The sequence below is a fragment of the Xanthomonas arboricola genome, assembly GCF_003353015.1.
Classification (GTDB): domain Bacteria; phylum Pseudomonadota; class Gammaproteobacteria; order Xanthomonadales; family Xanthomonadaceae; genus Xanthomonas; species Xanthomonas arboricola_E.
Genome location: NZ_QREM01000010.1, coordinates 226,402 through 284,072, shown reverse-complemented (window position 1 = coordinate 284,072; position 57,671 = coordinate 226,402). Strand labels below are relative to the sequence as shown.

The following is a 57,671-nucleotide window of genomic DNA, read 5'->3' as shown; positions in this document are numbered from 1 at the left end:
GGGCGTGCTGCTGCTCAATGCGGTGCTGACGGTGGAGCAGGGCCGCGCCGGCGCGCACCAGAACAAGGGGTGGGAGGGCTTCACCGACCATGTCGTGGAGACCCTCAACCGCGAGCGCGAAGGCCTGGTGTTCCTGCTCTGGGGCAGCTATGCGCAGTCCAAGGGCAAGGTCATCGACCAGGCGCGCCATCGCGTGTTCAAGGCCCCGCATCCGTCGCCGTTGTCGGCGCATCGCGGCTTCCTGGGCTGCCAGCATTTCTCCAGGACCAACGAGCATCTGCAGCGGCGTGGGCTCGGCCCGATCGACTGGTCGCTGCCGCCGCGTAACGCGCTGGACACCACTTCGGCCAGCGGCTGAACGGCGCTGGCGCCGTTCCATTTCGCGACGTGTCTGTCACGGCCTGCGCAGGGCGGCGGTGGTAGCGTAAGTGTCCAAATTCGGGAGATATGCCGTAGAACGCCGGCGATGCAAAAACCCCGAACGTCCTATAAATGGAACGCTGGGAACTCTTCCTGTACCCGGCAGTCCAATAGTTCGACTGCTAAGATGGTGCCCTATGAACCAGATCACCTCGACTGCCCTTGTGGCAAACAATCTCCCGATCCCCAGTGCGCTCGGTTCGCTGGACGCCTACATCGGTGCCGTGCACCAGATCCCGGTGCTGTCGGTCGATGAGGAACAGAATCTTGCCCGTCGCTTCCGTGACGAGCTGGATCTGGACGCCGCGCGCGAGCTGGTCCATTCCCACCTGCGCTTCGTGGTGCACGTCGCTCGCGGCTACAACGGCTACGGCCTGCCGCTGGGCGACCTGATCCAGGAAGGCAATATCGGCCTGATGAAGGCGGTCAAGCGCTTCGACCCGGAAATGGGCGTGCGCCTGGTCAGCTTCGCGGTGCACTGGATCCGTGCCGAAATGCACGAGTTCATCCTGAAGAACTGGCGCATCGTCAAGGTCGCCACGACCAAGGCGCAGCGCAAGCTGTTCTTCAACCTGCGCAAGTCCAAGACCCGCCTGGGCTGGCTCAATGCCTCCGAAGTGACGGCCGTCGCCAAGGACCTGAACGTCTCCGAGCGTGAAGTGATGGAGATGGAGTCGCGCCTGTCCGGTCGCGATATCGGCTTCGACGCCTCGTCCGACGAAGACGACGATCACGGCCCGCCGTCGCCGGTGAGCTACCTGGTGGCCAACGACGAAGATCCGTCGCAGGCCTACGAGCGTCACGACAGCGAAGACAATCAGCTGCAGCTGCTGCGCGAGGGCATGGCCGGTCTGGATACGCGCTCGCGCGACATCGTCAAGCGTCGCTGGCTGGACTCCGACTCCAAGGTGACGCTGCAGGAGCTGGCCGACGAGTACGGCGTGTCGGCCGAGCGTATCCGCCAGATCGAGGCGAATGCGCTGAAGAAGATGAAGGCACTGTTCGTGGCCTGATCGTCGATCATGCTGCAGGTGTTGCACAAACGGCCCGGTTTTCCGGGCCGTTTGCATGTGGGGTGCCGGTGCTGCGTCCAGTCCGAAGACGCGTGGTTGTTCGTCGTGGTCGTTCGCCGATGATCGACCGCGCTGCGGCCGCCCGCGCTACTCCGGCAGGCGCGCCACCGGCAGGTGCCAGCCGTAGCGGATGGCCATGAAACGCAGCCCGAAACACACCAGCGCGCCGGTCGCCAGCGACCAGGCCTGCGGCACCTCAAGCACGTGCCCGATCGCGACCAGGCCGCCGCCGGCCAGCGCGGCCACCGCATACAACTCCGCCTGCAGCACCACCGGCGTGCGCGCCACCAGCAGATCGCGGGCGATGCCGCCGCCGATGCCGCTGAGCATGCCCAGCAGGGTCGCGCTGAGCGGGCTGAGCTGGTAGTCGAGTGCCTTGCTGGTGCCGTAGACCGCAAACAGCGCCAGCCCGGCCGCGTCGAACAGCTGCACCGGGTTGCGCAGCCGTTCCACCGCCGCATGCCAGTAGAAACCGGCCACGCCGGCCAGGCAGGCGACCAGCAGGTACTGCGGATGCACCAGCGCCGCTGGCGGGGTGGCGCCGATCAGCACATCGCGCACGATGCCGCCGGACACCGCCGCCGCGCAGGACAGCACCAGCACGCCGAACAGATCCAGGCGGTTGCGCACCGCCACGGTGGCGCCGCTGAGAGCGAACACGAAGGTGCCGAGCAGATCCAGCAGGAACAGGAGGGTAGTCACGATCGAACCGTCGCATCAGGCCGCACAGCATCGCGTACGGCCTGCGGCGCTGTCATCCGTCCTTGCTGCTGGGCGGCGGGTCGTCGGTGGCGCCGCCGAAGATGATGCGCGCGGCACGCTGGTAGCTCCAGTACGCCATCGCCCAGTTCACCAGCACCACGAAGCGGTTGCGGAAGCCGATCAGGAAGTACACGTGCGCGGCCAGCCAGAACCACCAGGCCACGATGCCGGAGAGCTTGAGCTTGCCGACATGCACGATGGCGGCCATGCGGCCGATGGTGGCCAGGTTGCCGTAGTCCTGATAGCGGAAGGCCGGCGCGGACTGGCCGCGATGGCGGGCGCGGATCGCCTTGGCGATGTGCTTGCCCATCTGCTTGGCCGCCGGTGCCACGCCCGGCACCGGGCGGCCGTCCTGCTGGACCGAGGCCAGGTCGCCGCCGACAAAGATCTCCGGATGGCCAGGCACGCTCAGGTCCGGCTGCACCAGCACGCGGCCGGCGCGGTCCAGCGGCACGCCGAGCGTGCGCGCCAGCGGCGATGCGGCCACGCCGGCGGCCCACACCACCGTGCGTGCAGGCACGAAGGTGTCGCCGAGCTGGTAGCCGAGCGCATCGATATGCGTGACCGGCGTGCCGGTGTGCACGTCGACGCCCAGACGCTCGAGCTGCTTGCGCGCCTTGTCGGTGAGATCCTGCGGGAACGAGGGCAGCACGCGTGGGCCGGCTTCGACCAGGCGCACGCGTGCCTGTCGCGGGTCGATATGACGGAATTCGTTCTTGAGCGTGTGGCGGGCGATTTCGGCCAGCGTGCCGGCCAGCTCGACACCGGTCGGGCCGCCGCCGACCACGGCAAAACTCAGCCAGGCCGCGCGTGCGGCCGGGTCGGATTCGGCTTCGGCACGCTCGAAGGCGAGCAGCAACTTGCGCCGCAACACCAGCGCGTCGTACAGCGTCTTCAGGCCGGGCGCATGCTCGGCCCATTGATCGTTGCCGAAGTAGGCATGGGTGGCGCCGGTAGCCAGCAGCAGCATGTCGTAGCCGAGCGTGCTGCCGTCGGCGAGCACCACTTCGCGGCGGGCCGGGGCGATTTCGGCGACGTCGCCGAGCAGCACTTCGACATTGCGCTGCTCGCGCAGGATGTGGCGCAGCGGCGCGGCGATATCCGGTGCCGACAGGCCGGCGGTGGCGACCTGATACAGCAGCGGCTGGAACAAATGGTGGTTCTGGCGGTCGATCAGGGTGATGCGGATGCCGGGATCAGCGAGCGCGCGGGTGGCCCATAAGCCGGCAAAACCGCCACCGACCACGACCAGGTGCAGCGGAGCTTGGGAGGGGGAAGTAGTCATCGTCAGGTCTGATGGAATATGACGCGGGCGCATCAGCATGCCGCATCGGCAATGAACATGACGCCTGAAGGCGGCCCGCCTGCGGCATCATGTCGCATCCCGTCGATCTGGTGACCGCATGCCGGCATTACCGCCACCGTTGCCACCACCACCTCCTTCGCCCGCGATGGCAGCGGCTGCCGCACGGACGCCTGGAAGGCAGGTCAGTGGCGTCACGATCGGCCTGATCGGGCTGGCGGCCTGCGTGGTGCTGATCGGCATGGTGGTGCTGGGCGCGCTGGGTTGGCTGATCGTCTTTGGCTGGTCGCTGTTTGCCGATCAGGCACGCGCCGCGCTGCAGGACGATGCCGTGGTGCAGGAACGGATCGGCCGGATCCACACGATGCGGGTGGATCTGGTGCGCACCGGTCTGGCGCCGGGCGCCGACGATTTCGTGTTCACCGTGGAGGGCGATCGCGGCCGCGGCCGCGTGCATGCCACCTGGGTCAGCGGCGGGGCCGAGCGCGAGATCCTGAGCGATGGCGTGCTGACCCTGCACGATGGCAGCGAATATACGTTGCCATCGGCCGATGCCGACGACACCGGAACAGACGACGCAAGCGACACCGCAAGCGACACCGACCCTGCCGACACCTTCGAGGAATCACCATGATCGACAATCCCGACAAACGCATCGCCCTGCTGATCGATGCCGACAACGCGCCGGCCGGCAAGATCGACGTGGTGCTGGCCGAAGTGGCGCGCTATGGCGTGGCCAACGTGCGCCGCGCCTACGGCAACTGGAAGAGCCCGCACCTGAAAAATTGGGAAGCGGCGCTGCACGAATATGCGATTCGCCCGATCCAGCAATTTGCCTACAGCTCGGGCAAGAACGCCTCGGACATGGCGATGGTGATCGATGCGATGGACCTGTTGTATGCGCGCAACCTGGATGGCTTTGCGATCGTCTCCAGCGATGCGGATTTCACTCCGCTGGTGATGCGGCTGCTCACCGATGGCATGAAGGTGTATGGCTTCGGCGAGAAGAAAACCCCGGCGCCGTTCGTCAATGCCTGTTCCAAGTTCACCTATGTCGAAGCACTGGGCGAGCAGGCGGCAGCGGCCAGCGACACCGCCGCCGGCCGCAAGGACGCTACCGCGCTGCGCGGCGATACCCGGCTGGTGCAGATGCTGCGCAATGCGATCGACAGTGCCTGCGAAGACGATGGCTGGGCGCATCTGGGTGCGGTGGGCAAGCAGGTGGCCAACCAGGCCTCGTTCGACCCACGCAATTACGGCTATCGCAAACTCAGCGACCTGGTGCGCGCGATCGGCCTGTTCGAGATCAAGCAGGACGAGCAGGCCCTGTGGGTGCGCGATGCGCCCAAGGGCGGGTGGGCGAAAACAGCGCAGCCAGCGGCCGCCGCCACGCGGGCGACTTCCACAAAGCGCCCGGCGCGCACCACGCCCAAGCCGGCAGCGGGGAAATGACGATGGCGGAGGCTGCAACGCCACCGGCTGCGGGAGACGCCGCGATCACGCTATGGGGAAGGCGTAACTCCACCAATGTGCGCAAGGTGCTGTGGTGCGCGGAGGAAGCCGGGCTGTCGTATACCTCGATCGAAGTCGGCGGTGCGTTTGGTCGTAACGACACGCCCGCCTATCGCGCGTTGAATCCCAACGGGCTGGTGCCGACGCTGCAGGATGGCGCCTTGGTGCTGTGGGAGTCCAACGCGATCGTGCGCTATCTGGCCGCGCGCTATGCGCCGGCCCTGTATCCGCAGGCACCGGCCGAACGCGCGCTGGGCGATCGCTGGATGGACTGGACCACCTCGACGTTTGCCGGCGTGTTTCGCGACCTGTTCTGGGGCGTGCTGCGCACACCGGAACCCGAGCGCGATCCTGCGCGCATCGCCGCGGCGCTGACGCGCTCGGGCGAACTGCTGGCACGCGCCGATGCGGCCCTGGCGCAGCAGCCGTATCTGTCCGGCGCACAGTTTGCGATGGGCGATATCCCGCTCGGCAGCTTCATCTACGCCTGGTTCGAAATGCCGATCGAGCGCCCCGCGCTGCCGCATCTTCAGGCGTGGTACCGGCGCCTGCGCGCGCGGCCCGCCTACCAGCGTGGCGTGATGACCGCGCTGACCTGAGTGTCGGGCCTGTGCGTAGGAGCGCACCCGGGCGCGAGGGGCATTCCCGATAACGCCACATCGCGCGCAAGCGCGCTCCTACAACGCACGAGCCCACCGCGCGGCTCGCTGGCTTCGCGTTGTCTGTAGGAGCGCACCCGGGCGTGAGGGGCGTTCCCGGCAACGCCACATCGCGCGCAAGCGCGCTCCTACAATGCATGAGCCCACCGCGTGGCTCGCTGGCCTCGCGTTGTGTGTAGGAGCGCACCCGGGCGNAACGCCACATCGCGCGCAAGCGCGCTCCTACAATGCATGAGCCCACCGCGTGGCTCGCTGGCCTCGCGTTGTGTGTAGGAGCGCACCCGGGCGCGAGGGGACTTCCCGGTAACGCCACATCGCGCGCAAGCGCGCTCCTACAACGCACGATCCCACTGCGCGGCTCGCTGGCTTCGCGTTGTCTGTAGGAGCGCACCCGGGCGTGAGGGGACTTCCCGGTAACGCCACATCGCGCGCAAGCGCGCTCCTACAATGCATGAGCCCACCGCGCGGCTCGCTGGCTTCGCGTTGTCTGTAGGAGCGCACCCGGGCGCGAGGGGGCGTTCCCGGTAACGCCACATCGCGCGCAAGCGCGCTCCTACAATGCATGAGCTCACCGCGCGGCTCGCTGGCCTCGCGTTGTGTGTAGGAGCGCACCTGGGCGCGAGGGGNCATCGCGCGCAAGCGCGCTCCTACAATGCATGAGCTCACCGCGCGGCTCGCTGGCCTCGCGTTGTGTGTAGGAGCGCACCTGGGCGCGAGGGGACTTCCCGGTAACGCCACATCGCGCGCAAGCGCGCTCCTACAACGCATGAGCTCACCGCGCGGCTCGCTGGCCTCGCGTTGTGTGTAGGAGCGCACCTGGGCGCGAGGGGCATTCCCTGTAACGCCACATCGCGCGCAAGNACCGCGCGGCTCGCTGGCCTCGCGTTGTGTGTAGGAGCGCACCTGGGCGCGAGGGGCATTCCCTGTAACGCCACATCGCGCGCAAGCGCGCTCCTACAATGCATGAGCCCACCGTGCGGCTCGCTGGCTTCGCGTTGTGTGTAGGAGCGCACCTGGGCGCGACGGCATTGCCGGTAACGCCGCGTCGCGCCCGGGTGCGCTCCTACAAAACTGCAGCGCCGCTTGCGCGATACGCCGGTACTAGTACAGATCGATCGGATCCACATCCAGCGACCAGCGCACGCGCCGCGCCTGCGGCAGCGCATGGATCGCCGGCAGCTGCGCGTCGAGCAGACGATGCAGGGCCGAACGCTGTTGCGCGGACAACAGCAACTGGGTGCGCTGGAAACCGGCGCGGCGCGGCATCGGTGCCGGCATCGGGCCGTAGCATTCCACTGCAGCAAACGCGGGCGATGGCGCGGTGCTGTCCGCCGTGGTCAGGCCACGCACTGCCAGCAGGAACTGGTTGGCCGCCGCCACGTCCTTGGCTTCGGCGCGGAACAGCGCCAGATGCGCGAACGGCGGAAATCCCGCGGCCTCGCGCTGCTGCAGTTCGGCATCGGCGAAGGCGTGGTAGCCGCCGTTGACCAGGGTCTGCAGCAAGGGGTGTTCGGGGTGGTGGGTCTGCAGCCAGACCTCGCCGGGACGGTCGGCGCGCCCGGCGCGTCCGGCCACCTGGATCAGCTGCTGGGAGAGTTTCTCGGCGGCACGGAAGTCGGCCGAGAACAGTCCCTCATCAATGCCGACCACCACCACCATGGTCAGTCGTGGCAGGTCGTGGCCCTTGGCCAGGATCTGGGTGCCGACCAGGATGCCGGCGGCGCTGCCCAGGCGCGCCAGCTGGGTTTCCAGCGCGTCGCGGCGCTGGGTGGTGCTGCGGTCGATGCGCACCACCGGAAAGTCCGGGAACGCCTCGGTCAGGCGTTCTTCCAGTCGCTCGGTGCCGATGCCTTGCGGCTGCAGCGCCAGGCTGGCGCAGGCCGGGCAGGCCAGCGGTGCCGGCTGGCGCGCGCCGCAGTGGTGGCATTGCAGGCGCCGCCCGCCGGCGTGCACGGTCATCGGGGTCTGGTGCAGCGGCGTGCTGCAGCGCTGGCAGGCGGCGGTCCAGCCGCAGTCGTGGCAGAGCAGCACCGGCGCATAGCCGCGGCGGTTCTTGAACACCAGCACCTGCTCGCCGCGCGCCAGGGTGGCGCCGATGCCGGCCAGCACTTCCGGCGACAGGCCGTCCTTGAGCGGGCGCTTGCGCACGTCGAGCACGCGCACGCGCGGCGGACGCGCCTCGCCGGCCCGGCGCGACAGGCGCAGATGCCGGTAGCGACCGGAATAGGCGTTGTGCAGGCTTTCCAGCGATGGCGTGGCGCTGCCCAGGATCACCGGCACATCCAGCGCCTTGCCGCGCACCAGCGCAAAGTCGCGGGCGTGATAGCGGATGCCGTCCTGCTGCTTGTAGCTGCCGTCGTGTTCTTCGTCGATCACGATCAGCCCGGCATTGGGCAGCGGGGTGAACACCGCCGAGCGCGTGCCGACGATCAGCTTGGCTTCGCCGCGCCAGGCCGCCGCCCACACCCGCGCGCGCTCGCCATCGGACAGGCCCGAATGCAGCGCGTGCACCGGCACGCCCAGGCGGGCGCGGAAGCGGCCCAGTGTCTGCGGGGTCAGGCCGATCTCCGGCACCAGCACCAGTGCCTGGCGACCGGCCGCCAGGCAGTCGCCAATTGCCTGCAGATAGACCTCGGTCTTGCCGCTGCCGGTAACGCCGTCGAGCAGATAGGTGACAAAACCGCGTTGCGTACGGATGGCGTCGGCGGCGGCCTGCTGTTCGTCGTTGAGCTGCGGCCCGCTGCCGGGGCGGGGCGGGATGCTGTCGGCCGGCACCGCCACGCGCGCGGCGTAGTCGCGCTTGGCCAGGCTGCGTGCGGCCTGCCGCCATTGCGGCAGCAACGGATCCAGCTGTTCTTCGCCCAGCGCGCCGGGCAGCAGCAGGGCGGCCAGCAGGGCTGGGCGGCTGCCGGCGCGCAGGCTGGCGGCGCCGGTGCGCCCGGCCTCGGTCAGTTGCCAGGCCCAGGCATGGGTGTCGGCCAGCGGCTCGCCGCGGCGCAGCGGGCCGGGCAGGGCACTGGACTGGGCCTCGCCCAGCGGGGCATGGGTGTAGCGCGCCAGCCATTGCAGCGAGCGGGCCAGCTCCTCGACCAGCAGCGGGGCGGCGTCGCACCAGGCCAGCGCCGCGCGCAGCCCCTCGGCAGAGGCCAACTGCCCGATCTCCACCACCACCCCGACCAGCTCGCGTGGCCCGAACGGCACCCGCACCCGGCAGCCGACCCGCGCCGGGTCGGTCAGCGGGGCCTCGGCCGGGGGCAGATAGTCGAACAATTGGGGCAGCGGCACCGGCAGGGCGACGCGCAGGGTGGCGACGGTCGAGGACATCCGGCCAGTCTACCGACCCTGTCCAGTCCCCGGCAGACGCCGGCCGCGCGTCCCCGGATTCGCACAGGGGCTTACGCCGCGTTTGTGTGACGGAAGTGATAAATCCGACGTAAACCCATGTGAGGGTTAAGGAAACGGGTTTATCCACACTGCCTGTGGATAAGCCTGTGAATTAGTCTCCTGCTCCACGCTGTGAAGGCGGATTCACTAGCCTCTGCAACCTGTTGGACATTTTTTAGCCAAACGTCTTAAATCCATAAGGATCAATCACTTATGCGTGAAACACGAATGCAACAAAGAAAAACCAGCAGTTGACAGACGGCCGCGTATCGGTATGCCCGCCGCTGTGCACAACCTGCGCGGGTGAGAGCGGTCGGTGGCGCCAGGGCGCAACGCAGCCGGGTCGATCTGTCAAGCCATCGGCGAGGGACGATTGCGTCGGTATCATGCCGGCCGATGCTGGAGTTCCCATGACCGTAGTTCCCGACGCCCCCGTCACCCCTGCCGCGTTGTCAGCGTTCCTGCGCGGTGTCGAACGCCGGGCTCTGGTGCTCGCACAGCTGCAATGTGGCGATGGCGCGGCCGCCGAACGGGCGCTGGCGGCCGCGTTGCGGGCGTTCAGCAGCCAGGCGACGGGTCGCCCGATGGCCGGCTGGCCGATGCGCTTCTGGAGCCTGCTGGCAACCGCTCCGCCGCTACGGCGCGAGCCCATGCCGGGGACCTGGTTGCCTCCGTTCACCGCCCTGGGGCGGATGCAGACCGCCGACCGCCTGGCGCTGCTGCTGCGGATCGTGGCCGGGCTGGAAGAAGAACCCGCCAGCGAGGTGCAAGGCATCGAGGTGGCGGCCTACCGGCAGTCACTGGCCCGTGCCTGCCCGCGCGATGCGGCCGGCAACCCGGATGCGCAGGCCTGGCGGGTGCTGGCCGAGGCGGCGCAGCGGGAGTTGCGCGACCTCGGGCCGGCGCAGGTGAGCCGGCTGGCACAGCTGCGCGAGTCGGCCCTGGCCGGCATGCCGTTGCAGCCTGCCGCGGCCGCGCCCGTGGCTGCCGCCGCCGAGGCGCGGCGCCCGGCGGCCCCACGGGTGCGGGTTGCACGTCAATGGCAGTGGCCGCGGATCGACCGCCGCCACGCCGGCATCGTGCTGGCGGTGCTGGCATTGGTGCTGCTGCTCGCGGCGCTGGGCTGGTGGTGGACGCATCGCCGGCCGGCGCTGCCGCCCGAGCCGGTCTCGCAGGCCCCGGCCGGCGTGCTGCACGTCACCGATGCCGCGCCGGTGCTGGTGGAAGACCTGCCCGCCGCCGACCTGCCGGACGCGGTGGCAAGCCCCGGCCTGGATCCGCGCGACCAGGCGATGCTGGCCGACCCGGACCTGGAGCTGGCGCGTTCGGCCGATTTCTACGCCTGGTACGCGGCCGGCCATCCGGTGCCGGCCGACGAATCCGGCGCGCATGCCACCGCCGCCGACCCGCCTGCCGCCGGCCTGGAGACCGTCGATGACGAGAATTAACGGGTGTGGCCTGCTGCTGCTGGCCGCGGTCGGCGTGGCCGCGGCGCAAACCCTGCCGGCGCCGTTGCAGGAAGGCAATGCGAGCGTGCAATCCGGCCTGCCGACGCCCGCACTGTCCACTGCCGCAACTCCGAGCGCCGCGCAGCAACGTGCGCGCTGGGACGCCTTGACGCCTGCGCAGCGGGCCGAGCTGCGCGCCCGCTATGTCGCCTGGAAAGGGCTTACCGCCACCGACCGGGTGGTGGTGCGGCAGGCACGCGAGCGTCTGCATGGCCTGCCCGACGACCAGCAGCGCGCGCTGCGCACACAGTTCACCGCGATGGATCGCCTGCATCGCGATGGCTGGCGCCTGGGTTCGCAACTGGGCGCGTTCTATCCGCAGTTGCAGCCCTTGATCGGCTATGTGCCGCCAGCGCAGCGCGACACGCTGCTGGCGGCGCTGCGCAGCCTGGATGCCGGGCAGCTGGAGCAGCTGGCGATGCTGGCACAACGCACGCCGCCGCAGGAGCGCGATGCCCTGCGCGATGCCCTGCTTGCGCAGGCGCCGGCCACGCGCAGCGCCTGGTTGAAGCGCCAGCTGGCGCGCTAAGCGGCAGCGGCGGGACGGCGCCGGCGCACCGGCCCCCGCGCTGGCGGCGTCTCCACGTGTCCTCGGTGTCCATCCTCGATGCCACGCACCGAGGCCGGACACGGCGCGGAGGGCATGCAAGGCGGCCATCTTCGGCAGTGCAGTTGCCAGGTGGCGATCGTCACGACAAGGACAGCGATCCGCTCGGGCCCAGGCTCCGGGCCCGTGGACCGGCCACCACGGCCGCCTGACGGGGCGCATCGGCCGCCCCGCGCGTTCCCGGCGAGGCGTGATCCTGCCGACGACAGCAGCTGCCCGTGTCGCAAGTCCGGGTAAGATGGCGGCCCCACGCGACCCGGTGCCAGCGCCTCCCGGCACGGCCGTAGTCCGCGCAGCGATCGGTTGTCATGTCTGTCTCTCCTGCACCCACCTCCGCGACGCCGCGCTTCGCCGCGGAAGTGCGCACCACCGGCCTGCTCGCATTGCCGCTGGTGCTCGGCCACGTCTCCACCGGCCTGATCGGGTTCGTTGACAACGTCATCGCCGGCCACCACGGCACCGCCACGCTGGCGGCGGTCACCATCGGCACCTCGCTGCTATGGCTGCCGATGCTGGTGCCGATCGGCACGCTGATCTCGTTGACCGCCTCGGTCTCGCAGCTGCGCGGTGCCGGCCGCGAGCACGAGATCGGCCCGCTGTTCCGCCAGGCCCTGTGGCTGTCGCTGGGACTGGGTGCGGTGATGTTCGCGTTCCTGAGCGCGGTGCCGCCGCTGCTGCCCACCTTCGGGATTGCGCCGGATATCGTGCCGGGCGCGACCGACTTCCTGCACGCGGTGCGCTGGGGCGGGCCGGCGCTGACGTTCTACTTCTGCATGCGCTACCTCAGCGAGGGCATGCACTGGACCCTGCCGACCATGCTGCTGGGCTTTGGCGGCCTGCTGGTGCTGGCGCCGCTGGGCTATGCGCTGACCTATGGCAAGTTCGGCTTCGCCGAGCACGGTGCGCAAGGCCTGGGCATGGCCTCGGCGATCACCATGTGGGTGCAGGCCAGCGTGTTTGCGCTGTATCTGTGGCGCTCGCGCCGCTTTGCGCATCTGCAGTTGTTCGCCCATCTCGAGGGGCCGCGCTGGCGTGCGATCGGCGACCTGTTGCGCACCGGTCTGCCGATCGGCATCACCGTGCTGATGGAGGGCGGCCTGTTCATCGTCACCGCCCTGTTGATCGGCCGGCTCGGCTCCACCGAAGCGGCCGCGCACCAGATTGCGATCAACGTCGCGCAGCTATGCTTCATGATTCCGATGGGCGTGGCCGAGGCCACCACCGTGCGGGTCGGGCATGCGGTCGGGCGCGGCGATCCGCTCGGCATGCGGCGCGCGGCCTTGGCCGGCTACGCCATCGTGCTGGGCACCCAGGCCTTGTCGGCCAGCGTGCTGTTGCTGGGCCACGATGCCATCGTGAGCGTCTATACCGATGACGTGGCGGTGGCGGCGCTGGCCTCGGTGCTGCTGCTGTTTGCCGCCACGTTCCAGTTTCCCGATGGCATCCAGGTGCTGTCCAGCGGCGCGCTGCGCGGCCTCAAGGACACCCGCGTGCCGATGTTCCTGGCGATGTTCTCGTACTGGGGTGTCGGCATGCCGATCGGCGCCGGGCTCGGCCTGGGGCTGGGCTGGGGGCCGCAAGGCATGTGGATCGGTCTGATTCTGGGCCTGACCGTGGCGTCGGTCCTGATGGGCGTGCGCTTCCGGCAGACCGGCCGGCGACTGACTGCCGGCACGACCCCCTGACTTCCAGCGCATGCCGCGCGCGCCACGCAGCCGGTATGCTGGACACCATTGAATTGCATACAGCGTCTTTTGACGGAGTTTTCCATGAACCACCCCGTGCGTCGCAGTCCCATCGCCAGTTTCTTCGTCGGCCTGTGGGATGTGATGAATTTCACCCGGCGCCTGATCTTCAACCTGGTGTTCTTCGGTTTCCTGTTCCTGGTGCTGCTGCTGTTCGTGGTGGCGATCGCGCGGGGCGACGGCACCAAGCCGCTGGCCGAGCGCACCACCCTGGTGATCAACCCCGAGGGCACGCTGGTCGAGCAGTTCAGCGCCGATCCGGTGAGCCGCTCGCTGGCCAAGGCGGTCGGCGACAAGAGCGCCGAGGAAGTGCAGCTGCGCGACCTGGTGCGGGTGATCGAGGCGGCCGGCAAGGACCGCAAGATCGAGCGGGTGGTGTTGAACCTGGACAAGTTCCAGCCCGCCGGCTTCGCCTCGCAGCGCGAAGTGGCCGCGGCGCTGCAGAAGCTGCGCGCCTCCGGCAAGCAGATCGTCGCCTTCAGCGAGAGCATGAGCCAGGGCCAGTACCTGCTGGCCGCGCAGGCCAACGAGGTCTATCTCGACCCGATGGGCAGCGTGCTGCTGGAAGGACTTGGCCGTTACCGGCAGTACTTCCGCGAAGGCCTGCAGGACAAGCTCGGCGTGGACGTGCATCTGTTCCGCGTGGGCGAGTACAAGTCCGCCGCCGAGCCGTACATCCTCGATGCCGCGTCGGCCGACGCCAAGGAAGCGGACCTGTTCTGGATGAACGACGTCTGGCAGCGCTACCTGGCCGATGTCGGCACCGCGCGCAAGCTCAGCCCGGCGCAGCTGACTGCCGGGATCGACACCCTGCCCGAGGGCGTGACCGCCGCCGGTGGCGACCTGGCCAAGTTCGCGCTGCAGCAGAAGCTGGTCGACGGGCTCAAGACCCGCGAGGAAGTCGATGCGCTGCTGACCAAGCGCGGCGTGGCCGACAGCGATGCCGACAGCGGCTTCCGCAACATCGGTTTCAACGACTATCTGAGCCAGCTGCAGGCGCAGCGTTCGGCGATGGACAGCCGCCCGCAGGTGGCCGTGGTGGTGGCCGCCGGCGAGATCAGCGGCGGCGAGCAGCCGGCCGGCCGCATCGGTGGCGAGTCCACCGCCGCGTTGCTGCGCCAGGCGCGCGACGACGACGAGGTCAAGGCGGTGGTGCTGCGCGTGGATTCGCCCGGCGGCGAGGTGTTTGCCTCCGAGCAGATCCGCCGCGAGGTGGTCGCGCTCAAGCAGTCCGGCAAGCCGGTGGTGGTGTCGATGGGCGATCTGGCCGCCTCGGGCGGCTACTGGATCAGCATGAACGCCGATCGCATCTATGCCGACCCGTCGACCATCAGCGGCTCGATCGGCATCTTCGGCATGGTGCCCAACCTGACCCGCGCGCTGGACAAGATCGGCGTGCACACCGATGGCGTGGGCACCACGCGGTTTGCCGGCGCCTTCGACATCACCCGTCCGCTGGACCCGGCCGCCGGCCAGGTGATCCAGGCGGTGATCAACAAGGGCTACGCCGACTTCACCGGCAAGGTGGCGCAGGCGCGTCACCAGTCGGTGGACGCCATCGACAAGGTCGCACGCGGCCGTGTGTGGAGCGGTGCGCAGGCCAGGCAGCATGGCCTGGTGGACGCGTTCGGCGGCATGTCCGAAGCGGTGGCCGATGCGGCCAACCGCGCCAAGCTGAGCCGCGGCAAGTTCCGCGTGCGCTACGTGGAAAAGCCGGCTACGCCGTTCTCGCAGTTCATGAGCGGCTTTGCCGGCAGCCGCATGGGTGCCTGGATGCTGGGCGATTCGGGCATGGCACGTGCATTGCTAGCACGCTCGCTGCCGGAAGTGGACACGCAGCTGCGCTTCGTCGAAGACGCCGTGCACGACAGCAAGGCGGGCGGCACCCCGGTCAAGTCGCTGGCGTACTGCTTCTGCGGGTTCTGACGCGGCAGGTTCGCAACGTGATGGATCGACAACGCCGGCCTTGTGCCGGCGTTGTTGTATCAGCGCTCAGGCGATGCCGCGATGCGGGCGCGCCAACGACGCAAATTGGATGGCAGAACGCATGGCGCCACGATCAAGGGCAGTCAGCCATGGGACGATCGAACGCATGCGTGTTGGCCGTGCGCACAGAGGCAGTGCGCGCCTTGCGCGCAATCGCATGCGCGCACGTGCATTGCTGCTGGGACCGGAACGCGCGCGTGTCGGACAGCAGGCTTCGGTTACTGCGTGGCCGCATCGATCGCCTTGCGTTGACCGTCTGCGGCCTGATCGCTTGCTGCCTGCATTGCATGCGCCTCGCTCAACGGCTGCTGGATGTGGTCGCGCAGGGCGGTGGCCTGCGGCTCGGGCTTCTGCTCGGTGGGTGCAGGTTGCGGTCGCTGACAGGCGCCCAGCAGCAGCATCAGGCTGGTGGCAGGAATCCAATGCCGTTTCATCGTCGTGACCTCGCTCGGGGTGGCGGTATCCTAACGCCGGGGCCATCGTTGCGCGTCAACTGCGCTGCGGTGGCCGTTTCCGGCGTCTTGAAAGAGGATCACCCACGTGACAACCCATCGTTGGCGGCTGGATGGACAGACCGCGCTCATCACCGGTGCCAGCGCCGGCATCGGCTTTGCCATCGCGCGCGAATTGCTGGCCTTCGGCGCGGATCTGCTGATGGTGGCGCGCGATGCCGATGCCCTGGCGCAGGCACGCGACGAGTTGGCCGAGGAATTTCCCGAGCGCGAGCTGCATGGGCTGGCCGCCGATGTGGCCGACGATGAAGAGCGGCGCGCGATCCTGGACTGGGTGGAAGACCACGCCGATGGCCTGCATCTGCTGATCAACAACGCCGGCGGCAACATCACCCGTGCGGCGATCGATTACACCGAGGACCAATGGCGCGGCATCTTCGAAACCAATGTGTTCGCCGCCTTCGAGTTGTCGCGGTATGCGCATCCGCTGCTGACCCGCCACGCGGCCTCGGCAATCGTCAATGTCGGCAGCGTCTCCGGCATCACCCATGTGCGCAGCGGTGCGCCCTACGGCATGACCAAGGCCGCGTTGCAGCAGATGACCCGCAACCTGGCGGTGGAATGGGCCGAGGACGGCATCCGCGTCAACGCGGTGGCGCCGTGGTACATCCGCACCCGTCGCACCTCCGGGCCGTTGTCGGACCCCGATTACTACGAGCAGGTGATCGAACGCACTCCGATGCGCCGCATTGGCGAACCGGAAGAAGTCGCCGCCGCCGTCGGCTTCCTCTGCCTGCCGGCCGCCAGTTACATCACCGGCGAATGCATCGCGGTGGATGGCGGCTTCCTGCGCTACGGGTTCTGACACGCCTGCGTGCGTGGTCACCCGGACAGTGCCTGCGCGTGACATCGGACGATGCGCAGGCGTGCGCCGAGCCGTCGCTGCGCACGCTCTCCGGTGTTTGTCCGCTGCGCCTGCGTGCGAGTCAGGCGGCAGCGCAGGCGGTATAACCATCGGCGAATCGCGGCGAGGGGCGCTGCATCCGGTGTCGTTGCACTGCGCGGCGGCATCGCTTCTGCAACGTTCAAGGAGAGATGTCGCCATGCCGAAGCCGTCGCTGTTGTCNGGTGTCGTTGCACTGCGCGGCGGCATCGCTTCTGCAACGTTCAAGGAGAGATGTCGCCATGCCGAAGCCGTCGCTGTTGTCCTTGCTGTGCTCCCTTCAGCCCGGCAAGCGCAGCGTCTGCGCACTGGTTGCCATGCGCTGCAACACCGGTTGCACCATCATCGCCGGTCGCAGCATCACGGCGTTGCGGACGCAGTCGCGCAGCGGCTTTCGTCCAGTACCCGGCGCATCTGCAGGTAGCGTTGCTTGCGCTCGGCCGATTGCGCCTCGTCGGAGAAACGCCAGGTCGATTCGGCCTGCTCGGCACGCTGGCGCCAGGCCTCGCACAGGCGCTGGTCCGGCACCGGCGCGCAGCGGTCGGTGACCACTTCGCAGGCGCTGCCGCCGCCGGTCGCCGGACCGCCGGCCAGGTTGGTGGTCTGCATCGGCAGGCAGCGCGTGGCCGGCTCGCGGTCTTCGGTGAAATAGCGCCCGTTGTCGTGTGCGGTGCATTCGAACAGGGGCGGCGGTGGCAACGTCGATGTCGAGGTTGCGGCAGCTGGTGTCGCCGCCGGCGGTGCCGTCGCTGCGGCCGGGGCGGCAGCGGGGACATCGGTCGGAGGCATGGTCCGCGGCGGCGCAGCCGGCGCCGTGCGTGCCGGCGATGCGGCGCCCGATCCGCCTTGCGTCAACGGTACCGCGGCCGGTGCCGTCATCAGTCTTTTCTGCTGCTGCATGCCTTTCGGGCATGGCATGTTCTGCACGGTGAGCGCGCCGGCCGGATCGGTGCAACGGTAGATCGCCACTTCCTGCGCGCCGGCCAACGAGGCACTCGCCAGCAGTGCCAGCCACGGCCAGCGCCTCATGCGCCGCCGCAATCGCGTTGCTGGCGCGCTTCGATGCCACGCTGTTCGCGGCTCAGATCCTGGCGCTCGCTCTGCAGGGCGTTGTTGTAGCGGCGGATCAGTTCCCAGCGACGATCGGCCAGGCGCGCGCAGACTTCCTGTTCGGGCAGGGCATGGCATTCGTCGCGGATCTGCACATTGCCGTACGGCACGATCACCGTGCCGCCGTAGCCGCCGCCGTTGTAACCGCCGTGGTAGCCGCCGCCGAAGCTTGCGCTGCCGCGCAGGCTTCCACCGCGTCCGGTGCCTCCCTGCACCGCGGCCGCCGGGCGCGGGCTGACCGAGATCGGCGGACGCTGGATGCCGCCGCCGTTGACCGGCGGGGCAATGCCATTGCCCACATAGGCCGGGCCCCAGGTCGGCACCCAGCGCGGATTGCCCTCCGGGCTGTCGCTGGTATAGCGGTTGCCATCTTCGGTGGTGCACTCGTACATCGGCTGCGGCGGCTGCACGGTGATGATGCGCACCTCGCGCGGTGGCTGCGTCGCGGCGGCGGCCGGGGTGGCGACGGCGCGCTGCGGTTGCGGTGGCGGATCCTGCGGGCGCTGCAGGTCCAGCACCTGCTGGCGTCCGCCGCTGCACGGCGCATCCTGCAGGGCGACGGTGCCGGTGCTGCTGACGCAGCGGTAGATCCGTACATTCGGATCCGGTTTGCTGGCGGTACTGGCTGCCGACACAGGCAGCGCGGTGGCCAGCAACAGAAGGGTCAGGACGGTACGCATGGCCGCAGTGTGCGCGTCTGCCCGGCTATGGGCAAAGGGGGGAGGCGGTGTCCAGGCAAGCGCGCCGACGGGCGGCAGGTGGCGGCCGCTCAGTCGCGCAGGATCTGCCCGCTGCGGCCATCGCGGATCTGGGTCGGTTGCGCCAACGCGCCCACGGCACCATCCGTCACCCCGTCGATGCTGGCCAGCAGGGCCGGGTCCAGCGCCTGCCGGCTGCGCGCGGGTGGTTCGCCGGCCAGGTTGGCGCTGGTGGAGACCAACGGGCCGCCCCAGGCCGCGCAGAGCGCGGCGACCACCGGATGCGCGCTGATGCGCACCGCCAGCCCGTCGTGCGTGCCGGTGACCCAGTGCGGCGCCCGGGTGGTGATCGGCAGGATCCAGGTGTGCGGGCCCGGCCAGCTGGCCAGCACCTCATCCCGGCGTGCCGGTTCCAGCGCGTCGATGTCCACCCAGTCGCGCAGCACCTCGATGCCGGACGCCACCACGATCACCCCCTTGTCGACCGGGCGACGCTTGATCTCCAGCAGCCGCAGCACGGCTGCCTGCTGCGCCGGGTCGCAGCCCAGCCCCCAGACCGCCTCGGTCGGGTAGGCGATCACGCCGCCCTTTCGCAGGGTGGCAACGGCGCTGTCCAGGCTCAGCGTGTGATCCATGCGCTGCCTCAGCCTGCCGCCTTGCTCGCAGTTTTCTTGACCACGCGCTTGGTCGCTTTCTTGGTCGCAGTCTTCTTGGCGGGCGCCTTCTTCGCAGCGGTCTTGGTGGCCGCTTTCTTCACCGCGGTCTTCTTGGCTGCAGCGTCTTTTGCTGCGGCATCCTTGGCCTGCTTGGCCGAATCCTTCACCGCGTTCTTCTTGAGCGTGGCCTTCTTGGCGCCGAAGCCCTTGCGTACCGGCTTGCCGGTGTCGGCCAGCAGCTGCTGCACCTCCTCCAACGTCAGCGAGGACGGCTCGCGATCCTTGGGGATCTTGCCATTGAGCTTGCCATCGCTGATGTACGGGCCAAAGCGGCCGTTGAGCACCTGGATGTCGCTGCCTTCGAAGTCCTTGATCACGCGGTTGCGTGCGATCTCTTCCTTCTCCTCGATCAGGAACACCGCGCGCGCCAGGTCGATGGTGTACGGGTCGTCTTCCTTCTTCAGCGAGGCATACACGCTGCCGCGGCGCGCAAACGGGCCGAACCGGCCGATGCCGACGCTGACGTCCTGGTCCTTGTCCTGGCCCAGCGCGCGCGGCATCTTGAACAGTTCCAGCGCGTCCTCGATGGAGATCGAATAGATGCTCTGGCCCGGCCGCAGCGAGGCGAAGGTGGGCTTTTCCTCGTCTTCGACGGTGCCGATCTGCACCATCGGGCCGAACCGGCCGATGCGCGCGCTGACTTCCTTGCCGCTGACCGGGTCGGTGCCCAGCACGCGCACGCTGCCGGCGTCGGTCTTGTCCAGCGAATCCTTCTTGTCCTCGACCAGTTCCTTGAACGGGCCCCAGAACTTCTCCATCAACGGGATCCAGTCTTCCTCGCCACGCGAGACCGCATCCAGGTCGTCCTCGAGCTTGGCGGTGAAGTCGTAATCCACGTAGCGGGTGAAATGCCCGGACAGGAACTTGGACACCGCACGGCCCACGTCGGTGGGGCGGAAGCTGCGGCCTTCCATTTCCACGTACTTGCGGAACTGCAGGGTCTGGATGATCGAGGCGTAGGTGGACGGCCGGCCGATGCCGTATTCCTCCAGCGCCTTGACCAGCGCCGCTTCGGTGAAGCGCGGCGGCGGTTGGGTGAAGTGCTGGTCGGTGACGATGCGGTCCAGCGGGATGTTGTCGCCGGCCTTCATCAGCGGCAGCTTGCGGCCTTCGTCCTCGTCCTCGCTGCTCTTGGTGTCCTTGCCTTCTTCGTAGACCGCCAGGAAGCCCGCCACCACCACGGTGGTGCCGCTGGCGCGGAACACGTGCGCGCTGCCGGCCGACAGATCGACGCTGACGGTGTTGAGCGTGGCCGGGATCATCTGGCAGGCCACGGCGCGGCGCCAGATCAACTCGTACAGGCGACGCTCGTCGTCGGACAAAAAGCGCGCCACCTGCGCCGGGGTGCGCAGCGCCGAGGTCGGACGCACCGCCTCATGCGCTTCCTGTGCGTTCTTGGACTTGGTGGTGTAGGCGTTGGGCTGGTCCGGCAACGAGGCGGTGCCGAAATCGCGCGCGATCACATCGCGGATTTCCGCCAGCGCGTCCTGCGACAGGTTCACCGAGTCGGTACGCATATAGCTGATCAGGCCGACCGAGCCTTCGTCGCCCAGCGCCACGCCTTCGTACAGTTTCTGCGCCACCTGCATGGTCTTGCGGGTGGTGAAACCGAGCTTGCGCGAGGCTTCCTGCTGCAGCGTGGAGGTGGTGAATGGCGGGGCAGGGCGACGCTTGCGCTCCTTGCTGGCCACATCGGTGACATGCAGCACGCCTTGGGCGGCCTGCTGGATGCGCAGCCGCGCCGCTTCGGCGGTATCGCCGTCGGTGACGGTGAACTGCTCGAACTTCTGCCCGTCCAGCTTGATCAGGCGCGCATTGAACGGCTGCGACGGATGCCGGCAATGCGCATCGATGGACCAGTATTCGCGCGCGATGAAGGCTTCGATCTCCTCCTCGCGCTCGACGATCATGCGCAGCGCCGGCGACTGCACGCGGCCGGCCGACAGCCCGCGCTGCACCTTGCGCCACAGCACCGGCGACAGGTTGAAGCCGACCAGATAGTCGAGCGCGCGGCGGGCCTGCTGCGCATCGACCAGATCGGCCGCGATCGCGCGCGGCTTGAGCATGGCTTCCTTGATCGCGCGCGGGGTGATCTCGGTGAACACCACCCGCTGCATCGTCTTGTCCTTGAGCAGCCCGCGCTCTTTCAGGATCTCGGCGATGTGCCAGCTGATCGCCTCGCCCTCGCGGTCCGGGTCGGTGGCCAGATAGATGTCGTCGGCGCTCTTGGCCGCGCGCGCAATGGCTTCGACATGCTTCTCGTTCTTCTCGATCAGGTCGTAGCGCATCGCAAAGCCATTGTCCGGATCGACCGCGCCCTCCTTGGGGACGAGATCGCGCACGTGCCCATACGAGGCCAGGACGGTGAAGTCCTTGCCGAGGTATTTATTGATCGTCTTGGCCTTGGCAGGCGATTCGACGATGAGCAGGTGCTTGGGCATGGTGGCGAATTCTTTGGGCAGGGCCCGGGGGGCGGGTAGCGTGGCCTAATTGGCCGGTGGAGGGAAGCAGATCGGCTGTTTCCCACAGGTCAACGCCCGGGAAACGAGCCCGGGCGTTCAGTTCTCTTATTAGAAAGATCACGGCGGACGCCGCCGTGTCAAGCGGCCAGTGTCGCGAACTGCTAGTTCTGGCTCATTCCGATGGCGGCCAGCAGGAAGGCCAGCACCACGACCGAGAACACCAGCAGCACCGCATAGATGGCCAGGACCACGATGGTGACCGTGTCCAGGCCCCTGGATTGCCGCTCAGGCTGATCGGTGAACGCCCAGCGGTCCACCACCAGGGTGTCGCAGACCTTGTCGTGCGGGGCCTGCTTGCGCGCGGTCATGCCGGCCATGAATGCCGCCACGATCGCGCCGATGCCCAGGGTGAGCACGCTGATCAGCATGTAGGCCAGGTAGCGCAGCACATTGCGCCAGAAACCGACCCGGCCGCCGTTGCTGTCGGCGCGCACCAGCTTGATGCCGCAGGCAAGCTTGCCCAGGCTGGCCTGGTGCCGGCTGGACTGCATCCAGGCGAAATACAGCGTCGGGATTGCCAGGCCGATGCCATAGGACAGCACCAGGATGGCGATGCCGAGCGCGCTGCCGTCGTCCAGCGCCGAGCCGGAATCGCCGCGGGTGGTTGCCAGCGCCACGACGAACACCAGCGGGATCACGATCAGGTACACCGCAACGGTGGTGATCAGGCTGTCCAGGATGCTGGCGGCCACACGCCGCCACAGGCCGGCGTAGACGACCGGGGCATCATCCAATGCAACGGTGGCTGCAGGCGCGGCGGCAGAGCCCCAGGCATCCGGAACTGGTACGCCGGCGGATGTTTGTGGCGAGGCATGGGCAGGCGTGGCCGGCACGTCCGCGGTGGTGGTCAGGATCGGGTTTGAGGCTGCCGGGGGTGCGGCCGCGTCTGCCGGCGTGGTGGCCCAGGCCACTGGATCGACCGGTGCAGCATCTGCCGGGGCAGCGTGCTCGCGCGCCGGAAGCTGCCGGTGATCGACCGCGGCAGGCTGATCGGCAAGGCCGGGGGCGGTCTGCCCGGGCGCAGCGTCTGCAGTGGGGGCGGCAAATGGCGTGGCTGCGGCGGGCGTACGGTCCGCCGCGCCGCTGGACGGGTCAACCGTCGCCTGCGGCGCGCTGCGCGGAACGTCCAGGTCCGCATCTGCGGTCGGCGCAGGAGGCAGTGGCACGGCCGTGGCGACGCCCAGCTCGGCCGCGACCTCGCCAAGTGTTACCCACTGCGGCAAGCCTTCGCGCCAGACCAGGCTGGATGCATCGATCAGGCCCTCGGACAGGCGCGCGCGAAGCGTGTCCGTGTCCACCGGCCCCTGGCGCTCGCGTCGTGCGTCGGCGTAGTACCACTGCGTCATTGAAGTCCCCTTGGGTAAAGCGATTGACTAGCCGCGGCAGTCCGGCGGAAGGTGGTTGTCCTCGATCTCGGAGCTGCACTGCCAGGTGCCGGCGTCCGCGTCGAAATCCAGCCATAGCGCCTTGCCATCGATCCTGGTCATGCCCGGCGCATGCAGCAGTGCCTCGACGCCGCATTCGGTGGTGTCGAAACGGCCGATCTGCACGCTGGCCAGGACCTGGTCTGCATACCGCTCGGGCGCAAGGAAGCCGGCGTCGCCATTGACCGGGCAACGGCCTTGCCGGGCGAGAAATCCGGCGATCTGCGGCTTCAGGGGCGCCAGCGCCGTGACCGCCCGGGCGACCTTGGCGCGCGCGGTGTAGTCCTGGTACGCCGGCAGCGCGATCGCCGCCAGGATGCCGATCATCGCCACCAGCACGAACATGCCCACCACCGCGCCCAGCACCAACGCCAGCGGCCATCCCGGCCCGTTACCTGGCTGGAACTGCACTGACGGAGCGGGGGAACTGGCGGGTGCATGGTGAGCCGCCGCAGGCGGACCCGGGGGCAGTGGCGGCGGCAGCGCCGCGGCGCGCACATCGGTGGAGACCGGCGGCCCGAGTTCGTCCGCACACGCTGACAGCGGCACCCATCGGGCGAATCTTTCGCGCCAGACCAGGGTATCCAGTGCGATCACGCGATCGCGATACAGCGCCAGCAAGGCCTCGCCGTCCACCGGGCCATGCCGGTGGCGATTGCCCTCGGCATAATACCAACTGCTCATTGCCGTCCCCTCGCACGCTTCCGTTGCGGCTTCCGCTTCAGTGTACGGGTTCAGGCTCGTCCAGGAACATCTGCGTTTCCATCCAGGCATAGGCCGCTTCGGCGCCCGGCTGGTTGAACAGCACCATCAGGACCACCCATTTGAGGTCGTCCAGGTCCAGTTCGTCCTGGTCCAGCGCCATGGCGCGGTCCAGCACCAGCTCGCGCTGGTCGGCGTCCAGGATGCGGTGCTGTTCCAGGAACAGCAGAAACCCACGGCAGTCCACATCGAGCTTGTCCAGCTCCGGGCCGTGGTAGATGCGTACCGGTCCATCGACATGCGGGCGCGCGACACTGGGCCGCTGCTCGGAGAGCGCGTCCAGCCAGTCGAAGGCCTTGCTGATTTCTGCGGGACTGAAACCGGCCTGGATCAGGCCGTTCTGAAGCGAGTCACGGTCGCGGACCAGGTCCGCATCTTCGCTGAAATAATGTTCGAACAGGTACAGCAGTACATCAAGAATGCTCTCTTTCATTGCCCCTCGGCCTGCGTCGCGCGACGCTGTGGAGGTGAAGAAACTAGGGATTGCGGGTATAGCGACCGTGCTCGGTGACCACGTCTCCCTCCAGTTCCATGATGATCAGCATGGAGGACAGCGCAGCGGCCGTCAATCCGGTGCGTTCGACCAGGCAATCCATAGGGGTTGGGTCGTGGCCCAGCGCCTGCCACAAGCGCTGGTAGTCCGGATCCGGGCGCGCCGTGCCGGCCTGCGCTGGTGTCCTGGCCTGATCAGTGGGGGCAGCCAGGCGCTGGCGCAAGGCGTCTGCCAGTTCGCCCGACAGCAGGCGCAGGCCGTCGATGACCTGGGCCGGCTCCTGCGCCAGGGTGGCGCCCTGGCGGATCAGGTGATGGCAGCCGCGCGCGAGCGGATTGTGCAGCGAGCCGGGCAGGGCGAAGACCTCGCGCCCGGCCTCAGCCGCCAGCCGCGCGGTGATCAGCGCCCCCGAGCGCATGGCCGCTTCCACCACCACGGTGCCCAGGGCCAGCCCGGCGATGATCCGGTTGCGGGCCGGAAAGTGCCCGGCGACCGGCCCGGTGCCGGGCAGGTATTCGCTGACCACCGCACCACGCGCGGCGATGCGATCGCGCAGGGACTGGTGATGCGCGGGATAGGCCACGTCCACGCCGGTACCCACCACCGCCACGGTGATGGCCCCGGCGCGGGCAAGCGCGGCCTCGTGTGCGATCGCGTCCACGCCGGCGGCCATGCCGCTGACGATGGCCAGGCCGGCGCCGGCCAGGCTGGAGGCGAATGCACGGGTGTGGTCGCGGCCGCCGGCGGTGGCGGAGCGGCTTCCGACCACGGCCACGCCCGGGTGCCAGAGCGCGTTCGGGTCGCCATCCACGAACAGGGCCAGCGGCGGATTGACGATGTGGCGCAGCAGGGCGGGGTAGTCGGGATCGCTCCAGCCGATGACGTGGTGTCCGGGTTGATCGCACCAGCGCAGCGCCGTGTCCAGCAACTGCTTGTCCGGAGCTTGCAGGCGCGCTGCTTGCTCCTCGTCGCAACCGGCGGCGCGCCATGCTTCGGATCCGCCCGCCAGGATCTCGGCCGGTGCGCTGGCATTCGTCAGCAGCGCCCGTCGCGGCGGGCGGCGGCCGCCAGCCAGCACCAGGATCAGGAGTGAACGCAGGTCGGGAGCGGTCAGGTTCATGGGGCCAGCGTAGGCCGCATACGCCGACGGCGCCCTCGGGCGCCGTCGCATTACCGCATCGGAATTTTCGCTTACTGCGCGTCGGGATGCTTGACGAAGTAGCCCAGGCCGGTCGGCTTGACGCTTTCCATCACCAGCGCATAGCTGACCTTGTCGAAGGTGCGGAACACCATCGCGTGCGAGGCGTATTCGTCGGGCAGGCCGACGGTGGAGCCGGCCGGGCCGCTGAAGTCGTCGTCGGTCCGCGAGAAGCGCGAATGCTTGACGCGGTCGCTGACCGTGCGGCCCTTGCGCCAGATCGAGAACACCGTGCCGTTGTTGATGCCTTCGCGGGCACCGCCGGAAATGGCGATCACATCGCGGGTGCCGCCGACGATGAAGGCGTCGGAGATGGCCAGTACCCGCAATTCGGTCTGCAGGGCCTGTTCCGACGGCGGATGCGGGATGAACTGCAGGTCGTACGGCTGCGCCTCGACGGCGACGATGCGATCGCCTGCGCGCACTTCGCGGCCGCTGTCCTGCAGCAGCAGGGTGGCCGCCTTGGAGTTGCCGCCCGCCGCGCTGCGCGTGATGGTGCCGACGTTGACCTGTGCCAGCTCATAGCCCAGGAACTCGCGGCGCGTGCTCGGCGCGATGTAGTTCTTCCAGATGTTGCCGGCGCCTGCGGTGATGTTGCCGGCCGCATCGAGGTCTTCGTTGTGCTTGGGCAGGCTGAACTTCACCGTCGGGCGCACCACCGCAAAGCGCTGGCCGGGCTGTGCAGCGTCCAGGCCGACCACATAGGCCACCTGGCCGGTGGTGGCGCGCGCGCGGCCGCCTTCCAGGCCCACCACGTACGGCAGCTGGTCGAAGTCGTCGGTGACGCGCAGGTTCTTCAGGAACGGCTCGACATCGGCCAGCGGAATCGCGTTGATCGGCGCTTCCTGGCGCGGACCGGGCTGGACGCTGCCCTTGGCGACGCGATCCAGGTAGGCCAGGCTGATCACGTCACCGGGATAGATCAGGTGCGGATTCTGGATCTGCGGGTTGGCCTGCCAGATTTCCGGCCACAACCACGGCTTCTGCAGGAAACGTCCAGCGATGTCCCACAGGGTATCGCCCTTGCGGACCACGTAGGTGTCTGGATGCTCGCCCACCGCTTGCGCGGCAGCGTAGGTCGCGACGGTCAGCATCGCCGCGGCGACGACCGTACGAAGTCGGTTCAACATGAGTACCTTCTTGCCTGATTCCCCAACAGGTCCGCGCACTATAGTGCAGAAACCGGGGCGCCACGCAAGCATTGCGCTAGAATGACAGCGTCTTGCCGGCGCAGCGCCGGTGTTCCCAGACCGGTAATCCCAATGGCTCTGCTCCCTATCCTCGAATTCCCCGACCCGCGGCTGCGCACCAAGGCCGTGCCGGTCGATGCTGCCGAGCTCACCAGCCCGGCCTTCCAGACCCTGCTCGACGACATGTTCCAGACCATGTACGAGGCGCCCGGCATCGGCCTGGCCGCCAGTCAGGTGGACGTGCACAAGCGTTTCATGGTGATCGACGTCAGCGACGAGAAGAATCTGCCGCAAGTGTTCGTCAACCCGGAGATCGTGGGCAGGCAGGGCGAGCAGGTGTACCAGGAAGGCTGCCTGTCGGTACCGGGCATCTATGCCGATGTCGCCCGCGCCGACGCGATCACCGTGCGCTATCTCGACCGCCACGGCAAGGCGCAGGAGCTGAGCACCGACGGCCTGCTGGCGGTGTGCATCCAGCACGAGATGGATCACCTGGACGGCAAGCTGTTCGTCGATTACCTGTCGCCGCTCAAGCGCGAGATGGTGCGCAAGAAACTGGCCAAGCAGCGCAAGCACGTGGCCTGACGGCCGGGATTTGGGATTTGGGAGTCGGGATTCGCAAAGCCGGTTCTCTCACCGATTGCCGAATCCGCCCTTGCGACTCCCCAATCCCCACTCCCGAATCCCCGCCCTATGAGAATCGTATTCGCCGGCACGCCGGATTTTGCCGTCGCCTCGTTGCGCGCCGCCGCGCAGCGGCATGAAGTGGTGGCGGTCTATACCCAGCCGGATCGGCCTGCCGGCCGTGGCCGTGGGTTGACGCCCTCGCCGGTCAAGCTGGAGGCGATCGCGCGCGGCATCCCGGTGCTGCAGCCGCAGACGCTACGCTCGCCCGAGGCGCTGGCCACGCTGCGCGCGCTCAATGCCGACCTGATGGTGGTGGTGGCCTACGGCCTGATCCTGCCCAAGGCGGTGCTGGCCGCGCCGACCCACGGCTGCTGGAACGTGCATGCCTCGTTGCTGCCGCGTTGGCGTGGCGCCGCGCCGATCCAGCGCGCGATCGAGGCCGGCGATACCGAAACCGGTGTCTGCCTGATGCAGATGGAAGCCGGGCTGGATACCGGCCCGGTGCTGCTGTCGCAGCGCATCGCCATCGGCGAGCAGGAAACCGGCGGCCAGCTGCACGACCGCCTGGCCGCGCTGGGCGCGCAGGTGCTGTCCGATGGCCTGGGCCTGCTGCGTGCCGGCATCCGTCCGGTGGCGCAACCGCAGCCGGCCGAGGGCGTGACCTACGCGCACAAGCTGGACAAGGCGCAGGCGCGGCTGGACTGGGCGCAGCCGGCGCAGGAACTGGCGCGGCGCGTACGCGCGTTCAATCCGTGGCCGGTGGCCGAAGCGCTGCTGGCCGGCGAGCGCGTGCGCCTGCACGGCGCGGTGGCGCTGGAGCTGGCGCATCAGCAGGCGCCGGGCACCCTGCTCGCTGCCAGCAAGCAGGGCATCGACATCGCCTGCGGGCAGGGTGCGCTGCGGGTGCGCGTGTTGCAGCGCGAGGGCGGCAAGGCGATCACCGCCGCCGACTACCTCAACGCGCGCCGCGACCTGCCGGCGCTGCGCTGATGTCGGCAGAGACCGCAACGTCGGGCGTCGGCTCGCGTCTGGCCGCGGCACGGGTGCTGACGGCGGTGTTCGACCAGGGCCGCTCGCTCAAGGCCGAACTGGCCGCGACCCTGCCGGGCTTGAGCGATCCACGCGACCGCGCGCTGGTGGAGGCGATCTGCTTTGCGGTGCTGCGCCGCCGCCCGGCCTATGACGTGGCATTGCGGCAATGGCTGGAACGCCCGCTGCCGCCGCGCGATGCCGAACTGAAGGCGCTGCTGATGGCCGGCTTCGCCCAGCTCGACGTGCTGCAGCTGCCCGCACATGCGGCGTTGTCGGCCACCGTGGACGCGTGCCGCGCGCTGGGCCGGCCGCGTCAGGCCGGCATGGTCAACGCGATCCTGCGGCGCGCCCAGCGCGAGGGGTTTCCGGCGGTGTCCGCCGATGCGGGCTGGCCGTCCTGGCTGCGCAAGCAATTGCGCGCTGATTGGGGCGACCAGGCCGAGAGCATCTTTGAGGCAAGCGCGCAGATGGCGCCGATGTGGCTGCGCGTGCAGCGCTCGCGGATCGACCCGGCCGGCTATGTCGCAGGCCTGGCCGCGCTGGGCATCGGCGCCGAAACGGACGCGGTGTTGCCCGATGCGGTGCGTCTGCACGGCGCGGTGCCGGTGAGCCAGTTGCCGGGCTTTGCCGCCGGCGATGTCTCGGTGCAGGACGGCTCCGCGCAGCAGGTGGCCGATGCGCTGGTGCTGGCGCCGTCTGCGCGTGTGCTCGATGCCTGCGCCGCACCCGGCGGCAAGGCCGCGCATCTGCTGGAGCGCCATCCCGGCCTGCAGCTCACCGCGCTGGATGTGGATGCGCGCCGGCTGGAGCGGGTGCAGCAGACCCTGCAGCGCACCGTGCCGGGCGCGCAGGCGACCCTGCATGTGGCCGACGCGGCCGAGACCGCCGCCTGGTGGGACGGCCAGCCGTTCGATGCGGTGCTGCTGGATGCGCCGTGTTCGGCCACCGGCGTGGTGCGCCGTCAGCCGGACGTGCTGCTGCATCGCCGTGCCGACGATATCGACGCCCTGTGTGCGTTGCAGGCGCGTCTGCTCGATGCCAGCTGGCGCACGTTGCGGCCGGGCGGGCAGCTGCTCTACACCACCTGTTCCCTGCTGGCGCGCGAGAACCAGGCGCAGGTGGATGCCTTCCTGCAACGCACTGCCGACGCACGGGCGCAGCCGCTGGGTGCGCAATTCGGGCACGCGGCCGGTGCCGGACGGCAGCGTTTTCCCGGCGAGCGGCACTGCGACGGTTTTTTCTACGCGCTTTTGCTAAAAGCGTCCTGACCGCGCCGAACCCGGCGCTCCACCTGTGCCCCCATCGCCACCCGTCATGCTCAAGACTCGTGCTTCCACCGATTTCTGGCTGCTGGCCATCACCGCCGTGCTGGTGATCGGTGCCGGCCTGGGGCTGCGCGACCCCTGGCCGTCGGACGAGCCGCGGTTTGCACTGGTCGCCAAGCAGATGGTGATGAGCGGCGACTGGCTGTTCCCGCATCGCGGCAACGAGCTGTACTCGGACAAGCCGCCGATGCTGATGTGGCTGCAGGCGCTGTTCTACACGCTGCTGGGCAACTGGCGGGTGGCGTTCCTGCTGCCGTCGCTGCTGGCGGCGCTGGGCACGCTGGCCTGCGTGTACGACCTCGGGCGGCGGCTGTGGACCCGGCGCGTGGGGGCGTATGCAGCGTGGATGCTGCTGTTCACGCTGCACTTCACCTTCCAGGCCAAGAAGGCGCAGATCGATCCGCTGGTGGTGTTCTGGATCACCCTGGCCAATTACGGCTTGTTGCGCCATCTGCTGCTGGGGCCGGCCTGGCGCTGGTGGACGCTGGGCTGGTTCGCCGCCGGGCTGGGCGTGATCACCAAGGGCGTCGGCATCATCGCCCTGCTGATGCTGATCCCGGCCGGCATTGCGGCTGCGCGCGGCTGGCCGGGCGTGCGCGTGCATGTGCGCGATCGGCGTTTCTGGCTGGGGCCGCTGTTCTTCTTCGTCGCGATCCTGCTGTGGTTCGTGCCGATGATCGTGACCGCGCTGACCGCCGGCCAGCCCGAATACCGCGTCTATCTCAACGACATCCTGTTGCGCCAGACCGCCAAGCGCTACGCCAATTCCTGGGATCACGCGCAGCCGGTGTGGTACCACTTCAAGGGCATGGCCACGATGTGGCTGCCGACCATCCTGGTGCTGCCCTGGGCGATCCCGGCCTGGTGGCGCCGGCTCAAGCGACGCGATGCGCGCTATCTGTTGCCGCTGGCCTGGTGGCTGCTGGTGCTGCTGTTCTTCACCATTCCCAGCGGCAAGCGCGATGTGTACATCCTGCCGGCGCTGCCGATGGTCTGCCTGGCGCTGGCGCCGCTGGCGGCAGGCCTGCTGCGCCGCGCCGGGGTGCAGCGGCTGCTGTTCGGATTCGTGGTGCTGCTGACGCTGGCCTTCGCTGCCGGCGGTGCGGCGATGCTGATCGGGCACCCGGGGTTCGAGCAGAAGATCATGGACAGCCGCGGGGTCGGCAGCGAGGCCACCGACCCGCTCGGCTGGCTGCTGCTGGCGGTGGGCCTGTGGGGCGCGGCCAGCCTGTTGCTGCTGCGGGTGCGCCGCTCCGCGCTTGCCGCCGCCTCGCTGCTGGGCGCCTGGTGGGTGGCGTTCGGGCTGGTCTGCTATCCGATCTTCAACGATTCCAGTTCGGCCGGCGCGGTGATGCGCGAGGCCGGGCGCCGGATCGGCCCGGACGCGCAGCTCGGGCTGGTGGCCTGGAAGGAGCAGAACCTGCTGATGGCCGACCGCCCTGCGCAGACCTTCGGCTTCAAGGTGCCGTGGGAGCAGCAGTTGCAGCGGGCGGTGGCCTGGCAGGCACAACGCCCGGAGCACCGCTGGCTGATGGCGCAGGAGACCGCGCTGCTGGCCTGCGTGGACCGCAGCCGCAGCCAGATGGTGGGAGTGGCCAATCGTCGTCGCTGGTGGCTGGTACCGGCCGATGCGGTGCATGGCAGCTGCGTGGCGAGTTCCGAGCAGCGGGCAGTGGAAGCGCAGGAGCAGGGCAACCTGGACACCGAATGAGCCGCCGCAGCGCAGGTTCCCGCCGCCAACGGCAGCCGGTCAATGCCACCGCCGGCCGTCGTCTAGCATGGATTCATGCGGGACATCGTTAGCTTGGCCGGCGTCGCTGATGCGCATCGCCCGATCCCGCCCCCCTCCGCCTCCGATGTCTGAATGAACTCCTTGCCCACCCAGCCCGCTTCGCTTTCCTCGTCGGCTCCCATCGCCTCACCGGCAGGCGCGGGCATCGCCGAACTGGGCTTGTTCGCGTTGACCGCGTTGGTGGTCAGCATGCCGAGCGGGTTGCTGCCCTTCGGGCTGTGCCTGTTGCTCGGCTCGCTGGTGGGGTGGCGCAGCCTGCGCGCGGGCGTCGTCGCGCGCAGCGGGGCGTTGCGCGCGCTGGGATGGTTGACGGTGGCGGTGATCGCCATGTCGCTGCTGTCGATCGCCTTGTTCGAACACGGGCTGCGCGATGTCGACAACCGCTCGCGGTTCCTGGTGCTGCCGTGGGCGGCGTTGTGGGCGTACGCGCTGCAGCCGCGCCAGGTCTGGCTATGGCGTGGCGCGCTGGCCGGCGTGTTCGCGGCAATGGTGATTGCCATGCTGCAGGTGATGAATGGTGCCGACCGCGCCGAAGGCTGGACCAATGCAATTGTGTTTGCCGATATCGCGCTGATGCTGCTGGTGGTGGCGGTGTTCTGCCGTCCGCCGGGCAACCTGCGCTGGTTGGCGGGCGCGGCCATCGCCACGGTGGTGGTGATCGTGCTCAGCGGCAGCCGCGGGGTGTGGTTGTCGTTGCTGGCGACCCTGGGCGTGCTGATCTGGGGCGCGCCCTGGCAGAGCGCACGCCTGCGTCTGCTGACCTTCGTCGGCGGTGCGGTGTTGGCCGCAGTCGTGGTGCTCAGCGTGCCGGCCTTGACCCAGCAGATGCGCCTGGGCGAGTTGCAGAGCGACCTGCAACGCTACGAGGTCGGCGACAGCGATTCCTCCGCCGGTGCCAGGATCGAGCGCCTGCATGTGGCCTGGGATACCTTGCGCGCGCATCCGCTGACCGGCATCGGCGTCGGTCGCTTCGACGATGCGATGCGCGAGCTGCCGGTCTGTGCCGGCGATACCTGGCTGCTGCGCTGTCATCTGGGCCATGCGCACAACGATCTGGCCGAGTGGGGCGCCACCCAGGGCGTTCCGGGGCTGTTGCTGCTGTTTGCGGTCTACGGGGTGCCGTTGTGGATCTTCGTGCGGCTGCATCGCCGCAGCGGCCAGCGCCAGTTCCGCGGGCCGGCGGCGGCCGGGGTGATGATCGTGGTCAGCTACGCGCTGTGCGGATTGACCCAGTCGATGTTTGCGCACCAGGTCTCGGCCAGCTTCTACACGGCGATGGTCGGTGTGCTGGTCGGCCTGGCAGCGCGCCAGGCGCAGGAGTTCCCGGCTCGAGCGGCTGACAAGGGCTAGCGAGCGGACTTGCGGTGGGTGGTGGGCTCGGCCCCATCATCGGATAGGTGACTGTTGGCTCGGAGCGCCGACCTGGCGGCGGGCGCAGCCGTCGCCAGGTCGCATGCGGGTCGCTGCGTTCAGCCGTCGCGGCGATCGTCCACGCGCGGCGGATCCTGCACCGGCTGGTCGTGCTGCAGCAGCCACAACATGATGGTCTTCTGGCGCACGTAGTTGGCGCGGACATAGGCGTAGATCAAGCCGTGCCAGCCATCGCGAAACCCGCCGCGCAGCAGGTAACCGCGCCAGAAGCGCCAGGCCGGCGCCAGCACCAGCTTGCTCCAGGTCGCACGCTTGCCGCGCGCGTAGTCGTGCTCGGCCATCATCTGCGCGTAGCGCTGGGTCTTGGCCAGTTGCTGCGCCAGCGAGCGGTACGGATAGTGGATCAGGTCGCCTGCCAGGGTTGCGACTGCACCGTCGACACTGGCCGCCTCGTGGATCTCGCGCTTGCCGCGCCAGCCGCCGCGGCGTCGATCGAACAGGCGCAGCACCCGATCCGGATAGGCATTGCCGTGGCGCAGGAACCGGCCGAAATAATCCGAAAGCCGTGCGAAGCGGTAGCCGGCTGCACCGGCAAAACCGCCATCGCGCGCGGCGATGATCGACGCACGCAAGCCGTCGCTGACGCGTTCGTCGGCATCCAGGCACAGCACCCAGTCGTGGCTGGCCTGCGCGACGCAGAACGCCTTCTGGCTGCGATAGCCATCGAAGGCGCGCTGCAGGACGCGTGCGCCGTGTGCGGTGGCCAGCGTCGCGGTGGCATCGGTGGAGCCGGAGTCCACCACCACGATCTCGTCGCAGAACGCCAGCGAGCGCAGGCAGTCGCGTAGGCGATCGGCCTCGTTGAACGCGATAATGCAGGCGCTGATGCGCGGCCGTTCGTCGGGTGCGGTCGAAGAGGACATGTGATGGCTCAATACCTGCTGTTCGCAACGGAGCGTTACGCGTTGCCTATTCTGGCGCCATTGGCGCAGGCATTACAGGCCCGCGGACACGCCGTGTCGGCGTGGTTCGAGGGCGCTGCACGCGGGTTGGCGTTGCCGGATGTGCGCCAGGTCGGCCTGCGCGAGGCGCTGGCGCTGCGCCCGCATGCGGTGTTCAGCGCGGCCAACTGGGTGCCGCCGTTCATTGCCGGCGCCAAGGTGCAGCTGTTCCATGGTTTCAACGTGCAGAAGCGCGAAGACAACCGCGGGCACTTCCGCGTGCGCGGGCTGTTCGATCTGTATTGCACGCAGGGCCCGGCCACCACGGCGCCATTTCGCGCACTCGCCGCGCGCGAAGGGCATTTCGCCGTGGTCGAAACCGGCTGGCCCAAGCTCGACCCGGTGTTTCGCGACGATGGCGGACACAGCGCTGCACTGCGCGCGCCCGCCAACGGGCGGCCGGTGATCCTGTTCGGCTCCACGTTTACCGAGCGCCTGAGCGCCGCGCCCGCGCTCTACGACCAGATCGCTGCCGATATCGCCCGCGGTGCGCATTACTGGCTGCTGACCCTGCATCCGAAGTGCGCGCCGGAGCTGTTCGATCGCTATCGCGCGCTGGCCGGGCCGCATGCATGCTTTGTCGAACCCGAACAGGTCATGGCCGCGCAACGTGCGGCCGATGTGCTGGTGTCGGATACCTCGTCGATCGTGTCCGAGTTCGTGGTGCAGCACAAACCGGTGGTGACCTTCCGCAACCGCGTGCCGCAGCCGCACATGCTGGACTTCCAGCAGCCCGAACAATTGCCGCAGCAGCTGGCGCGCGCGCTGGCGCCGGATGCGGCGCTGCGCAGCGCGCTGGCCAGTTATGCCGACGCGATCCATCCGTACCGCGACGGGCAATCGTCGGAGCGGGTGATTGCAGCGACCGAGGACTTCATCGCCGGCAAGCTCGGTCCACTGCGCCGCAAGCCGCTGGGCGCAGTGTGGCGCGGCCTGCAGATCCGCCGCGAACTCGGATACTGGGGCCCGTCCCGGCGCTGAAACCGGGGTTTGGCTCCCAGCGGCTGCCAATCAGCAGCCTCCAACCAATCCCCAATCCCGATTCCCAACTCACCAACGCAGCTTGCGCCGCGCCAACGCGGCACCCAACTGCGCCTGCAGCGCCTGCGCCTGCGCCAACGGCACAAAACGCAGGCGCAAGCCCGGGCCGGTCGGGCTGGCGCCGGCGGTGTCCAGCCACAGCGTGGCGGTGCCGGACAGGCGATCCAGCGGCGAGCGTTGCAGTTGCAGCGCCTGCAGCTTGTCCAGCTCGGCCAGCCGCCACCAGCGTTTCCACCAGCCGCCGCGCACGGCGACGAACCGCGCATCCACCGCATAGCCCATGCGCTGCACCTGGCGATGCGCCTTGAACGCACTCCATGGCAACCACAGCAGCAACCACGCCGCCTGGTTGCCGAACTGCCAGGCCAGGCCGCCCACCAGCGGCAGCAGCACCAACAGCGTGGGCAGGCTCAATCGCCACCAGCAATGCGTGGCGATCGCCTGCCACTGCGCCGGCGGCCAGGCAATCCCCGGCAGCAGGCGCTGCAACAAGGCATCGCAGCGCTGCGGGTCGGCGATCGGCGCCAGTTCCTTCAACGCGCTGCCTTCGCTGTCGCCGTTGCCGGCCACTGCGGTGTCCACCCGCAACTGGCGACGGCCGAACAGGCGATGCAGGCGGCTTTCGTACAAGGTCCACGACTGGATGCGCCGCAGCGCCACGCTGCTGCGGATGCGCGTCAGCAGGCCGCGCTCCACGGTCAGGCGGCGCTCGGATTGGCTGAGGTGGAAGCCGTGGTACTGCGCCACCGCCAGGGCCACCGACAGCGCACGCATCGCGATCAGGACGGCCACGGTGGCGAGCACCACCAGGGTCGCGGCGACGGCCGTCCCCGGATGGATCTGGCTGACATAGCGGTACGCCAGCTCGCCGTTGTGCTCGACGAAGTTGGACACCGTGCGGCGCGGGATCATCTGGTAGATCACGCCGAAGCTGGCTGCCACCACCACCATGCCGCGATTGGAGATCAGCCCCAGCCGGATCACTTCGCCGGTCGGCAAGCGCAGCAAGGTATTGCCGTCGTTGACGCTCTGCGGCGTGGCGATGTCGGCATCATGCGTGCGGCGACGGATCAGGTCTTCCAGCGCCAGCGCCTGGTCCAGCCGCAGCACGCGCATTTCCGCCTCGGGCTTGTGCCCGCCGGCCGATTCCAGGCGCACCTCGGCCACGCCGGCCAGCCGGTGCAGCAGCGATTGATGCACCGCTACGTTGTGGATGCGCGCGAACGGGATGTCGCGCCGGCTGCGTTCCAGCAGACCGCTGCGGATCGCCACGCCATCGGTGCCGATGCGGTAGCGGTAGGTGAAATAGCGCAGCACCGAGATCGCCACCAGCACTGCCATCACCACACCGGTGGCGATGTGGTCGGCCGAGTCGCGGCTGCCGTCGCGGCTGCCGAACAGGATCAGCGCTGCCAGCGGAATCAGGAACTGGCGGATCTGCTGCAGCAGCACGAACACCCACGACAGCGGATGCAGGCGCTGTTCGTCCTGGCCGGGATGTTCGATGGCGCTCACAGTGCGTCGTCGTCGTGATCGAGCTGGCGGGCGAGACGGTCGCGCAGGCGTTCGGCATCGCCCTGGTCCAGGCCGGACAACGCCACCGCGTTGAGCCGGCTGCCGGCGGTATGCACCACCAGCGTGGTCAGCCCGGTGGCGCGCTCGATCGGGCCGCGGCGCAGGTCCACGTGCTGCACGCGCGAAATCGGAATGCGCGTGTCGCTCTGCCAGAGATGACCGCGTTGCAGCGCCAGCCCGTGGTGGTCGAGTTTCCAGTGGGTGAGCCGATGCCGCTTGACCGCGAACCACGCGCCCAGCAGCGCGGCAACCACGGTCAGGCCCAGCACCACCGGCCAGTGATGCCAGGCGTGCAACGCCGTGGCAGTCACGCCGGCGGCGATCAACCCGACACATCCGCCGCCCAGTGCGCCGTTGACGCCGGCCACATAGGCCCCGCGTCGCGGTAGCGGTTGCCATCGGGTGTGGTCCACGGCCGGGGCCTGTGCGGCAGCGACGATGACCTCGGGGTGCGGCGGTGGAACCTCGTGCACAAGCCTGGCCTGCAGGAGCGGTGCGCAAGCATAGCCGGGCGCCGAGGGCGGGCGCATCCGGCGCAGGCGGCGCTTACTGCGCGGCCAGGATCAGCGCGTCCACATCCAGCGCATGCCCGGCGCGCGCGGCCTTGGTGCGCAGGTACTGCTCGTTTTCCGCAGTGATGTCGCCGGTCACCGGGATGCGGTCTTCGACCGCGATACCGGCCGCACGCAGGCGCTCGGCCTTGGCGGGATTGTTGGTCAGCAGCCGGATCCGGCCGATCCCCAGGCCGCGCAGCATTGCCACCGCACTGCCGTAGCGGCGCTCGTCCGGGCCAAAGCCCAGTTGCGCGTCGGCGTCGATGGTGTCCAGGCCGGCATGCTGGTAGCCGTACGCGCGCATCTTGGCGGCGATGCCGGTGCCGCGGCCTTCCTGGTCCAGATACAGCAGCACGCCGCCGCCGAGGTCCTTCAGTTTGGCCAGGCCATGCCGCAGCTGGTCGCCGCAATCGCATTTGAGCGAGCCGAACAGATCGCCGGTCAGGCAGGAGGAATGCACGCGCACCGGCACTGCGGCCGACAGGTCGGGCTGGCCGACCACGATCGCCACCTGGTCGCGCTGCGCCACCCCGCCGCGGAACACCACGAACTCGCTCATCCCCAGCCCGCGCAACGGCACCGGCGTGCGGGTGACCAGCTCGTAGCCGGCAGCGGCGGAGATGGCGCAACCGCTGCCCAGATCGTCCAGTGCCAGCGACTGGCAACCGGCGAAGGCGGCGTGGTCATCCGCGTCGTGCAGCTCCACCGCCAGCATCGCCGGCAGCAGCAGGCCCAGCCGCGCGATCTCCACCGCGCCTGCGTCCAGCGCATCGCCCGCGGTCCATTGCGTGGGCACCGGGGTGTCGCGCAGGTAGGCCAGCGCAGCGAGCTGGTCGTAGTCGTGCTCGGCCAGTGCCACGCGTGCGCCCTGCGGTGCGCTCAGGCCCAGCACCTGGGCCCGGGTCGGGGTGACGAACAGATAGTGACGCCGCTGCGCCGCACGCGCGAAGGCCGCATAGGACTGCGCGGTGCTGCTGTCCAGCGCCAGCACCGCGCGCGCCTGCCCGTGGGCCGCCGTCAGCAGCACCGGGCGGCCGGCGCGCAGTTCGGAGGCGGCGCGCTCGCAGCGGATCGCCGCCGGATCACCGAAGGCCTGTGCGCTGGGGGAGGGGACGGGGCTGCTCATGCACGACTCCAGATGGGGATTGCCACGGCCGCTTCAAGGCGGACGCCGCCGCGGCCGTTGCCTGCCGCATGCGGCCATTGTCGCGTGGTTGGCAAGCGCCAGTCGCCACGGCCGGGTGGAACGCTGCATCCAGCGTCCGCCGTTTGAGTTGCGCGGCAGGCGTGGATTGGTTGCATGCTGGCTGCGTTGTTCATCGCCGGGCAATGCCTTTTAATCCCCAGACCCCCTGCCCGCACCGGACCCCATGTCTCTCATCGACTGCAGCGAAGACCGCCACGCCAGCGCCATCCTGGACATCTTCAACGACGCCATCGCCACCTCGACTGCGTTGTACGACTACAAGCCGCGGCCACCGGAGAGCATGGTCGGCTGGTTTGCGACCAAGCGCGCGGGCGGCTTTCCGGTGATCGGGGTGGAGGCAGCCGACGGCAGCCTGATGGGCTTTGCCAGCTACGGCACCTTCCGCGCCTGGCCGGCGTTCAAGTACAGCGTGGAGCATTCGATCTACGTGCACCGCGACCATCGCGGCAAGGGCCTGGGACGCCTGCTGTTGCAGGGCGTGATCGCGGCGGCGCAGCAGCGTGGCGTGCATGTGCTGGTCGGCGGTATCGATGCCAGCAATCAGGCCAGCATCGCCCTGCACGAACAGTTCGGCTTCACCCATGCCGGCACCGTGCGCGAGGCCGGTTTCAAGTTCGGCCGTTGGCTGGACCTGGCGTTCTATCAGCGCATCCTCGCCACCCCGGCCGATCCGCACGACGATTGAGCCTGCGACGGTGGTTGCCGACGCCGCAACGGCGGCGGCGCTTTGCACGAGCGGATCTGCCTGCAGCCCGCCGCGGCGTCAGTGCGGATGCCGCTCGGTGGCGTACGGGTTGGCCTCGCCGCTGCCCGGCGGGCGCAGCGTGTAGCGCTTGTAGGTCCACTGGTATTGCGCCGGGTCGCGCCGGGCGATCTGTTCGATGCCCGCGTTGAGCGCGCTGGCGGCGCGCACCGGGTCGGCGTCGGCCACTGCCGGGTCGGCCGGCTGCACATGCAACGCAAACTGCAGGTCGCCGCCGGCACGTTCGCACCAGCCATACAGCACGATCGCGCCGGTGCGCTCGGCCAGTCGGTTGACCAGGGTCATGGTCAGGGCGGGGATGCCGAAGAACGGCGCAAACACGCCATCGCCCATTTTCGGCTGCTGGTCGGGCAGGATGCCGACCGCGCCGCCGTCCTTGAGCACCTTGAACAACTGCCGCACTGCCGGGCCTTCGGCACGTACCTGGCGTACGTTGTCGCCGCCGCGGGCCAGCTGCAGGAAACCGTCCACCGTGTCCGACTCCGGCGGGCGGTAGACGATGGCGATCGGCCCGCGTTCGGACAGCCACTGGTTGAGCAGCTCCCAGTTGCCGAAGTGCGGCGCGGCCACGATGACGCCGCGCCCGGAGGCCAGCGCCGCGTCGTAGAGTTCCTGGCCATTGCGCTGCAGTCGCGCCAGGTTCTCGGCCGGCGGGCGGGTCCAGGTACGCAGCACTTCCAGCGTCTGCCGCGCGGTCGACCGCAGCACCTGCGCATGCAGTTGCGCGCGCTGGCCGGCATCCAGTTCCGGGTACGCCAGCTCCAGGTTGCGGCGTGTCACGCGGGCCTCGCGTGCATCGAGCTTGCGCCAGCTCCAGGCCAGTGCATCGGCCACACGTTTGAGCAGCGGCCACGGCAGGCGGCCCACGGTGGCGGCGGTGGCGTAGAGCAGGCGGGCGCGGACATCGGGTTTCATCCGCGCAATTCTAAACAGCGTGGCCGGCGATGACCCGCGCGTGACAGCACCGGCGACGCTGGGCATGCTGCGCGGCACAGTTTGCTGCCCGAGAACGCCCATGCTTGCGCTGATCCAGCGTGTCACCCGCGCCGCAGTCACGGTCGATGCGCAGACCGTCGGGCAGATCGGTCCCGGGCTGCTGGCGCTGGTCGGGGTCGAGCCCGGCGACAGCGACGCGCAGATCCGGCGCCTGGCCGAGCGCCTGCTGAGCTACCGCGTATTCGCCGACGCCGCCGGCAAGATGAACCGCTCACTCGCCGACACCGGCGGCGGTCTGCTGCTGGTCAGCCAGTTCACCCTGGCCGCCGACACCGGTTCCGGCAATCGCCCCGGCTTCAGCACGGCGGCCCCGCCCGCGGAGGCTGAACGGGCGTTCAATCAATTGGTGGCGATCTGCCGCGAAAAACATCGCGGCGGGGTGGAAACCGGGCGCTTTGGGGCCCATATGGTTGTCGACCTGGTCAACGACGGCCCGGTGACCTTCCTTCTCAGACCCTAGAAACCCACGTCCACCAGCGGTCCTGTCTTGAATCCGGCAGACCGGGCTTCACGCTGGTATAATGCTAGGTTCTCTTTCCAATCTCAAAGCCGGTGGCGCGAGCACTCATGGCCAACGAACGTCCTGCCCAGCAATCCGACATCAAGCTACTGATCAGCAAGGGCCTGGAACAGGGCTATCTGACCTACGCCGAAGTCAATGACCATCTGCCCGACGACCTGGTCGACCCGGAGCAGATCGAAGACATCATCAGCATGATCAACGGCATGGGCATTGATGTCCATGAAGTTGCACCCGATGCTGAAACCCTGTTGCTCAACGATGGCAACACCGGCAACCGCGAGGTTGACGATACCGCTGCTGAAGAAGCCGCCGCCGCGCTGACCGCGCTCGACACCGAAGGTGGCCGCACCACCGACCCGGTGCGCATGTACATGCGCGAAATGGGCACGGTCGAGCTGCTGACCCGCGAAGGCGAAATCGCCATCGCCAAGCGTATCGAGGAAGGCCTGAGCCAGGTCCAGGCAGCACTGGGCGTGTTCCCGCTGTCGACCGAAATGCTGCTGGCCGATTACGAAGCGCACAAGGAAGGCAAGAAGCGTCTGGCCGAGATCGTGGTCGGCTTCAACGACCTGATCGAAGAAGCCGACGCCGCCGCTGCCGCGCTGGCCGCCGCCGGCCCGGTCGCCGTCGACGAAGACGCGGTCGATGAAGACGACGACGAAGACGGCGATGACGATGCTGCCGAGGAAGAGGCCGGCCCGACCGGTCCGGACCCGGTGGAAGTGGCCACGCGCATGGAGAACCTGGCCAACGAATACGCCAAGTTCAAGAAGATCTATGCCAAGAACGGCGCCGAGCACAAGCTGGTGGTCAAGGCGCGCGAGGACATGGCCGCCATCTTCACCACGCTCAAGCTGCCGCTGCCGCTGACCGATGCGCTGGTCACCCAGCTGCGTGGTGTGGTCAACGGCATCAAGGACCATGAGCGCAAGGTGCTGCACCTGGCCACCACCGTGGCACGCATGCCGCGCAAGGATTTCATCCGCTCCTGGGAAGGCAACCAGACCAACCTGGAATGGGTCGAAGACGCACTCAAGCGCAAGCAGAAGTGGTCGTCGGCGCTGCGCGACGTCAAGGACCAGATCGTCTCCGAGCAGCAGGGCTCGATCGAGATGGAGAAGGCCAACTACCTGACCCTGGGCGAGATCAAGGAAATCAGCCGCGCGATGGCCTATGGCGAAGCCAAGGCACGCAAGGCCAAGAAGGAAATGGTCGAGGCCAACCTGCGCCTGGTCATCTCCATCGCCAAGAAGTACACCAACCGCGGCCTGCAGTTCCTCGACCTGATCCAGGAAGGCAACATCGGCCTGATGAAGGCCGTGGACAAGTTCGAATACCGTCGCGGTTACAAGTTCTCGACGTATGCAACGTGGTGGATCCGCCAGGCCATCACCCGTTCGATCGCCGATCAGGCGCGCACCATCCGTATTCCGGTGCACATGATCGAGACGATCAACAAGTTGAACCGCATTTCCCGCCAGATGCTCCAGCAGTTCGGCCGCGAGGCCACGCCGGAGGAGCTGGCCAAGGAAATGGACATGCCCGAGGACAAGATCCGCAAGGTGATGAAGATCGCCAAGGAGCCGATCTCGATGGAAACCCCGATCGGCGACGACGAGGATTCGCATCTGGGCGACTTCATCGAGGACACCAACGTGGAGTCCCCGATCGACAACACCACCAACATCAATCTCTCCGAGACGGTGCGCGACGTGCTGGCCGGGCTGACCCCGCGCGAGGCCAAGGTGCTGCGGATGCGCTTCGGTATCGACATGAATACCGATCACACGCTGGAAGAAGTCGGCAAGCAGTTCGACGTCACCCGCGAGCGGATTCGTCAGATAGAGGCCAAGGCGTTGCGCAAGCTGCGTCACCCGAGCCGTTCGGAACAGCTGCGTTCGTTCCTGGACATCGACTGATCCACTCGTCGTATCGGTGCAGTGATCACACAACAGCCCCGCACATGCGGGGCTGTTGTGTTGTGGGGCATGCTGCAGGCTATGCTTGGCCGGCCGGCCACCGGGGTGTCGGGGCGGGGCGCAGCCGGCATTCACGCCTCGGCGACGAAGCCGGACCGCGGCGCAACATGAAACCGCTGTTTCTTCCAGGCTCACGTGACGTTCTAGCCGTGACTTCTAAGTTGACCGAGGAATGCAACGAGGCCGTCGTATGAGCAGGCAAAGCCGCTTTGAAACCACCACCTACCGCGAGCACGAGATTCGCGTACGCGCCGAGCAGGCGTCCCCGGGCGCCAGGTGGACGCTCTGGGTCGATGTGTATGCGCTGGGCGGCAAGCGCCAGCCACGCATGGGTGGCCGGGGGCCGGGCTGGGACACCTACCAGGAAGCCATCGCGCAGGGATTCCGTGCGGGCCGCCAGGTGATCGATGCGCAGCTTGAGGTGGCGTAGAGGTCGGGAGTCGGGAGTGGGGATTCGGATTCGGATTCGGGATTGCCGAGGCACTTGTTGCTGAGGCGCTTGTAGCTCCGGAGCTTGCACCGCCAATGGTGCGCAGCACACACATTGATCGCGTCCAGATTCAAGAGCCCGGCTTGCGCCGGGCTTTCTTGTGCGGGCCTGCGCACGCGCAGGTGGGTGCGGACGCTTCGGCTCATTGACGCCGGATGTCAGCAGACAGCGATGCGCGCGGACAGGTAAACTTTCGCCTCAGCTGGACGGTCCGACATGCGCCGCATTTCGTCACCCACCCTGCCGGGCCTATAGCTCAACGGTTAGAGCAGAGGACTCATAATCCTTTGGTTCCAGGTTCGAATCCTGGTGGGCCCACCACAGAGCAATCCAAGGTCGTCCGGTTTAATCCAGTGATTCCCGAAAAATTCGGCAAAATGCGGGGATTTTGGTCCGCCACGGTCCAAGCTGATCCACTTGAATCCGGGATCGAAGTGAGTCAGGCTATGAGTCAGCGGGCATGATCCATGCTTGATGACTCACAATCGCCTGACTCACATGCTGACCGATACCAAGCTGCGCTCCCTGAAATCACGCGAAGACGCCTACCGTGTCGCCGACACGAATGGCCTGTGCGTTGAAGTGCGTCCCTCTGGAACGAAGGTGTGGCGCTATCGCTATCGCCACTTGGGCAAGGCAAGCATGATCACGCTGGCCGAGTATCCGATCATGTCGCTCGGAGAGGCGCGAGCCGAGCGGGACCGGCTGCGGGCATTGGTCAAGGGCGGAGCCAACCCGGCCCAGGTGGCTCGCATTGAGCGAGCCGCACAGACCGAGCGCGCCGAATCTACCTTCAGTGCAGTCGCCATTGAACTGCTGGAGAAGCGAACCAAGGAGGGGCTGACGCCCGGATCGGTAAAACGTGAGCGCCGCCTGATCGAGAAGGATCTGGCGAGCGTCGGCGATATTCCGGTCACTGACGTAACGGCACCGTTACTGTTGGCAGCGTTGCGTAAGCTGGAGAAGCGCGGCGTTGCCGAGACAGCACACCGGACGCGCTCGCTTGCTAGTCGGGTGTTTCGCTATGCGATTGCCACTGGACGGGCGACATCAAACCCGGCCGACAGCCTGGTCGGAGCGTTGGAGCAACCCCAGACCAGGCACTTCGCGAGCATGACCGATCCTGCCCGGATTGCTGATCTGTTACGGGCAATGTATTCCTACCAGGGATCGCCCGTGACCTTGGCGGCGTTGAAGCTGGGACCGATGCTCTTCGTGCGGCCTGGGGAGTTGCGAAAGGCTCGGTGGGAGGACGTCGATCTTGAGAAGGCGGAGTGGCGTTTTGTTGCCAGCAAGACAAGAACACCCCACATCGTGCCTCTCGCGTCCCAGGCGAAAGAGATCTTCGAGGACCTGAGGCCTCTCACCCGTCGGAGCGAATTTGTCTTCCCGGGGGTTAGGAGCTCGAAGCGCCCGATGAGTGAGAACACGATCAATGCGGCGCTGCGGAACCTTGGCTTCGACGGCAACACCATAACTGGCCAGGGCTTCAGGGCCATGGCGAGAACAGTCCTGGATGAGGTTTTAGGCTTTCGGCCGGATTACATCGAACATCAATTGGCGCATGCGGTCAGAGATCCGCTCGGGCGCGCCTACAACCGCACCGCGCACCTTGCTGAGCGGAAGAAGATGATGCAAGCGTGGGCTGACTATCTGGACTCGTTGAGGCTCAACGCCAATGTTCTTCCGATACGTCGCGCCGGTTAGATCAATTGGCTTCTCGATCGCCTGTGAGGCGCCCCTGTGCCGTCAGTCTCATGGGCTCAGTCAATTCCCTGTCAGGGTGTTTCCTCGCTCTAGTGACGTAGTCGTTGGGGGCATGCTTCGGGTGTGGGTATCCGGAGAAGAACACGGCAATGGCTGACATCATGACGCCAGCACAGCGGACCGAAAGAATGTCGCGCATCCGCAGCCGAGATACGAAACCGGAGATGCTGGTCCGACGCTTTCTACATGGGAAGGGATTTAGGTTTCGCTTGCATGTCCGCGACCTGCCTGGCAGGCCAGACCTGGTCCTGCCAAAATACGGCGCGGTAGTGTTCGTGGAGGGCTGCTTTTGGCATGGCCACTCGTGCCAGAAGGGGCGGATACCTGGCACGAATCCGGCCTTCTGGCAGTCCAAGGTGGCCGTTAATAAGGCTCGCGATAAGCGGAATCATCGCTTTTTGAGACGGGAAGGGTGGCGGGTCATTCGTATATGGGAATGCCAGTTGGCTAAAAATAGGATGCGGAATGTGGCCTTAGCCAGGCTGGTTTCGCGAATTCTGGCTAGCACGAGTTGTGGCTAGGCATTGATACTCTGGGGAATTTGCTTGCGTAAGAACTTCTTGAGCGTCGTGGATTTGTTTGCGGGTTGCGGCGGCTTTGGCCTTGGGTTGGAACAAGCGGGCTTTACCCCGATCTTCGTCAATGAAATAAACGTCAACGCGCGCGGCACGTATGTCTTCAATCGAAAAGATCGACATCCACACTTCGCTCGCGGGCTGGACGAAGAAAAATGGACAAATCCATTTTGTTCGACCGATGCGAGCAAGATGACGAGGAAAGACTACCTCGAAAGACTCGAAAGTAGCTTCAAGTCCGAATTCGGGATTTCCCATGGTGAAATTGACCTCGTAGTCGGAGGGCCGCCGTGTCAGGGCTTCTCAGGCATTGGGCATCGCCGCTCGTATTCCGTAGCCAAGGAAGATTTGCCGTCGAATCACCTGTTCAAGGACATGGCACGGATCATCAGCCATCTTCGGCCGCGAGCCTTCGTTTTTGAGAACGTCCGTGGCCTTCTGACCGGGCGCTGGACTTTCGATGGCGAAAACGGAGAGATATGGAAGGATGTAAAGAAGGCCTTCGTCAATATCGGCGGATATAAGCTCGCTGCGGAGTTGGTTTACGCCAAGAACTATGGCGTTGCGCAGAATAGGCCTAGGATCATGCTCGTCGGTATTCGTGAGGACATAGCAGGGTCCGTCACGCGAAATGAGGAAATCGACTTGATAGATGGAACTGGCATATCGAGTGGGTTCCTGCCGGCCGGGCGTCCCGGATCATGGCCGTCAATTGTTGAGCTATTGGGGGACCTCGTCGATCCACATCATCAAAAAAGTGGTGGAAAGACGACCGAATATCCCTCAAGAGTCATGGGCGAAACGCAGCGAAAGTTCAGAACGTCTGCCGATGGTAAGAGCGTGGCCGGAAAAGGGTCGCCGGTAACCGAGCACGAATACAGCAAACACCACCCCGAGGTAGTCAAGAAGTTCAAAGCCATGATCGATGGCAAAGATTTCGAGGCGACAAGGAAGTTTACACAACGTGTGCTTCCGCGAGAGTGGGGGGCGACTGGTCCGTCGATCACGGTAACTTCGTTACCGGATGATTACGTGCATTACGAGCAGCCCCGCACATTGACTGTCCGGGAATGGGCTCGCCTGCAAGGGTTTCCTGACTGGTACCAATTCAAGGGCAAGCGGACTACAGGTGGGCTTCGTCGCGCAGGTAACCCGCTTGAGGGAATCCATTTTCGGGAACTGCCGAAGTACACGCAGATTGGGAATGCCGTGCCCGTGCCAATGGGGCGGGCAATCGGCGAACATCTAGCCAACATTCTCCGTGGAAATAGATCGTAGGTAGCCAAGTGGTGCGGATATGGATCCGCTTGTTCGGTTGTTTCGCGGAGGCGCGGCGATGCTCCGCAATGTGGGGAGGGAATTGCTAAATCGTGGAGATGAATACATTCGAAGCTTGGAACCTGCGGCTTTTGGAGCACTTTTTCTGGCCGGGGCGGATAGGCAAGGAAATCTTCATCGGCACTCCGCCTGATGTGCTAGATGAAATAGGTGATGGCTTGGGCGGGGATGCGGGATTCCTTAAAGCAGTCAAGGCAGGCCCGGATTGGAAGTGGAAGCATAAATCGCCGACACTTGAGTCGAGATTGCAGGAGCTCGTGGAGCGACGCAGAAAGAGTGCGTCTCGAGCGTTGGGATACACGGACCCGGGCAAACACAATTGCGAGTTCATGCCAGGTGGGGCGATTGAAAATTCCGCCCCGACCTACCTTCCGTACCTGGCAGCGCTAGCAAGAGGTGCAGCCGTCGCCGACGTGGCTGGCTACTACGCGCGTTTGCGCAAAGATCTCGGGCTTCCTCCGAACTGGAGCTCTAGTCAGATGAGCCGCACCGAAGTTGCCTGGGCAGACCTGGAGAAGTGGACAAAAGACACTGGCGGGCGTTACGGAAAGTTCACTTTTCGTAGTCTAGGAGCGCACCAGTTTGTTGGTCTGGCCAAGTCCCAGGTCATGATTGCCGCACGTGACATCCTGGTGTTGCACGAAATATTCGAACGCCTTGGGCTGGAGGTTGGGCGGGGGAAAGCTGCCATCAGGTTCGGGGATGTTCTGGAAGGGCTTCGCGCAAATAGCTCGGGTGTATCGAGGGGGCTGCGCCAGGCGGCATTTGATCCTGACTACAAGGACGTACTCGAAGCGCGGCTGGTTGATGTCCATGGTGAGTGGAAAGGGCGCGAGATTAGTCCCGACGAAGCAAGGAGGAGTCGGGCAGGCAAGCGCGCTGAGAAAAGAGGTGGAGTGAAATTCGGGCTCACGCTCGGCCCTGGTGAGTCACTTCCGTGGCGGGTCATTATCGGTATTGAAGACGAGGCAATCGCCCTTGACGAGGTCGAAGACTCCCAGTCACTGGGCAAGCCGGGCGACAAGGCCTGGCCGACGAGCGTGTCGATGCGGCGCCACCGGCTCGGTGGATGGGCCTTGCCGCTTTCCGTCGAAGAGTCGAAATCCTTCCTAATGCAGGATTCGTGGACTCTGAAGACTCTGCGCGGCTCGTTCCCTGTCGACCGGGCCCGGGAAGCCAGAGTGCTTACGGAGAATGGCGATGAGAACTACGAGTTGTGGGACAGCGGATGGCCCGAGTATGGCGCGGCGGTTGTTTTGTTTCCGGACGCAAGCGATGAGTCGCATGCAATGTTCATTTCTACTTGCCCCGACGCTAGTCGGTATAAGCTTGACGAGATGGAAGGTTTGCCATCTCGTTGGGCGATGTACTACGTGGAAGCTTGCGAGCGCCTAACGGACGAGCAGCGCGCGATCGTGGAGCCTAGCGGCAGGCGACTCAGGTTGCTGGTGTTGCAGGGTGGGAGCAAGGACGAGGGGGAATATTTGCACTACGACCTACCCAATGTTGTCTATAGAGGGCCGCCTGACTGGCGGGTTGGAGTTGCAGGGCGCGACGATCTTGAGTTGGAGCAAGATTCCTACACCCCTCTCACAAGACCCGGGCCGCCAGAACGTCACGGGAATGCTGTCGTTACCAGATGCTACGGACTTCCGCCTGAGTTTGAGGAAGGCGGGGAATTCAAGTTTTTCGTACTGGATGGAACCGGCAAGGAAAGAGGAAGCTGCTCGTTGGGTGTCCGTAGTCAAGCTGCTGCATCCACAGCGGAGGATGGCGAAATTTGCATGGATCGACTCGGAAGGATCGTGAAGGGCGTAGAGGGACTGCGTGGGGGACTGCCAGAACATCTCGTACGCGTGCACGAGAGGGGGCAAGGTAACGAAGTAATAGCGAGTTCGAGGTCGCGTCTGGATGTAGGGAAGCCACTAACCTTTGAAGAAGTTAGGAACAACCCAGCTTTGCTGTTCCTGGATTCACTTGCCAACACGGGCGGCTATTCATACGGGCATGCCAAGTCAAAGCTCGACAGGTTTTTAGCAAGGGCGGGGAGCATTCAGGCACCGTGGAAAGTGCTCCTCGATCTTTGGGGGCGTGGTTATGTTGAACTTGAGCGTGGCAAGGACGGCGGCATCGAACATGTCCATTCCGTGCCCGCGAAAGCCTACATAATGCCCCTTAAGGTCGATGGATGGGATGTCCTGGGATTGCTTGGTACGTTGAACCTAAGCCAATGGGGGAGCCTCTGCGAGGAATCTTTGGCTTGGGAAATTCTCAAGAACAGTTTCGGCCTCAGTGAAGAGGGCACACTCCCGGTCTTGAGGCTGAGGAGCAAGATGACGACGACCTTGCTGAAGCAACGGCTGGATCCGATCGGCCTGGAAGTGTTGCCAATGCAAGGCTTAGCCATTGCTAATTGGGCTGCCATGGAACGCGACGTCCGCTCCGCGATGCTGGCCGAGACCAAAGAGCTCAGTGAATCCATCCAATTCATGGGGCTCAGGCGGTTCGATCCACTTGCCATTCGCTACGTGGATATCAAATCCGGGCATCCTTTCCCTCCTGAGGGGGGAGAGGAGGCCGTTCTTTACAAGTTTGAGGACGCGCGGCGCAAGGGATGGTACAGAAATATGTTTGTCTCGCGGCAAGGAGCGTCATTTGCGCTTGACGAACAGTGGTCGAAATGGATCGCGATGGGTTATGTCGCGCGAGGCTTTGGTCGCGCCCCTGTCTTCCATGATCAAGAAAAAGGGTACCTGTATGTGCCAGCCAAGTTGCGACTTCCCATCGTGATTGATCGCGCGCTTCTGCTGTGCAGCGGCTCTCCGCCCGTCGAATATCGCCTAGATGCATGGGAAGACGGAAGTGACATAAAGTTCGGAATAAAGCACATTGATACGGTGCTCTTTCGATTGGACGAAGGCCTTTGTCAGGGCGTTGGAGATGGGGTCTGGTTGCGTTATGACAACGTGCCGACTGCCGTTATGAAGGCAATTTCGTCGAAAGGCAAGTAAGACAAGGACAAGGCAATGGATAACCCAGTCAAGGCATACGAGAGCATCAAGGAAAGCATTCGCCTCTATATCCAGAGCGCGTTCAAGACTAATTCTCGAAGCTTCGAGTTGGATCGCGAGGCGCTGCTCAAGAAGAGTGGTGTCCTGTTTCAGGACGCCTATTTGGAGCCCGTTCCCGCATATGCCTCCGGGAAGAGTCTGAAGGATCTTGAAAATGGAGATCTTCCGGGCATGGACGAAGCAGGTGTCGATGCATTCAAGCGTATCGTCGGTGCCGGACTCTTCGACGGCGATTTTCCCTTGTACAAACACCAGCAGCGCATGCTCATGGAATCCATGGCGGGAAAGCACTGCGTGGTGGTGACGGGTACTGGCTCGGGTAAGACCGAATCCTTCCTGTTGCCAGTGCTGGGGACGATCATCCGAGAGGGGGTCGACCTTTGGGCTGCTTGTAAACCCTTTGCCAGTCCATGGCCAGAAAGAAGTCTCCGGTATCAGGTGCAAAGAAATTGCCTGCGCCGGGAGTCGCGCACGGCTGCCGTGCGAGCACTTGTGTTGTACCCAATGAACGCATTGGTAGAGGATCAAGTGTCCAGATTGCGAAAAGCCTTGGACTCTTCACCGGTCCGGACGGCCTTGGACGAGGTTTTGGGGGGCAATCGGATACGTTTTGGTCGATACAACGGAAGTACGCCGGTTTCTGGCCATCCAATCGATACAAGCGGACAGAAGAATAAAAGCAAGATCGACGAGTGCAACGGCGCCATAGATAAGGCGCTATTGGAAAGCGAGGCAATCGACGCCTTGGTCGTCCGAAGGAAGGCCGAATGTGAATCGTTGGCCGAAAAGCTAAATGCACTCCCCGTTGGCCATCAAGACAGGCCTTTCGAGGGTGAGGTGAAGGGAGCAAAGTCCAGATACGAGAAAGCACTCCAGGCTCGACTATTTGTGCCGAATCTTTCGATCAACTCCGGGGAGATGTTCCACCGCTGGGAGATGCAGCAGAACCCTCCGGATATTCTAGTCACAAACACCAGCATGCTTTCCATCATGCTGATGCGCCATAAGCATCCCCAGTATGCCAACGATACGGCCGATGCAGATATTTTCGAGGCAACCAAAGTCTGGCTCGCCGAGGACCAGCGACACGTGTTCCAACTCGTCGTCGACGAACTCCATTTGTATCGTGAGTCGGCGGGCACGGAAGTAGCGTATTTGGTTAGGTTGCTGTTGGATCGGCTGGGGCTTTCGCCTGGCCATAAGCAACTGCGCATTCTTGCGTCCAGTGCATCGCTTGAAGGCGAGGAGGCTTACGATTTTCTCGGGCAGTTCTTCGGTATCGGTCGCGGCGAAGAGGCTAAGGCAGTCTTCCACATCGAAAAGGGGGAGGCCAAGTTTGAGCCTGGTAGCTCGGCTGATCTTGGTGACGAAGTCGCACGGGAGATGATTGGCCTTGTATCCGCATACGACACTGGGCAATGGAAGGAGCCAGCGATTGCCGCCAGTGGGCTGCTTAAAGAATGGGAATGGCAAGAGCGATTGCTTGCCCCGTTTTCTCACGGCAACAGGTTGATAGCGACTTCGTTGGTCAACGTGGCGGGATTCTGGTTTCCGCGCTTGGGGGAGGAGGACAGGCGCATGGCCGCTGAGGGCCTTTTCCTGATGCTGGCCGAGGTTTCGGAAAAGGATACTTTCAAAAGCGCCCTGCCGCGCTTCCGGTTCCATTGGATGGCGCGCAACATCGACGGGCTGTGGGCAACTATCAGGCCACTAGACATCCCGGAGGATCCGCGTCGGTTGGTCGGCACGCTTTCCCCGGAGCCAAGCCTGAACGCCGGCGGCCAAGGAATGGGCCGGGTACTGGAAGTTCTGTATTGCGAATGTTGCGGAACCCAGCTGCTTTGCGGAAACAAGACCGAATTCCGGGAGACAACCAAAGGCCCGGCGAGGAGAACCAAGACGCGATTCGAGCTAACGGCGCTGCCATCGGATCTTGATGGCCTGCCGGAACGCTCTACTGATGGGCGTACCGACGCCAAAGCGTATGACTCCCTCGGGGTTGTATGGATGGGCAAGGATGGCTCGGGTACCGATGGAGCTTGGGATCAAGTCGGCTTCGAAAGAGGGTCCGGGATCAAGCGGAAGGCGGAGTGGAAGATGGCTAGAATCCAGCAGGATGCTGGCCTAGTCACTCTGGATGCTGTCTCTCCTACACATCTAGATGTGTATAAGAGACAGATTCCTGCCATGCCGCAGCGATGTCCAAATTGCGGCATCGACTATTCCGAGAAACGTGGAGGACGCTTAGCTCCGATTCGCGCGTTCGCGACCGGCTTGTCGAAGGTCTCGCACATGTTGGCGACTTCGCTGATTGGCCAGCTCCCGGCGGGGGATAGGCGAAAGGTAGTGGCATTTTCGGATAGTCGCGAGTCAGCAGCGAAGCTAGCCTTGGACGTGGAGACGGAGCATTGGGGCCACCTGCTCCGCACCATGCTGCACTCCGAGCTGAAGCAAAGATCATCCTTGAGCCTGGATTTTCTGAAAAAGCAGTTCTGGGATTTGATTGACGACGGCCATGCTCAACAGGCCGACGAAATCCTCGCGAACCTGGAAGTTCCGCGGGATATTCGAAGCACGCTTGACAACTTTATTGCGATTGCCGAGCGGAAGAAAAGTCGGGGAATTGACCCCGCTTTCCAGTTGGAGTTAGACGGTTTGGCAAATGCCAAGCCGGGTTGGGTGCCTCTCGATTCCTTGTTCGCGCAGCCCAATCGCGATGAGGCGTTGCCTGTTCTATGGAAAGACTTCGTGGGACTTGGAACAAATCCAGGAGGCGCCTCGTATCACGATCGCATCGTTGGGGACAAGAACAAGCCGCGGGATTGGACGACTGTCCTTGATATGGCGGGCAATGTGCGCCGTATCGGAGGATCGCAAACTCAGGAGGAAGAAGCCAAGGAGTTGAATCGCCGACTCAAGAAGCGGGCTTGGGGTGCATTGTCAGGTCGCTTGCTTTACGACTTGGAAGCGCGTGGCATTGGCCATTTGGGCCTGGGGCCGGGCGTTGGAAGCAAGGCACCCTCCGGAGTGAAGGCTGAGAGCTTCGCCCAGGCATGCCATTCCGTACTTCGTATTCTGACTGAGCAGTACAAGATCGACCCAAGCCCTTGGGGCAACCAGCCAGACGAAGAGTGGGAAGATGACTCCCCGAATGACAGGTCTTGGGGCGCGGCAAAGAAGCGGGTTCGCTCCTATCTTGAAGCTCTCTCCAAGAAGTCTGGGGCTGGATTCGAGACCATCCGGGGCGCGGTACGCGGGGCACTCAAGAGTGCCGGTCACCAGTGGGGCGTAGTCAACTTGATGTCGACGTACGTCAAGGTCGTTGGTGGTGATGATGGTAGTTGGCAGTGCGAGCGCTGCATGCAGATCCATTGGCACGCGTCTGCCGGTATTTGCTCCCGCTGTTGCCATGACCTAGCAGCGGAGGCGAAAGGACCCACCAGCGACGAAGTTCGGGCGGGCCACTACTATGGTGGCGAGGGTGAGCTTTTCCGGCTACACGCGGAAGAGCTGACTGGTCAAACGCAAGACCAGGCCCAGCGCCAGCGGCATTTCCGTGGCATCTTCCTTGATCGCGAAAAGGTCCGCGACATTGGCGAGCGCGATGTCATGCCACTGGTGGATGAGATCGACTTCTTGTCGGTGACTACGACAATGGAAGTCGGCGTGGATATCGGCTCTCTACAGGCAGTGCTGCAGGCGAACATGCCTCCAGAGCGTTTCAACTACCAGCAGCGTGCTGGTCGCGCTGGTCGTGCAGGTCAGCCCTTTGCCGTGGTGTTGACCTATTCTCGTGGACAGACGCACGATCGCCTGCATTTCGATCATCCCGGGGAGATGACGGGTGGGGTGCCGCCACAGCCCGGTCTGGCGATGACCAAGGGTCAGCAGGTTCTAGCCGACCGCCTGATGGCCAAGGAGTTGTTGCGGAGATTCTTCCTTGATGGGAACAAGATCGCCTGGGTAGATACGGCGGAAGATCCGGATACACATGGCGAGATGGGCATGGTTCCGGATGATCCGACCGATCTGGTGCAAGAGATTATGGCTTGGATGAGCAACGAGACACAGCGAATCCAAAGCATCGCAAACGTACTGAGCGCCGCAAGCGATATCAGCCCGGATGACTTAGCCAAGCGTGTCCTGGATTTGCCGGATAGGCTTGGAGAAGCGTGCAGAAATCCAGTTTTTACAGCCGCGACGTTGGCGGCACGCTTAGCCGAGGCAGGCATCCTACCCATGTTTGGCATGCCAACGACTGTCAAGCCGCTGTACTTTGATCTGGACCGAGCCAGCGGAAAGGCTATGGCCTTGGATAGGCAGGCTGATCAGGCCGTGGCTGACTTTGCTCCAGGCTCCGAGCGCACCTGGGACAAGAGGACCTTGCGGCCATTGGCGCTTGTGGGCGACGTACAGAAACGAGGCAAGGAATGGAAGGCCGTCAATCAGGCTGTGCTCGGTGTATATGAGTACGTTCATTGCGAGAAGTGCAAGGCTTTGTTCGTTAAGCGTATCCCGAATGATTTACACGGGAATCTCGATCATGACCAGATTGATTGCTTGAATCCGGCATGTGGAGGAATGGCGTGGCGATATGCCGCCGTGGTGCCAAGGGCGTACGCCACCGATCTGAAATTCCATGAGCCGAGGAAGGGGGATTTCACTGGTCGATCTGGCAGGACCACGATAGCGTCGCCTGCTCGCTCAGATGCCACGAGAGATAAAGTTGCTGGTGCGTACGTTTCCCTTGGTCGACAACAGCAGGTCATGCGAATCAATACGAACGGGAGAAGCAAGGCAGGAGGGAGTCGCCTTTTTTCTTTCGAAGCGGCTAGAGGCATCCAGTCATCCAAGGGGGAGTGGCTGAACCGGCATGATGATGTTGAATCCATCCTAAAACTTGATGAGTCTGGGAATATCGGCGGGTACAGGGTTGCCTTGTCCTCGCCGAAGATAACCGACATCTTGGCGATTAGCTCGGAAGCACGAGATGGCATCGAGTTCTTTGATTGGGACATGCCTCATGCTTCGACACGCCATCGCGCAGCTTGGTACTCCGCTGCCACGATCCTGCAGCGAGCTATTGCTCTGAAGCTCGACGTAGATTCCATGGATATCGAAATTGCGTCCATTCACGGGTTGCAGCCGGGCGAGGGCGAGCTATACCTTGCCGATGCCCATGCTAATGGCGCCGGCATCGTTGCATGGGCTGGAGACCACTGGATGGAGTTGCTGGATGATTGCCTCGACGCGGATGGCGAATTCGGTCGCCGAGTCGTAGAGGAGAGGAAGGCAAATGAGTCGGGTGACAGCTGGCGAACGCCGGACCGACTGCTAAAAGGTTTCCGTAATCGGCATATACACGGCTTGTTGGATTGCGAGTTGGGTCTGAATTTGCTTCGTTGCTTGAAGGACGAAAGCCATGCGCCTGGCATGGATCCTGCGTTCATGGCGCAAGCTTCGGCATTGGCACGCGCCTATTGCAGCGCATTCCCGGGTTCGCAACCTGAAGGAGGCAAGGTTGCAGGATGGACCACAGGGGACATGTTCGTTGGCATCATTCATCCGCTGTGGGCGAGCGCCTCAGGACGGCTTAACGGCGTGGCCGAACTGATTGCTGTGGCCAGTGATAGGGGGGGCAAGCAGGTTTGCCTGGTGGATACGTTTAACCTGTCGAGGCGGATGGCATGGGTGCGCTCGCAGCTTCTGGGCGAGAAGCCACCGTTTCTAGTCGATACGGCATCTAGCTTGACTAATGGATCGCGAACGACGGGGAGAGTGGCCAGGCTTGCCGTGCCCATGCAGACGCGTATGACTTTCGAGGAGATCATGGCCTTGGCGCCCGGCGATGCTTTTCAATGGGGGGACATGTTATGGGAGAAGACAGGCCCGCAGGACGTCAATTTCGTTAGCGGTGAAACCGGTACTTGGTTGGCTACCCACGAAGGTCATGGCGGCGTCTATCGCTTGCAGGTGACGGTTGCCGGCACGAGCCGCCGGATCAAGCGCATTGGCGTGGATGACGGGCACTTGAAGTTGGCCGAAGCGGCTGGCTATGGCATTGCCGTCGTCGCCAGAAAGAAAGATGGGAGCTAACGAGTGGCAAAGGTATTTGGCACACTGCCCTTGAATGTTGCCGAAAAGGAAGTCGTAGTCGCCTTAAAGGGCCAGGCTCCGGTGGATTGGTTGGTTATACCCGGCGTTCGGTGGGCCAAGCGCAAGGAAAATGGCCCGGTCATGGACGGGGAGGCTGACGTCGTGGTTCTGGTGCCTAATCTCGGTATGCTAATTATCGAGGTGAAAGGATCGCGCGAGATAAGGGTGACAGAGTCGGGCTGGCAACGCCTGGAAGCTGGATGCTGGGTGGACCTTGGACGTTCGCCGGTGGAGCAAGCAACTTCAAATGCGCATGAACTCAAGCGTCTCCTTTGTGACGCCAACGGATGGAAGGATTCATTCCCCGGCTTGTTTGGTTGGCTAGTGGTTTATCCCAATGGCCATGCCAACGCCGTTCCGGCTTTGGTTGATGGCACTATGCTAGCCACGAGGCAAGACATGGGGCGACTTCAGGCTAAAGTCCGAGGTGCCTTGCTTGCCAAGGGAAGCAAGAGCATTGGCAAGAACTTCACCGCAGGCGTGCAAGAGGCTGCAGCGAAGGTGCTGACCAGCTCGGAGTTCCGTATCGTGCCTGCCGATGGCACCAAGGAGGTAAGCGCAGACAAGGATGCCATCGAGCGCTTGACCCACCAGCAGTTCAGCGCCCTGAAGGGGCTATTTGAGTTGCCTTCCGTCGCCGTGGCTGGACCCGCCGGTTCCGGGAAGACCATTCTGGCCATGTGGCATCTGCAGTCAGTAATCGACGCTGGCGGGAAGGGGCTTTACGCCTGTTACAACAAGAAGCTAGCTGAATCATTGCGGCTGAAAAATCCAAGCCTCAAGGAGCATATTCAGAGTGTGGATAGCTTTTTTGGCAAGACCTGCCCAGGTGTCGCGAGAGGGAACGGGTCTCTAGACGAGTTCTTCCGCACGATACTTCCGAATGCCGTATTCGATCAGGTTTCGGCATGGGACGACGATGAAAAGTTTGATGCCGTGATCGTGGACGAAGCGCAGGATCTCAGTGAAGACCAGCTTATTGCCCTTCAAGCCTTCAAGAAGAACAAGGGAGGATGGGCGGCATTTATGGATAGGCGGCAGGATTTGTACAAGCGGAGTGCGGAAGAGGATGTTGATGCCGATGTCTTGTACAGGCTGTCGCACAATTGCCGGAATACCGTGGCTATCAATAAGGCGACGAATGCCTGTGTCGGGAGTGAAGTTGCGTCGATGCCAGGCATGCCGGACGGAGTTGCGGTCGTCGTCGAAAAGATCGGAAAGCAGCAAATGGCAAATCGCGCTTTCCAGTTCGCAAAGGAGTGGAAGGAAGATTCCAACAACAGCGTTGCTATCCTTAGCCCGAGAGTGATGGCAGATTCGGCGATGTCTGGTAGTTCGATTGGCCACGGTATCGGCTTGACTGAGGATGTCGGAGAGCTTCAGCACTCCCGCAAGGCACTTTTTTCCACGGTCAAGGCGTTCAAGGGAATCGAGGCCGACTGCGTGGTTGTCGTGGATGCTATTTCGCCGGAAGTCGGTGAAAGATACTTCACGTTAGAAGATCTTTATGTTGCGTGTACGAGGGCAAGAACACGTCTGGTGATTCTTGTATCCGACGAACAGTCATTTGCGTACTTCGAACAAAAGCTGGGGAAGGTTCGGTCAGGCTGAGGCCGGTACGTCATGCGCATGATGCGTATTGATCATGAGTAGGAAGTTATCAAGATTTTTTCAAACCCTTATTGTCGTCCTGAAGCTGGATGGTACTGGCTTCACGCATGACGCAGCGCTGGTCGCGTCGTTGCAGGAGTCAATGAAGATGAAGGGCAAGGTCGAGCTGATCTATTGCGTGATGGTCGTGGCCACGGCCGTGCTGGCCAGCGTCATGAAATGCACGGCGAGCGCGGCCTGCAGCAGGTGTTGTCGACTCCCCGTAAAATTGGTCCATCCATAGTTAGAGGTCTCCGGGCACACTAGCCACCAAGGAGACCGACGATGCGCAAGAGCAAGTTCACCGAGAGTCAGATTGTCGCCACGCTGAAGCAGGTTGAGGGCGGCCGCCAGGTAAAGGATGTGTGCCG

Annotated in this window: 44 protein-coding genes, 1 tRNA gene and 1 pseudogene (1 of these 46 running past the window's edge); 28 read left to right on the top strand and 18 right to left on the bottom strand. The window is 65.5% G+C overall.

The genetic code is table 11. The features are described 5' to 3' along the window. Positions 1-358, top strand: partial view of a uracil-DNA glycosylase gene (gene ung, locus C0541_RS18685; protein WP_115051160.1) — the end only. The gene continues 368 nt to the left of window position 1, outside the view; 358 of the gene's 726 nt are visible here — the last part of the coding sequence; its start codon lies beyond the left edge, outside the window; it ends in the stop codon at positions 356-358. 199 nt (positions 359-557) lie between these two features. After that, the gene (gene rpoH, locus C0541_RS18680; RefSeq protein ID WP_024938885.1) at positions 558-1,433 is read left to right on the top strand and encodes an RNA polymerase sigma factor RpoH; all 876 of its coding nucleotides are present in this window, start codon (positions 558-560) and stop codon (positions 1,431-1,433) included. Between the two features lie 147 nt (positions 1,434-1,580). Here the strand turns inward: rpoH and C0541_RS18675 are convergent, their stop codons facing one another. Then, positions 1,581-2,195, bottom strand: coding sequence for a trimeric intracellular cation channel family protein (locus C0541_RS18675; RefSeq protein WP_115050879.1), 615 nt, complete (start codon positions 2,193-2,195; stop codon positions 1,581-1,583). A 52-nt stretch (positions 2,196-2,247) separates the two neighbouring features. After that, the gene (locus C0541_RS18670) at positions 2,248-3,540 is read right to left on the bottom strand and encodes an NAD(P)/FAD-dependent oxidoreductase (protein WP_115050876.1); all 1,293 of its coding nucleotides are present in this window, start codon (positions 3,538-3,540) and stop codon (positions 2,248-2,250) included. Between the two features lie 118 nt (positions 3,541-3,658). On the opposite strand from C0541_RS18670, the gene C0541_RS18665 reads away from it, so the two are divergent. Genes C0541_RS18665 through C0541_RS18655 form a run of 3 tightly spaced genes read left to right on the top strand, consistent with a single transcriptional unit; the run spans position 3,659 to position 5,669 of the window. Beyond that, the gene (locus C0541_RS18665; protein WP_115050873.1) at positions 3,659-4,192 is read left to right on the top strand and encodes a hypothetical protein; all 534 of its coding nucleotides are present in this window, start codon (positions 3,659-3,661) and stop codon (positions 4,190-4,192) included. Then, entirely contained in the window at positions 4,183-5,010 is an 828-nt protein-coding gene (locus tag C0541_RS18660) for an NYN domain-containing protein (protein WP_161960186.1), read from the top strand. Before C0541_RS18665 ends, C0541_RS18660 begins: the two co-directional genes overlap by 10 nt. Next, the gene (locus C0541_RS18655; RefSeq protein WP_115050868.1) at positions 5,007-5,669 is read left to right on the top strand and encodes a glutathione S-transferase family protein; all 663 of its coding nucleotides are present in this window, start codon (positions 5,007-5,009) and stop codon (positions 5,667-5,669) included. Before C0541_RS18660 ends, C0541_RS18655 begins: the two co-directional genes overlap by 4 nt. A 1,161-nt stretch (positions 5,670-6,830) precedes the next feature. Here the strand turns inward: C0541_RS18655 and C0541_RS18650 are convergent. After that, positions 6,831-9,053, bottom strand: a complete 2,223-nt coding sequence (locus C0541_RS18650) for a primosomal protein N' (protein WP_115050865.1) — start codon at positions 9,051-9,053, stop codon at positions 6,831-6,833. Between the two features lie 470 nt (positions 9,054-9,523). Between C0541_RS18650 and C0541_RS18645 the strand changes: the two genes are divergently transcribed. The 4 genes from C0541_RS18645 (at position 9,524) to sppA (ending at position 14,899) form a co-directional block, all read left to right on the top strand. Next, complete coding sequence (locus tag C0541_RS18645) at positions 9,524-10,561, top strand: hypothetical protein (RefSeq protein WP_115050862.1); 1,038 nt, start codon at positions 9,524-9,526, stop codon at positions 10,559-10,561. Continuing rightward, entirely contained in the window at positions 10,548-11,150 is a 603-nt protein-coding gene (locus C0541_RS18640) for a DUF3106 domain-containing protein (protein WP_115050859.1), read from the top strand. The genes C0541_RS18645 and C0541_RS18640 overlap by 14 nt, the downstream gene beginning before the upstream one ends. A gap of 386 nt (positions 11,151-11,536) precedes the next feature. Continuing rightward, on the top strand, positions 11,537-12,913 hold the full coding sequence (locus tag C0541_RS18635; RefSeq protein ID WP_115050856.1) for an MATE family efflux transporter: 1,377 nt from the start codon (positions 11,537-11,539) through the stop codon (positions 12,911-12,913). A gap of 84 nt (positions 12,914-12,997) precedes the next feature. Further along, positions 12,998-14,899, top strand: a complete 1,902-nt coding sequence (gene sppA / locus C0541_RS18630; RefSeq protein ID WP_115050853.1) for a signal peptide peptidase SppA — start codon at positions 12,998-13,000, stop codon at positions 14,897-14,899. A gap of 278 nt (positions 14,900-15,177) precedes the next feature. On the opposite strand, the gene C0541_RS18625 is transcribed toward sppA, so the two are convergent. Next, on the bottom strand, positions 15,178-15,393 hold the full coding sequence (locus tag C0541_RS18625; RefSeq protein ID WP_115050851.1) for a hypothetical protein: 216 nt from the start codon (positions 15,391-15,393) through the stop codon (positions 15,178-15,180). Between the two features lie 106 nt (positions 15,394-15,499). Here C0541_RS18625 and C0541_RS18620 point away from each other — a divergent pair, with 106 nt between their 5' ends. Next, positions 15,500-16,276, top strand: a complete 777-nt coding sequence (locus C0541_RS18620) for an SDR family oxidoreductase (protein ID WP_024938534.1) — start codon at positions 15,500-15,502, stop codon at positions 16,274-16,276. Between the two features lie 438 nt (positions 16,277-16,714). Here the strand turns inward: C0541_RS18620 and C0541_RS18615 are convergent, their stop codons facing one another. The 9 genes from C0541_RS18615 to C0541_RS18575 form a co-directional block, all read right to left on the bottom strand. After that, complete coding sequence (locus tag C0541_RS18615; protein ID WP_115050848.1) at positions 16,715-17,383, bottom strand: DUF4124 domain-containing protein; 669 nt, start codon at positions 17,381-17,383, stop codon at positions 16,715-16,717. Further along, a complete protein-coding gene (locus C0541_RS18610) occupies positions 17,380-18,144 on the bottom strand; it encodes a DUF4124 domain-containing protein (protein WP_115050847.1) in 765 nt (254 codons plus the stop codon). The genes C0541_RS18615 and C0541_RS18610 overlap by 4 nt, the downstream gene beginning before the upstream one ends. Before the next feature lie 89 nt (positions 18,145-18,233). Beyond that, positions 18,234-18,797: a Sua5/YciO/YrdC/YwlC family protein gene (locus C0541_RS18605; RefSeq protein WP_115050845.1), complete on the bottom strand. Its 564-nt coding sequence runs from the start codon at positions 18,795-18,797 to the stop codon at positions 18,234-18,236. An 8-nt stretch (positions 18,798-18,805) separates the two neighbouring features. Beyond that, complete coding sequence (locus tag C0541_RS18600; RefSeq protein WP_115050843.1) at positions 18,806-21,319, bottom strand: DNA topoisomerase I; 2,514 nt, start codon at positions 21,317-21,319, stop codon at positions 18,806-18,808. Positions 21,320-21,501: 182 nt separating this feature from the next. Then, on the bottom strand, positions 21,502-22,746 hold the full coding sequence (locus C0541_RS18595) for an RDD family protein (protein ID WP_115050841.1): 1,245 nt from the start codon (positions 22,744-22,746) through the stop codon (positions 21,502-21,504). Positions 22,747-22,773: 27 nt separating this feature from the next. Further along, a complete protein-coding gene (locus C0541_RS18590) occupies positions 22,774-23,508 on the bottom strand; it encodes a pilin (protein ID WP_115050840.1) in 735 nt (244 codons plus the stop codon). 37 nt (positions 23,509-23,545) lie between these two features. Then, positions 23,546-24,019 carry a DUF494 family protein gene (locus C0541_RS18585; protein ID WP_003484452.1) on the bottom strand — a complete coding sequence of 158 codons (474 nt, stop codon included), beginning with the start codon at positions 24,017-24,019 and terminating at the stop codon, positions 23,546-23,548. A 43-nt stretch (positions 24,020-24,062) separates the two neighbouring features. Next, on the bottom strand, positions 24,063-25,199 hold the full coding sequence (dprA, locus tag C0541_RS18580; protein ID WP_115050838.1) for a DNA-processing protein DprA: 1,137 nt from the start codon (positions 25,197-25,199) through the stop codon (positions 24,063-24,065). A gap of 71 nt (positions 25,200-25,270) precedes the next feature. Next, entirely contained in the window at positions 25,271-26,407 is a 1,137-nt protein-coding gene (locus C0541_RS18575) for a LysM peptidoglycan-binding domain-containing protein (RefSeq protein ID WP_115050837.1), read from the bottom strand. A 132-nt stretch (positions 26,408-26,539) separates the two neighbouring features. Here C0541_RS18575 and def point away from each other — a divergent pair, with 132 nt between their 5' ends. The 5 genes from def to C0541_RS18550 all read left to right on the top strand — a co-directional run bounded on the left by def (position 26,540) and on the right by C0541_RS18550 (position 32,593). Then, positions 26,540-27,052: a peptide deformylase gene (def, locus tag C0541_RS18570; protein ID WP_115050835.1), complete on the top strand. Its 513-nt coding sequence runs from the start codon at positions 26,540-26,542 to the stop codon at positions 27,050-27,052. A 108-nt stretch (positions 27,053-27,160) separates the two neighbouring features. Continuing rightward, on the top strand, positions 27,161-28,084 hold the full coding sequence (fmt, locus tag C0541_RS18565; RefSeq protein ID WP_115050834.1) for a methionyl-tRNA formyltransferase: 924 nt from the start codon (positions 27,161-27,163) through the stop codon (positions 28,082-28,084). After that, positions 28,084-29,394 (top strand): 16S rRNA (cytosine(967)-C(5))-methyltransferase RsmB, encoded by a 1,311-nt coding sequence (gene rsmB / locus C0541_RS18560; RefSeq protein ID WP_115050832.1) that lies wholly within the window; start codon positions 28,084-28,086, stop codon positions 29,392-29,394. The genes fmt and rsmB overlap by 1 nt, the downstream gene beginning before the upstream one ends. 46 nt (positions 29,395-29,440) lie before the next feature. Next, positions 29,441-31,162: an ArnT family glycosyltransferase gene (locus C0541_RS18555; protein WP_115050830.1), complete on the top strand. Its 1,722-nt coding sequence runs from the start codon at positions 29,441-29,443 to the stop codon at positions 31,160-31,162. Positions 31,163-31,315: 153 nt separating this feature from the next. Further along, entirely contained in the window at positions 31,316-32,593 is a 1,278-nt protein-coding gene (locus C0541_RS18550) for an O-antigen ligase family protein (RefSeq protein WP_115050829.1), read from the top strand. Positions 32,594-32,712: 119 nt separating this feature from the next. Here C0541_RS18550 and C0541_RS18545 read toward each other — a convergent pair whose 3' ends face one another. Next, complete coding sequence (locus C0541_RS18545) at positions 32,713-33,537, bottom strand: glycosyltransferase family 2 protein (protein ID WP_115050827.1); 825 nt, start codon at positions 33,535-33,537, stop codon at positions 32,713-32,715. Here C0541_RS18545 and C0541_RS18540 point away from each other — a divergent pair, their 5' ends adjacent. Next, entirely contained in the window at positions 33,538-34,596 is a 1,059-nt protein-coding gene (locus tag C0541_RS18540; protein WP_115050826.1) for a CDP-glycerol glycerophosphotransferase family protein, read from the top strand. A 69-nt stretch (positions 34,597-34,665) separates the two neighbouring features. Here C0541_RS18540 and C0541_RS18535 read toward each other — a convergent pair whose 3' ends face one another. From C0541_RS18535 to ribA, 3 genes are all read right to left on the bottom strand, one after another. Continuing rightward, on the bottom strand, positions 34,666-36,171 hold the full coding sequence (locus tag C0541_RS18535; RefSeq protein WP_115050824.1) for a PH domain-containing protein: 1,506 nt from the start codon (positions 36,169-36,171) through the stop codon (positions 34,666-34,668). Further along, positions 36,168-36,644, bottom strand: a complete 477-nt coding sequence (locus C0541_RS18530) for a PH domain-containing protein (RefSeq protein ID WP_115051159.1) — start codon at positions 36,642-36,644, stop codon at positions 36,168-36,170. The genes C0541_RS18535 and C0541_RS18530 overlap by 4 nt, the downstream gene beginning before the upstream one ends. 133 nt (positions 36,645-36,777) lie before the next feature. Beyond that, a complete protein-coding gene (gene ribA / locus C0541_RS18525) occupies positions 36,778-37,911 on the bottom strand; it encodes a GTP cyclohydrolase II RibA (RefSeq protein WP_115050822.1) in 1,134 nt (377 codons plus the stop codon). Between the two features lie 244 nt (positions 37,912-38,155). Here ribA and C0541_RS18520 point away from each other — a divergent pair, with 244 nt between their 5' ends. After that, complete coding sequence (locus C0541_RS18520) at positions 38,156-38,677, top strand: GNAT family N-acetyltransferase (protein WP_115050820.1); 522 nt, start codon at positions 38,156-38,158, stop codon at positions 38,675-38,677. Between the two features lie 78 nt (positions 38,678-38,755). Here C0541_RS18520 and C0541_RS18515 read toward each other — a convergent pair whose 3' ends face one another. Then, positions 38,756-39,772, bottom strand: a complete 1,017-nt coding sequence (locus C0541_RS18515; RefSeq protein ID WP_193725964.1) for a lauroyl acyltransferase — start codon at positions 39,770-39,772, stop codon at positions 38,756-38,758. On the opposite strand from C0541_RS18515, the gene dtd reads away from it, so the two are divergent. The 11 genes and pseudogenes from dtd to C0541_RS21450 all read left to right on the top strand — a co-directional run. Next, complete coding sequence (gene dtd, locus C0541_RS18510; protein ID WP_115050818.1) at positions 39,771-40,211, top strand: D-aminoacyl-tRNA deacylase; 441 nt, start codon at positions 39,771-39,773, stop codon at positions 40,209-40,211. The two genes, C0541_RS18515 and dtd, sit on opposite strands and share 2 nt — an antisense overlap. A 107-nt stretch (positions 40,212-40,318) precedes the next feature. Then, the gene (rpoD, locus tag C0541_RS18505) at positions 40,319-42,193 is read left to right on the top strand and encodes an RNA polymerase sigma factor RpoD (RefSeq protein ID WP_016902493.1); all 1,875 of its coding nucleotides are present in this window, start codon (positions 40,319-40,321) and stop codon (positions 42,191-42,193) included. A gap of 176 nt (positions 42,194-42,369) precedes the next feature. Continuing rightward, positions 42,370-42,683, top strand: a pseudogene (locus tag C0541_RS18500) (DUF6566 family protein). Between the two features lie 305 nt (positions 42,684-42,988). After that, positions 42,989-43,064 (top strand) — tRNA-Ile (locus C0541_RS18495). A gap of 177 nt (positions 43,065-43,241) precedes the next feature. Beyond that, a complete protein-coding gene (locus tag C0541_RS18490) occupies positions 43,242-44,450 on the top strand; it encodes a tyrosine-type recombinase/integrase (RefSeq protein WP_115050815.1) in 1,209 nt (402 codons plus the stop codon). A gap of 149 nt (positions 44,451-44,599) precedes the next feature. Continuing rightward, positions 44,600-45,031, top strand: coding sequence for a DNA mismatch endonuclease Vsr (locus tag C0541_RS18485; protein WP_115050813.1), 432 nt, complete (start codon positions 44,600-44,602; stop codon positions 45,029-45,031). Between the two features lie 24 nt (positions 45,032-45,055). Further along, positions 45,056-46,363: a DNA cytosine methyltransferase gene (locus C0541_RS18480; protein WP_115051158.1), complete on the top strand. Its 1,308-nt coding sequence runs from the start codon at positions 45,056-45,058 to the stop codon at positions 46,361-46,363. A 98-nt stretch (positions 46,364-46,461) separates the two neighbouring features. Further along, complete coding sequence (locus C0541_RS18475; protein WP_153065004.1) at positions 46,462-49,434, top strand: hypothetical protein; 2,973 nt, start codon at positions 46,462-46,464, stop codon at positions 49,432-49,434. Between the two features lie 15 nt (positions 49,435-49,449). Next, the gene (locus tag C0541_RS18470) at positions 49,450-55,590 is read left to right on the top strand and encodes a DEAD/DEAH box helicase (protein ID WP_115050809.1); all 6,141 of its coding nucleotides are present in this window, start codon (positions 49,450-49,452) and stop codon (positions 55,588-55,590) included. A gap of 3 nt (positions 55,591-55,593) precedes the next feature. Continuing rightward, positions 55,594-57,261 (top strand): nuclease-related domain-containing DEAD/DEAH box helicase, encoded by a 1,668-nt coding sequence (locus C0541_RS18465; RefSeq protein WP_115050808.1) that lies wholly within the window; start codon positions 55,594-55,596, stop codon positions 57,259-57,261. 324 nt (positions 57,262-57,585) lie between these two features. Beyond that, positions 57,586-57,671 (top strand): transposase (locus C0541_RS21450; protein ID WP_221177204.1); only part of this gene is annotated, 86 nt, incomplete at its 3' end.

Coding starts and splice junctions, on each gene's coding strand:
- rpoH (WP_024938885.1), top strand. CDS start 558: ATGAACCAGATCACCTCGACTGCCCTTGTGGCAAACAATCTCCCGATC.
- C0541_RS18670 (WP_115050876.1), bottom strand. CDS start 3,540: ATGACTACTTCCCCCTCCCAAGCTCCGCTGCACCTGGTCGTGGTCGGT.
- C0541_RS18665 (WP_115050873.1), top strand. CDS start 3,659: ATGCCGGCATTACCGCCACCGTTGCCACCACCACCTCCTTCGCCCGCG.
- C0541_RS18655 (WP_115050868.1), top strand. CDS start 5,007: ATGACGATGGCGGAGGCTGCAACGCCACCGGCTGCGGGAGACGCCGCG.
- C0541_RS18650 (WP_115050865.1), bottom strand. CDS start 9,053: ATGTCCTCGACCGTCGCCACCCTGCGCGTCGCCCTGCCGGTGCCGCTG.
- C0541_RS18645 (WP_115050862.1), top strand. CDS start 9,524: ATGACCGTAGTTCCCGACGCCCCCGTCACCCCTGCCGCGTTGTCAGCG.
- C0541_RS18640 (WP_115050859.1), top strand. CDS start 10,548: ATGACGAGAATTAACGGGTGTGGCCTGCTGCTGCTGGCCGCGGTCGGC.
- C0541_RS18635 (WP_115050856.1), top strand. CDS start 11,537: ATGTCTGTCTCTCCTGCACCCACCTCCGCGACGCCGCGCTTCGCCGCG.
- sppA (WP_115050853.1), top strand. CDS start 12,998: ATGAACCACCCCGTGCGTCGCAGTCCCATCGCCAGTTTCTTCGTCGGC.
- C0541_RS18625 (WP_115050851.1), bottom strand. CDS start 15,393: ATGAAACGGCATTGGATTCCTGCCACCAGCCTGATGCTGCTGCTGGGC.
- C0541_RS18615 (WP_115050848.1), bottom strand. CDS start 17,383: ATGAGGCGCTGGCCGTGGCTGGCACTGCTGGCGAGTGCCTCGTTGGCC.
- C0541_RS18610 (WP_115050847.1), bottom strand. CDS start 18,144: ATGCGTACCGTCCTGACCCTTCTGTTGCTGGCCACCGCGCTGCCTGTG.
- C0541_RS18605 (WP_115050845.1), bottom strand. CDS start 18,797: ATGGATCACACGCTGAGCCTGGACAGCGCCGTTGCCACCCTGCGAAAG.
- C0541_RS18600 (WP_115050843.1), bottom strand. CDS start 21,319: ATGCCCAAGCACCTGCTCATCGTCGAATCGCCTGCCAAGGCCAAGACG.
- C0541_RS18595 (WP_115050841.1), bottom strand. CDS start 22,746: ATGACGCAGTGGTACTACGCCGACGCACGACGCGAGCGCCAGGGGCCG.
- C0541_RS18590 (WP_115050840.1), bottom strand. CDS start 23,508: ATGAGCAGTTGGTATTATGCCGAGGGCAATCGCCACCGGCATGGCCCG.
- C0541_RS18585 (WP_003484452.1), bottom strand. CDS start 24,019: ATGAAAGAGAGCATTCTTGATGTACTGCTGTACCTGTTCGAACATTAT.
- dprA (WP_115050838.1), bottom strand. CDS start 25,199: ATGAACCTGACCGCTCCCGACCTGCGTTCACTCCTGATCCTGGTGCTG.
- C0541_RS18575 (WP_115050837.1), bottom strand. CDS start 26,407: ATGTTGAACCGACTTCGTACGGTCGTCGCCGCGGCGATGCTGACCGTC.
- def (WP_115050835.1), top strand. CDS start 26,540: ATGGCTCTGCTCCCTATCCTCGAATTCCCCGACCCGCGGCTGCGCACC.
- fmt (WP_115050834.1), top strand. CDS start 27,161: ATGAGAATCGTATTCGCCGGCACGCCGGATTTTGCCGTCGCCTCGTTG.
- rsmB (WP_115050832.1), top strand. CDS start 28,084: ATGTCGGCAGAGACCGCAACGTCGGGCGTCGGCTCGCGTCTGGCCGCG.
- C0541_RS18555 (WP_115050830.1), top strand. CDS start 29,441: ATGCTCAAGACTCGTGCTTCCACCGATTTCTGGCTGCTGGCCATCACC.
- C0541_RS18550 (WP_115050829.1), top strand. CDS start 31,316: ATGAACTCCTTGCCCACCCAGCCCGCTTCGCTTTCCTCGTCGGCTCCC.
- C0541_RS18545 (WP_115050827.1), bottom strand. CDS start 33,537: ATGTCCTCTTCGACCGCACCCGACGAACGGCCGCGCATCAGCGCCTGC.
- ribA (WP_115050822.1), bottom strand. CDS start 37,911: ATGAGCAGCCCCGTCCCCTCCCCCAGCGCACAGGCCTTCGGTGATCCG.
- C0541_RS18520 (WP_115050820.1), top strand. CDS start 38,156: ATGTCTCTCATCGACTGCAGCGAAGACCGCCACGCCAGCGCCATCCTG.
- dtd (WP_115050818.1), top strand. CDS start 39,771: ATGCTTGCGCTGATCCAGCGTGTCACCCGCGCCGCAGTCACGGTCGAT.
- C0541_RS18515 (WP_193725964.1), bottom strand. CDS start 39,772: ATGGGCGTTCTCGGGCAGCAAACTGTGCCGCGCAGCATGCCCAGCGTC.
- rpoD (WP_016902493.1), top strand. CDS start 40,319: ATGGCCAACGAACGTCCTGCCCAGCAATCCGACATCAAGCTACTGATC.
- C0541_RS18490 (WP_115050815.1), top strand. CDS start 43,242: ATGCTGACCGATACCAAGCTGCGCTCCCTGAAATCACGCGAAGACGCC.
- C0541_RS18485 (WP_115050813.1), top strand. CDS start 44,600: ATGGCTGACATCATGACGCCAGCACAGCGGACCGAAAGAATGTCGCGC.
- C0541_RS18475 (WP_153065004.1), top strand. CDS start 46,462: ATGAATACATTCGAAGCTTGGAACCTGCGGCTTTTGGAGCACTTTTTC.
- C0541_RS18470 (WP_115050809.1), top strand. CDS start 49,450: ATGGATAACCCAGTCAAGGCATACGAGAGCATCAAGGAAAGCATTCGC.